Origin of the sequence: Pseudomonas sp. 21 (genome assembly GCF_000955805.1) — a bacterium.
Lineage (GTDB): Bacteria > Pseudomonadota > Gammaproteobacteria > Pseudomonadales > Pseudomonadaceae > Pseudomonas.
In genome coordinates, this window is the sequence record NZ_JYOA01000013.1 from 111758 (window position 1) to 152739 (window position 40982).

The 40982-nt window shown below is 65.1% G+C and carries 44 protein-coding genes; 28 read left to right on the forward strand and 16 right to left on the reverse strand.

Annotated elements, in window-relative coordinates; genetic code table 11:
- Window positions 1–59: 59 nt before the first annotated feature.
- A complete protein-coding gene (locus UB43_RS26880) occupies window positions 60–791 on the reverse strand; it encodes an IclR family transcriptional regulator (RefSeq protein WP_045217634.1) in 732 nt (243 codons plus the stop codon).
- Between the two features lie 99 nt (window positions 792–890).
- Between UB43_RS26880 and hmgA the strand changes: the two genes are divergently transcribed.
- Both hmgA and fahA read left to right on the forward strand, forming a co-directional pair.
- Window positions 891–2183 carry a homogentisate 1,2-dioxygenase gene (hmgA, locus tag UB43_RS26885; protein WP_045217544.1) on the forward strand — a complete coding sequence of 431 codons (1293 nt, stop codon included), beginning with the start codon at window positions 891–893 and terminating at the stop codon, window positions 2181–2183.
- A 1-nt stretch (window position 2184) separates the two neighbouring features.
- On the forward strand, window positions 2185–3489 hold the full coding sequence (fahA, locus tag UB43_RS26890; protein ID WP_045217546.1) for a fumarylacetoacetase: 1305 nt from the start codon (window positions 2185–2187) through the stop codon (window positions 3487–3489).
- A gap of 259 nt (window positions 3490–3748) precedes the next feature.
- Here the strand turns inward: fahA and UB43_RS26895 are convergent, their stop codons facing one another.
- The 5 genes from UB43_RS26895 to paaY form a co-directional block, all read right to left on the reverse strand.
- Window positions 3749–5239 carry an aldehyde dehydrogenase family protein gene (locus tag UB43_RS26895; protein WP_045217548.1) on the reverse strand — a complete coding sequence of 497 codons (1491 nt, stop codon included), beginning with the start codon at window positions 5237–5239 and terminating at the stop codon, window positions 3749–3751.
- 16 nt (window positions 5240–5255) lie between these two features.
- Complete coding sequence (locus UB43_RS26900; protein WP_045217636.1) at window positions 5256–5660, reverse strand: cytochrome c family protein; 405 nt, start codon at window positions 5658–5660, stop codon at window positions 5256–5258.
- Between the two features lie 652 nt (window positions 5661–6312).
- A complete protein-coding gene (feaR, locus tag UB43_RS26905) occupies window positions 6313–7230 on the reverse strand; it encodes a transcriptional regulator FeaR (protein WP_045217550.1) in 918 nt (305 codons plus the stop codon).
- Between the two features lie 166 nt (window positions 7231–7396).
- Window positions 7397–8320 (reverse strand): phenylacetic acid degradation operon negative regulatory protein PaaX, encoded by a 924-nt coding sequence (paaX, locus tag UB43_RS26910; protein WP_045217552.1) that lies wholly within the window; start codon window positions 8318–8320, stop codon window positions 7397–7399.
- 77 nt (window positions 8321–8397) lie between these two features.
- Window positions 8398–9009 (reverse strand): phenylacetic acid degradation protein PaaY, encoded by a 612-nt coding sequence (gene paaY, locus UB43_RS26915; protein WP_045217554.1) that lies wholly within the window; start codon window positions 9007–9009, stop codon window positions 8398–8400.
- Window positions 9010–9387: 378 nt separating this feature from the next.
- Between paaY and paaF the strand changes: the two genes are divergently transcribed.
- From paaF to paaZ, 13 genes are all read left to right on the forward strand, one after another.
- Window positions 9388–10161, forward strand: a complete 774-nt coding sequence (paaF, locus tag UB43_RS26920) for a 2,3-dehydroadipyl-CoA hydratase PaaF (protein ID WP_045217556.1) — start codon at window positions 9388–9390, stop codon at window positions 10159–10161.
- A 71-nt stretch (window positions 10162–10232) separates the two neighbouring features.
- Window positions 10233–11024, forward strand: a complete 792-nt coding sequence (paaG, locus tag UB43_RS26925; protein WP_045217558.1) for a 2-(1,2-epoxy-1,2-dihydrophenyl)acetyl-CoA isomerase PaaG — start codon at window positions 10233–10235, stop codon at window positions 11022–11024.
- 3 nt (window positions 11025–11027) lie between these two features.
- Window positions 11028–12545: a 3-hydroxyacyl-CoA dehydrogenase PaaH gene (gene paaH / locus UB43_RS26930; protein WP_045217561.1), complete on the forward strand. Its 1518-nt coding sequence runs from the start codon at window positions 11028–11030 to the stop codon at window positions 12543–12545.
- Window positions 12538–12978: a hydroxyphenylacetyl-CoA thioesterase PaaI gene (gene paaI, locus UB43_RS26935; RefSeq protein WP_045217562.1), complete on the forward strand. Its 441-nt coding sequence runs from the start codon at window positions 12538–12540 to the stop codon at window positions 12976–12978. Before paaH ends, paaI begins: the two co-directional genes overlap by 8 nt.
- Complete coding sequence (gene pcaF, locus UB43_RS26940) at window positions 12975–14189, forward strand: 3-oxoadipyl-CoA thiolase (RefSeq protein WP_045217563.1); 1215 nt, start codon at window positions 12975–12977, stop codon at window positions 14187–14189. Before paaI ends, pcaF begins: the two co-directional genes overlap by 4 nt.
- Before the next feature lie 173 nt (window positions 14190–14362).
- Window positions 14363–15682, forward strand: a complete 1320-nt coding sequence (gene paaK, locus UB43_RS26945) for a phenylacetate--CoA ligase PaaK (RefSeq protein WP_045217565.1) — start codon at window positions 14363–14365, stop codon at window positions 15680–15682.
- Between the two features lie 258 nt (window positions 15683–15940).
- Complete coding sequence (locus UB43_RS26950) at window positions 15941–16294, forward strand: DUF1428 domain-containing protein (protein ID WP_045217567.1); 354 nt, start codon at window positions 15941–15943, stop codon at window positions 16292–16294.
- A 423-nt stretch (window positions 16295–16717) separates the two neighbouring features.
- Complete coding sequence (gene paaA, locus UB43_RS26955) at window positions 16718–17710, forward strand: 1,2-phenylacetyl-CoA epoxidase subunit PaaA (RefSeq protein WP_045217569.1); 993 nt, start codon at window positions 16718–16720, stop codon at window positions 17708–17710.
- A gap of 20 nt (window positions 17711–17730) precedes the next feature.
- Window positions 17731–18012: a 1,2-phenylacetyl-CoA epoxidase subunit PaaB gene (paaB, locus tag UB43_RS26960; RefSeq protein WP_017520939.1), complete on the forward strand. Its 282-nt coding sequence runs from the start codon at window positions 17731–17733 to the stop codon at window positions 18010–18012.
- A gap of 11 nt (window positions 18013–18023) precedes the next feature.
- Complete coding sequence (paaC, locus tag UB43_RS26965; RefSeq protein WP_045217572.1) at window positions 18024–18785, forward strand: 1,2-phenylacetyl-CoA epoxidase subunit PaaC; 762 nt, start codon at window positions 18024–18026, stop codon at window positions 18783–18785.
- Window positions 18772–19305: a 1,2-phenylacetyl-CoA epoxidase subunit PaaD gene (gene paaD, locus UB43_RS26970; protein WP_045217574.1), complete on the forward strand. Its 534-nt coding sequence runs from the start codon at window positions 18772–18774 to the stop codon at window positions 19303–19305. Before paaC ends, paaD begins: the two co-directional genes overlap by 14 nt.
- Window positions 19306–19330: 25 nt before the next feature.
- Window positions 19331–20407 carry a 1,2-phenylacetyl-CoA epoxidase subunit PaaE gene (gene paaE, locus UB43_RS26975; RefSeq protein ID WP_045217576.1) on the forward strand — a complete coding sequence of 359 codons (1077 nt, stop codon included), beginning with the start codon at window positions 19331–19333 and terminating at the stop codon, window positions 20405–20407.
- Window positions 20408–20714: 307 nt separating this feature from the next.
- Window positions 20715–22766: a phenylacetic acid degradation bifunctional protein PaaZ gene (gene paaZ / locus UB43_RS26980; protein ID WP_045217579.1), complete on the forward strand. Its 2052-nt coding sequence runs from the start codon at window positions 20715–20717 to the stop codon at window positions 22764–22766.
- A 72-nt stretch (window positions 22767–22838) separates the two neighbouring features.
- Here paaZ and UB43_RS26985 read toward each other — a convergent pair whose 3' ends face one another.
- Both UB43_RS26985 and UB43_RS26990 read right to left on the reverse strand, forming a co-directional pair.
- Window positions 22839–23279: a hypothetical protein gene (locus tag UB43_RS26985; RefSeq protein WP_045217581.1), complete on the reverse strand. Its 441-nt coding sequence runs from the start codon at window positions 23277–23279 to the stop codon at window positions 22839–22841.
- A 95-nt stretch (window positions 23280–23374) separates the two neighbouring features.
- Window positions 23375–24271 carry a LysR family transcriptional regulator gene (locus UB43_RS26990; protein WP_045217583.1) on the reverse strand — a complete coding sequence of 299 codons (897 nt, stop codon included), beginning with the start codon at window positions 24269–24271 and terminating at the stop codon, window positions 23375–23377.
- Window positions 24272–24402: 131 nt separating this feature from the next.
- Between UB43_RS26990 and UB43_RS26995 the strand changes: the two genes are divergently transcribed.
- The 4 genes from UB43_RS26995 to UB43_RS27010 all read left to right on the forward strand — a co-directional run bounded on the left by UB43_RS26995 (window position 24403) and on the right by UB43_RS27010 (window position 28597).
- Window positions 24403–25911: a CoA-acylating methylmalonate-semialdehyde dehydrogenase gene (locus tag UB43_RS26995; RefSeq protein WP_045217585.1), complete on the forward strand. Its 1509-nt coding sequence runs from the start codon at window positions 24403–24405 to the stop codon at window positions 25909–25911.
- 148 nt (window positions 25912–26059) lie between these two features.
- Window positions 26060–26935 (forward strand): 3-hydroxyisobutyrate dehydrogenase, encoded by an 876-nt coding sequence (mmsB, locus tag UB43_RS27000; protein ID WP_045217587.1) that lies wholly within the window; start codon window positions 26060–26062, stop codon window positions 26933–26935.
- Between the two features lie 156 nt (window positions 26936–27091).
- Entirely contained in the window at window positions 27092–28009 is a 918-nt protein-coding gene (locus UB43_RS27005; protein WP_045217589.1) for a bestrophin family protein, read from the forward strand.
- 21 nt (window positions 28010–28030) lie between these two features.
- Window positions 28031–28597 carry a flavin reductase family protein gene (locus UB43_RS27010; protein WP_045217591.1) on the forward strand — a complete coding sequence of 189 codons (567 nt, stop codon included), beginning with the start codon at window positions 28031–28033 and terminating at the stop codon, window positions 28595–28597.
- Here UB43_RS27010 and UB43_RS27015 read toward each other — a convergent pair.
- Entirely contained in the window at window positions 28584–29969 is a 1386-nt protein-coding gene (locus UB43_RS27015; protein ID WP_045217593.1) for a CoA transferase, read from the reverse strand. The genes UB43_RS27010 and UB43_RS27015 overlap by 14 nt on opposite strands.
- A gap of 226 nt (window positions 29970–30195) precedes the next feature.
- Window positions 30196–30576 (reverse strand): hypothetical protein, encoded by a 381-nt coding sequence (locus UB43_RS27020; protein ID WP_045217595.1) that lies wholly within the window; start codon window positions 30574–30576, stop codon window positions 30196–30198.
- A 223-nt stretch (window positions 30577–30799) separates the two neighbouring features.
- Between UB43_RS27020 and UB43_RS27025 the strand changes: the two genes are divergently transcribed.
- Together UB43_RS27025 and UB43_RS27030 are read left to right on the forward strand one after the other, a co-directional pair.
- Window positions 30800–31114 carry a hypothetical protein gene (locus UB43_RS27025; RefSeq protein ID WP_045217597.1) on the forward strand — a complete coding sequence of 105 codons (315 nt, stop codon included), beginning with the start codon at window positions 30800–30802 and terminating at the stop codon, window positions 31112–31114.
- Between the two features lie 112 nt (window positions 31115–31226).
- A complete protein-coding gene (locus tag UB43_RS27030) occupies window positions 31227–31412 on the forward strand; it encodes a hypothetical protein (protein WP_045217600.1) in 186 nt (61 codons plus the stop codon).
- A gap of 6 nt (window positions 31413–31418) precedes the next feature.
- Here the strand turns inward: UB43_RS27030 and UB43_RS27035 are convergent, their stop codons facing one another.
- Both UB43_RS27035 and UB43_RS29680 read right to left on the reverse strand, forming a co-directional pair.
- Window positions 31419–31784: a hypothetical protein gene (locus tag UB43_RS27035; RefSeq protein WP_052969617.1), complete on the reverse strand. Its 366-nt coding sequence runs from the start codon at window positions 31782–31784 to the stop codon at window positions 31419–31421.
- A gap of 212 nt (window positions 31785–31996) precedes the next feature.
- A complete protein-coding gene (locus UB43_RS29680; protein WP_156160507.1) occupies window positions 31997–32173 on the reverse strand; it encodes a hypothetical protein in 177 nt (58 codons plus the stop codon).
- A 47-nt stretch (window positions 32174–32220) separates the two neighbouring features.
- On the opposite strand from UB43_RS29680, the gene UB43_RS27040 reads away from it, so the two are divergent.
- Window positions 32221–32934: an endonuclease gene (locus tag UB43_RS27040; protein ID WP_045217602.1), complete on the forward strand. Its 714-nt coding sequence runs from the start codon at window positions 32221–32223 to the stop codon at window positions 32932–32934.
- Window positions 32935–33023: 89 nt separating this feature from the next.
- Window positions 33024–33530: a DUF1993 family protein gene (locus UB43_RS27045; protein ID WP_045217604.1), complete on the forward strand. Its 507-nt coding sequence runs from the start codon at window positions 33024–33026 to the stop codon at window positions 33528–33530.
- 31 nt (window positions 33531–33561) lie between these two features.
- Here UB43_RS27045 and UB43_RS27050 read toward each other — a convergent pair whose 3' ends face one another.
- Window positions 33562–34035 (reverse strand): Lrp/AsnC family transcriptional regulator, encoded by a 474-nt coding sequence (locus UB43_RS27050; protein WP_045217606.1) that lies wholly within the window; start codon window positions 34033–34035, stop codon window positions 33562–33564.
- 132 nt (window positions 34036–34167) lie between these two features.
- On the opposite strand from UB43_RS27050, the gene UB43_RS27055 reads away from it, so the two are divergent.
- Window positions 34168–34503, forward strand: a complete 336-nt coding sequence (locus UB43_RS27055) for a hypothetical protein (protein WP_052969618.1) — start codon at window positions 34168–34170, stop codon at window positions 34501–34503.
- Between the two features lie 98 nt (window positions 34504–34601).
- Window positions 34602–35600 carry a bile acid:sodium symporter family protein gene (locus UB43_RS27060; protein ID WP_045217608.1) on the forward strand — a complete coding sequence of 333 codons (999 nt, stop codon included), beginning with the start codon at window positions 34602–34604 and terminating at the stop codon, window positions 35598–35600.
- Between the two features lie 62 nt (window positions 35601–35662).
- Here the strand turns inward: UB43_RS27060 and gorA are convergent, their stop codons facing one another.
- Window positions 35663–37021, reverse strand: a complete 1359-nt coding sequence (gene gorA, locus UB43_RS27065; protein ID WP_045217610.1) for a glutathione-disulfide reductase — start codon at window positions 37019–37021, stop codon at window positions 35663–35665.
- Window positions 37022–37109: 88 nt separating this feature from the next.
- Here gorA and UB43_RS27070 point away from each other — a divergent pair, with 88 nt between their 5' ends.
- The gene (locus UB43_RS27070) at window positions 37110–37547 is read left to right on the forward strand and encodes a VOC family protein (RefSeq protein WP_045217611.1); all 438 of its coding nucleotides are present in this window, start codon (window positions 37110–37112) and stop codon (window positions 37545–37547) included.
- A 53-nt stretch (window positions 37548–37600) separates the two neighbouring features.
- Here UB43_RS27070 and galU read toward each other — a convergent pair whose 3' ends face one another.
- Window positions 37601–38440 carry a UTP--glucose-1-phosphate uridylyltransferase GalU gene (gene galU / locus UB43_RS27075; RefSeq protein WP_024767166.1) on the reverse strand — a complete coding sequence of 280 codons (840 nt, stop codon included), beginning with the start codon at window positions 38438–38440 and terminating at the stop codon, window positions 37601–37603.
- 195 nt (window positions 38441–38635) lie between these two features.
- Complete coding sequence (locus UB43_RS27080) at window positions 38636–39001, reverse strand: LexA family transcriptional regulator (protein ID WP_052969619.1); 366 nt, start codon at window positions 38999–39001, stop codon at window positions 38636–38638.
- 499 nt (window positions 39002–39500) lie between these two features.
- Here UB43_RS27080 and UB43_RS27085 point away from each other — a divergent pair, with 499 nt between their 5' ends.
- Window positions 39501–39866, forward strand: coding sequence for a DUF3509 domain-containing protein (locus tag UB43_RS27085; RefSeq protein WP_045217613.1), 366 nt, complete (start codon window positions 39501–39503; stop codon window positions 39864–39866).
- A gap of 904 nt (window positions 39867–40770) precedes the next feature.
- Window positions 40771–40965: a hypothetical protein gene (locus tag UB43_RS27090; RefSeq protein ID WP_045217646.1), complete on the forward strand. Its 195-nt coding sequence runs from the start codon at window positions 40771–40773 to the stop codon at window positions 40963–40965.
- Window positions 40966–40982 lie beyond the last annotated feature (17 nt).

Sequence of the window (40982 nt, forward strand, 5' to 3'; positions counted from 1 at the left end):
CATGCCCGCGATCGCGCGCAAGGCGCGCTCCTACACTTCGACTCCCGGGTTGAACGATTTCAAACCTCTCCCCCCATTCGCAAACTGATCTCCCGAGCTACCACCCGCAAGGTCCGCGCCGCCTCGCCGTGAACTTCGGCGGCAAAGCTCGCCTGCGAGCCGACCACGGTAATCACCCCAGCCAGTTCGCGGCCCGTCTTGAACAGCGGCACCGACAGCGCATTCACCCCCGGCATCAGCAGGCCGTGGACGGCATGCAGGCCTTCGCTGCGAATGCTCGCCAGCACCGTCAGGTCCGCGCCCTCCTCCAGCCCATCCTTGCAGGCGGCGAACACCAGCCCGGTGGATGAGCCATGCAACGGCAGCACCGAGCCCACTTGCGTGACCAGCGTGACCATCCCCTGCGCCGGTTCCACCTGCACCACGGTCGGCCCGTGGCTGCCCCAGATGGCGAGGAAGCAGGTCTGCCCCAGTTGGTCGCGCAACTCGGCCAGCGCCGGGCTGGCGACCTTCACCACGTCCAGCCGCCGTATCGCCGCCAGGCCGACATACAGCGCCTCGCGTCCCAGGCCGTAATGGTTGGTCAGCGGGTCCTGCTCGGCAAAACCGCTGGCGATCAGCGCCTGCAGGTAGCGGTGGACCTTGGCCGCCGGCATGTCCAGGTACTCGCCCAAGGCCTTGAGCGAGGTGCTCGGCGCGAGGTCCGCGAGGGCCTTGAGGATCTGCGTGCCGACTTCGGCGGACTGCACCTTTGCGCCCTTCGTCGGGACGGAGTCTTCTGCGTCGTTCATGGTCTTCAACTTAAAGGAACTCCCAGACGGACTTGACGGCCCGTCGACACGAAATTACGTTAATCGTAATTCAATTACGATAACAAGAGTAAAACCGCCATGACCGCCTCTCCTGCCTACCAATCCGGGTTCGGCAACGAATTCGCCAGCGAGGCCCTGCCGGGTGCCCTGCCCGTGGGCATGAACTCGCCGCAGCAGGTGCCGCTGGGCCTCTACGCCGAGCAGTTCTCCGGCACCGCCTTCACCGTCCCGCGCAGCGAGGCCCGGCGCACCTGGCTGTACCGCATCCGGCCGTCCGCCGCGCACCCGCGCTTCGAGCGCCTGGAGCGGCAGATCACCGGCACCACCCTCGGCCCCGTCACGCCCAATCGCCTGCGCTGGAACAGCTTCGAGATCCCGCAGGAGCCTACCGACTTCGTCGACGGCCTGCTATGCATGGCCGCCAACGCGGTGGCTGAGGCCTGCAGCGGCGTAAGCCTGTACGCCTACCGCGCCAACACTTCCATGAGCCGGGTGTTCTTCAATGCCGACGGCGAGCTGCTGATCGTGCCCCAGGCCGGCCGCCTGCGCCTGGTCACCGAGCTCGGCGTGCTGGAACTGGACAGCCTGGAGATCGCCGTGATCCCGCGCGGCATGCGCTTGCGCGTCGAGCTGCTGGACGCCGAGGCCGCCGGCTATGTGGCGGAAAACCACGGCGCCGCCCTGCGCCTGCCCGACCTCGGCCCCATCGGCAGCAACGGCCTGGCCAATGCGCGCGACTTCCTCGCCCCGGTGGCGCACTACGAGGACGTCGAAGGCCCGGTGCAGCTGGTGCAGAAGTTCCTCGGCGAGCTCTGGGCCACCCAGCTCGATCACTCGCCGCTGGACGTGGTCGCCTGGCACGGCAACAACGTCCCCTACAAGTACGACCTGCGCCGCTTCAACACCCTCGGGTCGATCAGCTACGACCATCCGGACCCGTCCATCTTCACCGTGCTGACCTCGCCCAGCGACACCCACGGCATGGCCAACATGGACTTCGTGATCTTCCCGCCGCGCTGGATGGTGGCCGAAAGCACCTTCCGCCCGCCGTGGTTCCACCGCAACCTGATGAACGAATTCATGGGCCTGATCCAGGGCGTGTACGACGCCAAGGCCGACGGTTTCGTCCCCGGCGGCGCCTCGCTGCACAACTGCATGAGCGCCCACGGCCCGGACAACGCCACCACACGGCAGGCGATTGCCGCCGACCTCAAACCCCACAAGATCGACCAGACCATGGCCTTCATGTTCGAGACCGGCCGCGTGCTGCGCCCCAGCCGCTTCGCCCTCGACTGCCCGCAACTGCAGCCTGACTACGACAGCTGCTGGAGCGGCATGCAGAAGACCTTCGCCCCTTCTTCGGAGCACTGAAATGAGTGTCACCCCTAACGCACAAAGCTGGATCGAATCGGCCAACGGCCACCCGGACTTCCCCCTGCAGAACCTGCCGCTGGGCGTGTTCAGCCCGCCGGGTGACTCGCCCCGTGGCGGCGTGGCCATCGGCGACTACATCTTCGACCTGAAGACCGCCTGCGAGACCGGCCTCTTCCATGGTGCCGCGCACCAGGCCGCGCTGGTGGCCAGCGGCGACAGCCTGAATGCCTTCTTTGCCCTCGGCGGCACCGCGCGTCGCACCCTGCGCGACGCGCTGATCCACCTGCTCAGCGAAGGCAGCGGCGAACAGAAGCGCATGGAGCACCTCGGCGCCGCGCTGCTCAAGCCCCAGGCCGCGTGCCGCATGCACCTGCCGGCAAAAGTTGGCGACTACACCGACTTCTATGTCGGCATCCACCACGCGAAGAACGTCGGCAAGCTGTTCCGCCCGGACAACCCGCTGCTGCCCAACTACAAGTACGTGCCCATCGGCTACCACGGCCGCGCCTCCACCGTCGTACCCTCCGGCACCGAAGTGCGCCGCCCCAACGGCCAGACCCTGCCCGCCGGCCTCGACGTGCCGGTGTTCGGCCCCTGCGCGCGGATGGACCTGGAGCTGGAGCTGGGCATCTGGATCGGCCAGGGCAACGACCAGGGCAAGGCCATTCCGATCAACGCGGCCTCCGGCCACATCGCCGGTTTCTGCCTGCTCAACGACTGGTCCGCACGTGACGTTCAGGCCTGGGAATACCAGCCGCTCGGCCCCTTCCTGTCGAAGAGCTTTGCCACCACGGTATCGCCCTGGGTGGTCACCGCGGAGGCGCTGGAACCCTTCCGCGTCGCCCAGCCGGCCCGTCCGGAAGGCGACCCGCAGCCGCTGCCGTACCTGTACGACGAAGGCGACCAGCAGCGCGGCGCGCTGGACATCGAACTGGAAGTCCTGCTGCACACCGCACGCATGCGTCGCGAGCACCAGGCGCCCGAGCGCATTGCCCTGAGCAACACGCTGAACATGTACTGGACCGTCGCACAGATGGTCGCGCACCACAGCGTCAACGGCTGCCGCCTGCAACCGGGCGACCTGTTCGGCTCCGGCACCCTGTCCGGCGAAACGCCGGACAGCTTCGGCAGCCTGCTGGAGCTGACCGGCGGCGGCAAGCAGCCGCTGGTGCTGGGCAACGGCGAGGAGCGGCGCTTCCTCGAAGACGGCGACGAGATCATCCTGCGCGCTCGCTGCCGCCGCGAGGGGCATGCGTCCATCGGCTTCGGCGAGTGCCGCGGACGGATTCTGCCGGCGCATTGACCGCCGCGCCCAGCGCTCCAGGTAGGACCGTAGGGCGCATAACGCGCCAGCGTTATCCGCCGAGTAGCCGGCGGATAACCTGTTCCAGGTTATTCGCCCTACGCCTCTGCTCTTCGTAGGAGCGAGCTTGCTCGCGAACAGCCGGCAGCACTGTGGCAGGGCAGTTCGCGAGCAAGCTCGCTCCTACAGGCTTGATCCAGGCGCAAAAAAACGGGCCCGAAGGCCCGCTGCTAAACGAGGGTGTTGCTCTCACTATCAATCAGTGCGCGATGCACACCGACTTGATCTCGGTATAGGCCTCGACCACGGCGCGGCCGAACTCGCGGCCCATGCCCGACTGCTTGACGCCGCCGAAGGGCATGCTCGGGTCGAGCAGCACGTGGGCGTTGACCCACACGGTACCGGACTCGATGCGCGGGACCAGGTTCATCGCCTTGGACAGGTCGTTGGTCCACAGGCTTGCGCCCAGACCATATTCGCTGTCATTGGCCATCTCGATGGCCTGGTCTTCGTCGTCGAACGGCAGGACCGCCAACACCGGACCAAACACTTCGTCACGGGCCACGGCCATCTGCATGGTCACATCCGCCAGCACGGTGGGCTGCACGTAGAAGCCACTGCCACCAACCTGCTCGCCACCGCAAACGATGCGCGCGCCCTGCTCGCCGGCGCGGGCGATATGGTCCAGCACGCTGCGCTGCTGCTTGGCGGACACCAGCGGGTTGATCTGCGCGGTCGGGTCCATGCCCTCGCCCAGGCTCATGCCGGCAACGGCAGCAGCCAGTTTCTCGACGAATTCGTCGTAGCGCGAACGATGCACGTAGAAGCGCGACGCCGCGGCGCAGACCTGGCCGTTGTTCAGCAGGCCGCCCAGCAGCGCGCCCTGCACGGCGTTGTCGATGTTGGCGTCGGCGAGGACGATCATCGGGTTCTTGCCGCCCAGTTCCAGGGCGAAACGGGTCATGTTCTGCACGGCGGCCAGGCCGACGCTGCGACCCACTGCGGTGGAGCCGGTGAAGGAGACCTTGTTGATCAGCTTGTGGCTGGCCAGGCCGCCACCAATGCGCGGGCCATCGCCGGTCACCAGGTTGAACACGCCTGCCGGCACGCCGGCTTCGAAGGCCAGCTCGGCCAGGCGCAGGGCGGTCAGCGGGGTTTCCGAGGCGGGCTTGATCACCACGCTGTTACCGGTGGCCAGGGCCGGGATCAGCTTCCATACCGCGATCATCAGCGGGAAGTTCCACGGCACGATGCCGGCGACCACACCCACCGGCTCGCGGCGGGTGTAGGCGGTGAACTTGGCGCCCGGTGGCAGCGGGATGGAGACGTTCAGCGACTGGCCTTCGATCTTGGTCGCCCAGCCGGCCATGTAGCGCATGAACTCGACGGTGGCGCCCACGTCCAGCATGCGCGCGATGTTGATCGACTTGCCCTGGCTGAGGGTTTCCAGCTGGGCCAGTTCTTCGCCGTTGGCTTCCACCAGGTCGGCGAAGCGCAGCAGGATGCGCTCGCGGTCGGCCGGGCGCAGGTCAGCCCAGACACGGGACTTGAACGAAGCCTGGGCGGATTTCACCGCGCGGTCGAGCAGGTCGGTATCGATGTCGGCGACGCTGGAGATGGCTTTACCGGTGGCCGGGTTGAGCACGTCGGTGCGGGCGCCCTCGGGCACCACCCAGGCGCCGTCGATGAAGCAGCCGTGCTTGCGCTGCAGGAAGTCAGCGACCTTGGGCAGGATTTCAGTGACGTTCATGGTCTCTCCTGGAATATCAGTGCTGCTGGCTCAGCCAGCAGGTGAGCGCCCGCCGCTCGGCCGCGTCGGCCAGGCCTGCGAAGGGCATGTAGGTTCCCGGCACGGCGGCCTGGGGCTGGCTGACGAAGGCGTCGAGGTTGTCACGCGACCAGGCCGCGCCCTTGCCTTTCATTGCCTGGGAGTAGCTGAAGCCGGCGAGCGAGCCAGCCATGCGGCCGACCACACCATGCAGGTTCGGGCCCATCATGCCGGGGCCGTCGGCCTTGGCGGTGTGGCAGATCGAGCAGTCGCGGGCGAAGACGGTTTCGCCCTGCTGGGCATCGCTGGCCGGGCAGTCCCCGGCGAACGCCAGGACCGGTTGCAGCAGCGCGCCGGCCAGCAGCAGGCCGAGGGCGCCGAATCGGAGCTTGTTGCGGGACATCGGGAAATCACCTTCGAGTACAGCTTGCGGCCGGATGGCGCGCGTCATCGAAGGTGATTGTTGCCAGCGGCGCTCGGGAGGGTCTTTTCCTCTGTGCCAGACGTGTTGGCGGGAGTGCCAAGGTAGCGGGAAAAGTACGCGCGCTTTTCGTCGGAACGTAACTTATCCGCGATCCGCGCCGACAGGCCGGCAATACGGCGATTGCACCGCTGATGCGGTGAACATGGAGAGGCTCCCCTTCATGGAAAACCCAGCGCGATTTCCAACCCTCTCCCCCGCCCTCTCCCTGAAGGGAGAGGGGGCCGTCCGTGCCGGCTGACGCATCGGTTTCAGCCTGCGCCGATCCAGTCTCCTCTCCCTTCAGGGAGAAGGTTAGGGAGAGGGAGCCGTCCGTGCCGGCTGACGCATCGGTTTCAGCCTGCGCCGATCCAGTCACCTCTCCCTTCACGGAGAGGGTTAGGAGAGGGAGCCGTCCGTGCCGGCTGACACATCGGTTTCGGCCTGCGCCGATCCAGTATCCTCTCCCTTCACGCAGAGGGTTAGGGAGAGGGAGCCGTCCGTGCCGGCTGACGCATCGGTTTCAGCCTGCGCCGAAGAGGGTTAGGGAGAGGGAGGCCGGTACATATGATCGAAACGTTACTCGCGTTCCAGCTCAGTTCGCGTAACGCTTGCGGTATTCGCCCGGCGATACGCCAAAGCGTCCCTTGAACGCCGTGGAAAAATAGCTCGAATCGGAGAAGCCCCAGGCATAGCCCAGCGCCGACAGCTTCTGCTCGAACTGGGCGTTGCGCAGGGTTTCGGCGCAGAAGTCCAGGCGGCGGTTCTTGATGTACTGCGCCACCACCAGGCCCTTCTTGGCGAACATGCGGTACAGGCCGCGCACCGAGATGCCCACTTCACGGGCGATCAGCTCGGGGCAGAGCTCTTCGGCGCCGATGTGCTGGTCGATGAAGACCGTGGCCTTGCGGAACATGCGTTCGTGGTTGTCCTGCTCGACGTCGTGGCTGGCCAGCGCCGGGCGCAGCAGCGTCACCAGGGCGTCCAGGGTCGCTTCGCTTTCCAGCATGCCGAGGCTTTCCTGCTGGCTGGTCTCGACGATCAGGCGGTTGGCGAGCACGGCAATCGGCGAGCTGGCGGGGATCTTCGACGCGCAGGTCACTTCCGACATGCGCAGGCCGCGCTCGATCACCTGGCGCGGCAGGATCAGCGAGAGCTGCCGGGACTCCTCCAGGTAGGTCATGTCGCTGGGCCGGCTGGCGTCGATCAGGCTGATGTCGCCACGCGACAGCTCAACGCGGTTGTCGCCCTGCTCCAGGCGCGAGCGCCCTTCGAGCTGGAACACCGCGTAGTAGTGGCCGCCGGCGCTGGTGCCGACTTCCTTGCTGGTCCGGTACAGGTGCACCTGGGCCATGTCGACCACGGAAAGCTTGATCGCACCGCCCTGGTATTCGCGCAACCGTCCATGGAACTGGGGGCCGAGGGTGCGCGCATCGAAACGACCGCACGCCCGGTTGACCTGTCCCAGCCACGCCTCGAAAGCGTCATCCCTCAATGTCGATGAAGAATTCATGACCTGCAAAGCCTCACACGCATTGTTTGTTGTTATTCAGCGACGGCCTCATGGGCCTGTCGTCATCGTTCGCGGCGCCGTTCCATTGGAAAGGATCGCACCACGCTGTCCCCGCCCTGCAACCGCAGCGTTGCAAAACGAGAGGCATTTTTCACGCCAACTCCTGTCAGTTCAATCCGCCGAAACGCTTATAGAAGCTTTCCCCGACGTCCGGCAGCGGGCCGTCGGCGGTCTCCAGGTTGCGGTTCAGCCAGTCCTCGGCCTTGGCGTGGATCAGTCGGTAGATGTTGCGGCACAACTGCCGCGCCGCCCGCCCTTCCCAATCGCCCGGCAGCAGTTCGTCGGGCAATTGTGGGTCACGCAGGAGCAGCCGGCGGTACTCGTGGATCAACAGGGTGCGCGCCAGGAAGCAGTCTTCCGGGCGCAGCTGGTCCTGCTCGCGCAGCGCTTGCCAGAGCGGGCGGAACAGCTGGATGAATTCGCTGTAGTGCTGGCCGAGCTCGTCGATCTTCCAGCTCTCGCGCACCTGCATGCGCATGGCGCGGGAAGCCAGCACGTCCTGGGCGCGGGTTTCGAAGACGATGCAGTCGTCGGCCACGTCCAGGTCCTGCAGGGTCGCCATGACATCGCTGCGGTCGGCACGCGGGCAGGCCATGACGGTCGGCGAAATGGCGCCGAAGCCTTGCCATTCCAGCTCCTCACGGACCTGCTTGCGCTTGTCGGCGGCGATCTGCGAGAGCATGACCAGGGTCCAGGAGCCGTCCCAGGCCGGCAGGCTGGAGCTGTAGACGCGCTTGAAGGCCTTCTCGAATCGCCGCCGGCCAGTGCCGGTCAGGCTGTAGTAGCTGCGCCGGCCGACTTTCTCGGCGGTCAGCCAGTCTTCCTTGGTCAGGCGGAAGATCGAGGTACGGATCAGCCGCTCGTTGATGCCGAACGGCTCCAGCAGATTGATCAGGCTGCCCAGCCAGACGGTGCCGCCGTGGGGTTCGATGGCATCGCCATACAGGGTGATGATCAGCGAACTGGCGCGGATCGGCGTCTGTTCCTGGAAGCGATTGATCAGCTGATTCAGCGGTGCTAGAGCGGTCATGGCACGGTGCGCAGGCGAAGGAGCGGCGACTATACCTGCCCGCCGCACTGCCTGGCCATTGGAGCGAACCCCAGTACTCATGCGCCCTTCCCTACCCCTGCCGCTGCCTTGGGCCGGAAACCGGAATCGCCCAGGCGCGGGCGCTCTTCTTCCATTTCCGCCAGCGGCTGGCATTCCACCAGGCTTTCGATGCAGCGCCTGGCCAGGGCTTGGTACTCCTCGGTGCCACGGCGCTTCCAGGCGACCTCTTCGTCGCTGAGGCTGCGCTTGACGCTGGCCGGCGCCCCCATCACCAGGCTTTGCGGCGGGCAGTCGAACTTGGCCTTGACGAAGGCGGCAGCTGAAATGATGGAGCGCGCGCCGATCTGCGCGTAGTCCATCACCACGGCATTCATCCCCACCAGGGCGTCCTCGCCGATACGGCAGCCGTGCAGGACCGCGCCATGGCCGATGTGGCCGTTGCGCTCGACGACGGTGTCGCTGTCCGGGAAGCCGTGCATGACGCAGGTATCCTGGAGGTTCGCGCCTTCTTCGAGGACGATCCGCCCGAAGTCGCCGCGCAGCGCCGCCAGCGGGCCGACATAGCAGCCAGGACCGACGATGACGTCGCCGATCAGCACGGCAGTGGGGTGGACATAGGCAGTCGGGTGAACGACCGGGCGCACGCCTTCGAGGCTGTAGCAGGGCATCAGTTTCTCCTGCGGCACCGCCGGCACTCCGACGTCACCGCACAAAGCGATTTGTTCTTTTTCAAATCTTGTATCACATCAAAGCTGAAGCCTCCAATCGAAATCTGACGTATCACTTTCGGCAGACGCCGATGGGATGGAAAAATGGCTTATAAAACCAGTAAATACGCAGCATGAGCGCAGTTCCTGACCGCTGACTCGCACTCACCCCATGGCACCCGCAGAAATATTTTAGACACACGATTCAACTTTCGTAGTTGTTTTTTCGTATCGCTTTAGGCCTATACTGCGAGAAGGCCGGAGACGGGCAACGCCTGCCTCCCATAATTCCAATACCAGCCGGCCATGAAGCCGTGCGTGCAGCCTGAGGACGATGTCATGCCTCGCACCCTTGCCGTTCAGATGCCTGAAGCAGGCGTCCGCCTGATCACCCTGCAGCGCCCCGAGGCGCTGAACGCCCTGAACACCGAACTGCTCGGCGAGCTGGCCGCCGAGCTCGACGCCGCCGAGCAGGACAGCGAGACCCGCGTCGTGGTGCTCACCGGCAGCCGCAAGGCCTTTGCTGCCGGCGCCGACATCAAGGAGATGGCCGAGCGCGACCTGGTCGGCATCCTCAACGACCCCCGCGTCGGCTACTGGCAGTGCATTGCCGCCTTCTCCAAGCCGCTGATCGCTGCCGTCAACGGCTTCGCCCTGGGCGGCGGCTGCGAGCTGGCCATGCACGCCGACATCCTGATCGCCGGGGAAGACGCCCGCTTCGGCCAGCCGGAAATCAACCTCGGCATCATGCCCGGCGCCGGCGGCACCCAGCGCCTGCTGCGCGCCGTGGGCAAGCCGCTGGCCATGCAGATGGTGCTCACCGGTGAAGCCATCGACGCCCGCCACGCCCAGCGCGCCGGCCTGGTCAGCGAAGTCACCCAGCCCGAATTCACCGTCGAACGTGCCCTGCAGATCGCCAAGCTCATCGCTGCCAAGGCGCCGCTGGCCGTGCGCCTGGCCAAGGAAGCGCTGCTCAAGGCGCAGGACACCGATCTTGCGACCGGCCTGCGCTTCGAGCGCCACGCCTTCACCCTGCTGGCCGGCACCGCCGACCGCGACGAAGGCATCCGTGCCTTCCAGGAAAAGCGCCAGCCAGCCTTCCTTGGCCAATAGAGCCAGGGCCGCTGAGCGAATCCCCCCTTTTGTCTGGCAGAAGCCTGCCTATTGATGGAGCGAGCCCGCCCATGAACTTCGAGCACATCCTGTTTTCCATCGAGGACGGCGTCGCCCTCCTCAGCCTGAACCGCCCGGAGCAGCTGAACAGCTTCAACGCCGCCATGCACGGCGAAGTGCGCGAGGCGCTCAAGCAGGTCCGACAGAACCCGGAAGCCCGCGTCCTGCTGCTGACCGGCGAAGGCCGCGGCTTCTGCGCCGGCCAGGACCTGTCCGACCGCAATGTCGCACCCGGCGCGGAGGCGCCTGACCTGGGCCAATCCATCGAGCAGTTCTACAACCCGCTGATCCGCACCCTGCGCGACCTGCCGCTGCCGGTGATCTGCGCGGTGAACGGCGTCGCCGCCGGCGCTGGCGCGAACATCCCGCTGGCCTGCGACCTGGTGCTGGCGGCGCGTTCGGCCAGCTTTATCCAGGCCTTCTGCAAGATCGGCCTGATCCCCGATTCCGGTGGCACCTGGACCCTGCCGCGCCTGGTCGGCATGGCCCGCGCCAAGGCGCTCGCGCTGCTGGGCAATCGCCTGAGCGCCGAGCAGGCCGAGCAATGGGGCCTGATCTACCAGGTGGTGGATGACGCCAACCTGCGCGAGGAAGCCCTCAAGCTCGCTCGTCATCTGGCCACCCAGCCGACCTACGGCCTGGCGCTGATCAAGCGCAGCCTCAACGCCAGCCTGAACAACAGTTTCGACGAGCAGCTGGAGCTGGAGCGCGACCTGCAGCGCCTGGCCGGCCGCAGCGAGGACTACCGCGAGGGTGTGTCCGCCTTCATGGAAAAACGCACCCCCAGCTTCAAGGGCCGCTGATCGATGAGCGCACTTCAGCAAGACGCAAAAGTCGCAGTCATCGGCGCGGGCGCCATGGGCGCGGGTATCGCCCAGGTCGCCGCCCAGGCCGGCCATCCGGTGAAGCTTTATGACAACCGCCCCGGCGCCGCCGCCCAGGCCATCGACGGCATCGACCGCCAGCTCGGCCGCCTGGTGGAAAAAGGCAAGCTGGCCGCCGAAGCTCGCAGCGCCATCGTCGCCCGCCTGCAACCGGTGGAAGCCATCGAGGCGCTGGCCGATTCGAAGCTGGTGATCGAGGCGATCGTCGAGAACCTGGAGGTCAAGCGCGGCCTGTTCCAGCAACTGGAAGCGCTGTGCGCAGAAGACTGCATCCTCGCCAGCAACACCTCCTCGCTGTCCATCACCAGCCTCGCCGCCGGCCTCAAACGCCCGCAGCAGGTGGTTGGCATGCACTTCTTCAACCCGGCGCCGCTGATGGCGCTGGTGGAAATCGTCTCCGGCCTCGCCACCGATCCGGCGCTGGCCGACAGCCTGTATGCCACGTCGCTGGCCTGGGGCAAGAAGCCGGTGCACACCAGATCGACCCCCGGCTTCATCGTCAACCGCGTGGCGCGCCCCTTCTATGCCGAAAGCCTGCGCCTGCTGCAGGAAGGCGCCGCCGACTGCGCGACGCTGGATGCGCTGATGCGCGATGCCGGCGGCTTCCGCATGGGCGCCTTCGAGCTGACCGACCTGATCGGCCACGACGTCAACTACGCCGTGACCTGCTCGGTGTTCGCCGCCTACTACGGCGACTTCCGCTTCCAGCCCTCGCTGATCCAGAAGGAACTGGTGGACGCCGGCCGCCTTGGCCGCAAGAGCGGTCGCGGCTTCTATGACTACGCCGAAGGCGCCGAGCGCCCGCAGCCGGCCAGCCTGAGCAGCGCCTCGCCTGTCAGCGCCTGCGTGCTGGAGGGCGACCTGGGCGTCGCCCAACCACTGGCGCTTCGCCTGAAAGACGCCGGCATCGAGATCGTCCAGCGCGCCGGCAATGGCCTGCTGCGTGTCGGTGATGCGGTAATCGCACTGTCCGATGGCCGTCTCGCCAGCCAGCGCGCCAAGGAAGACGGCCTGCGCAATCTGGTGCTGATCGACCTCGCGCTGGATTACCCCAAGGCCTCGCGCCTGGGCATTGCCTGCTCGGCGGACACCACGCCCGAAGCGCTGGACCAGGCCGTCGCCCTGCTGGCGAAGGCCGGCATCGCCGCCAGCCGCCTGAGTGACACGCCCGGCCTCGCCGTGCTGCGCACCGTCGCCATGCTCGCCAACGAAGGCGCCGACGCCGTGCTGCAAGGCGTCGGCAGCGCCGCTGACATCGACCTCGCCATGCGCGCCGGGGTGAACTACCCGCAGGGCCCGCTGGCCTGGGCCGGGCAGATCGGCATCGGCAACGTGCTGCGCGTACTCGACAACCTGCAAACCGCCTACGGCGAGGACCGCTATCGCCCGTCCCTGCTGCTGCGCCGCCTGCATGCCGAGGGGAGAACCTTTCATGACTGACGCCACCCGTCTGGCCCGCGACTGCGCCGAGGCCATGTACGAGCGCGACCAGGCCACCCGCCGCATGGGCATCCAGCTGCTGGATGCCGGCCCGGGCAGCGCCAAGCTGTCGATGCGTGTGCGCGAAGACATGATCCAGGGCCACGGCACCTGCCACGGCGGCTACCTGTTCACCCTGGCCGACTCGGCCTTCGCCTTCGCCTGCAACAGCTACAACGACGCCACTGTCGCCATCGGCTGCAGCATCGATTACGTGGCGCCGGCCCGTGAAGGCGACGAACTGATCGCCAGCGCCTTCGAGCAGAGCCGCAGCGGCCGCACCGGCAACTACGACGTGCGCATCGAGAATTCCCAGGGCCAGCTGATCGCCCTGTTCCACGGCAAATCCTACAAAGTGCGCGGCACCGTGCTGGCGCAGGAGACCTCCGAATGACAGACCTCACTGACGCCCTGATCATCGACGCTGTGCGCACGCCGATTGGCCGCTACGCCGGCGCCCTGTCCGGCGTGCGCGCCGACGACCTGGCGGCGATCCCGATGAAGGCCCTGATGCAGCGCCACCCGGAGCTGGACTGGAGCGCTATCGACGACGTGATCTTCGGCTGCGCCAACCAGGCCGGCGAGGACAACCGCAACGTCGCGCATATGGCCTCGCTGCTGGCCGGCCTGCCGGTCACCGTACCCGGCACCACGCTCAACCGCCTGTGCGGCTCCGGCCTTGACGCCGTGGGCAGTGCCGCACGCGCCCTGCGCTGCGGCGAGGCCGGGCTGATGCTGGCCGGCGGCGTGGAATCCATGTCCCGCGCGCCCTTCGTGATGGGCAAGTCCGAGCAGGCCTTTGGCCGCAGTGCGGAAATCTTCGACACCACCATCGGCTGGCGCTTCGTCAACAAACTGATGAAAAAGCAGTTCGGCATCGACTCCATGCCGGAAACCGCCGAGAACGTCGCCGAGCAGTTCAACATCAGCCGCGAAGACCAGGATGCCTTCGCCCTGCGCAGCCAGCACAAGGCCGCCGCCGCCCAGGCCAACGGCCGCCTGGCGAAGGAAATCGTCCCGGTGGAGATTCCCCAGCGCAAAGGCCCGGCCAAGGTGGTCGAGCAGGACGAACACCCGCGCGGCGACACCACCCTGGAGCAACTGGCCAAGCTCGGCACGCCGTTCCGCGAAGACGGCAGCGTCACCGCCGGCAACGCCTCGGGCGTCAACGACGGCGCCTGTGCGCTGCTGATGGCCTCCCCGGCCGCCGCCGCGCGCCACGGTCTGAAGGCCCGCGCCCGCGTGGTCGCCATGGCCACCGCTGGCGTCGAGCCGCGGATCATGGGCATCGGCCCGGTGCCGGCGACCCGCAAGGTGCTGGAGCTGGCCGGCCTGTCGCTGAACGACATGGACGTGATCGAACTCAACGAAGCCTTCGCCGCCCAGGGACTTGCCGTGCTGCGCGAGCTGGGCCTGAAGGATGACGACGCACGGGTGAACCCCAACGGCGGCGCCATCGCCCTCGGCCATCCGCTGGGCATGAGCGGTGCACGCCTGGTCACCACCGCCCTGCATGAGCTGGAGGAACGCGGTGGCCGCTACGCCCTGTGCACCATGTGCATCGGCGTCGGCCAGGGCATCGCCCTGATCATCGAGCGAATCTGATCCAAAGGGAGCTTCGGACCCCGCACCGCCAGTCGCCAAGTGCACCGGCTGGCAGACAGAGCAAAGTCTCTGGCAGGGGTTCGAATCCTTCCGCGAACGGGGGCGTTATGCTGCTCCCATGACACTCGCAGCCCCCTTACGGGCTGGCGTACAAGAACAAATCGAGTGAACCCATGAACATGTACCATGATGCCGAACGTGCCCTGCTTGACCCGATGGAGACCGCCAGTGTCGACGAGCTGCGCCAGCACCAGCTGGAGCGCCTGCGCTGGAGCCTCAAGCACGCCCACGACAACGTCCCGCTGTACCAGAAGCGCTTCGCCGAGGCTGGCGTACACCCGGACGACCTGACCTCCCTGGACGATCTCGCCAGGTTCCCCTTCACCGGCAAGAACGACCTGCGCGACAACTACCCCTACGGCATGTTCGCCGTGCCGCAGAACGAGATCGTGCGCCTGCACGCCTCCAGCGGCACCACCGGCAAACCCACGGTGGTCGGCTACACGCAGAACGACATCGACACCTGGGCCAACGTGGTCGCGCGCTCCATCCGCGCCGCCGGCGGCCGCAAGGGCGACAAGGTGCACGTGTCCTACGGCTACGGCCTGTTCACCGGCGGCCTGGGCGCGCACTACGGCGCCGAGCGCCTGGGCTGCACCGTGATCCCGATGTCCGGCGGCCAGACCGAGAAGCAGGTCCAGCTGATCCGCGACTTCCAGCCGGACATCATCATGGTCACCCCGTCCTACATGCTCAACATCGCCGACGAGATCGAGCGCCAGGGCGTCGACCCGCACAGCCTCAAGCTGCGCCTGGGCATCTTCGGCGCCGAGCCGTGGACCGCCGAACTGCGCCGCGCCGTGGAAGAGCGCATGGGCATCACCGCCCTGGACATCTACGGCCTCTCCGAAATCATGGGCCCGGGCGTGGCCATGGAATGCGCCGAGACCAAGGACGGCCCGACCGTCTGGGAAGACCATTTCTACCCCGAGATCATCGACCCGGTGACCGGCGCGGTATTGCCGGACGGCCAGTACGGCGAGCTGGTGTTCACCTCGCTGTCCAAGGAAGCGCTGCCGATGATCCGCTACCGCACCCGCGACCTGACCCGCCTGCTGCCGGGCACCGCGCGGCCGATGCGGCGCATCGACAAGATCACCGGCCGCAGCGACGACATGCTGATCATCCGCGGCGTCAACGTCTTCCCGACCCAGGTCGAGGAACAGGTGCTGAAGATCAAGCAGCTCGCCGAGTGCTACGAGATCCACCTGCACCGCAACGGCAACCTCGACTGCATCGACGTGCACGTCGAGCTGCGCCACGACCAGCAGAACCTGTCGGCGGACGAGCAGAAGGCCATCGGCAGCGAGCTGGGCAAGCAGATCAAGACCCACATCGGCGTCAGCGCCCGCGTGCTGGTGCAGCCATCCCATAGCCTCAAGCGCTCGGAAGGCAAGGCCTGCCACGTGTATGACAATCGGCCCAAGGGCTGATTGGCCTGTGTGACTGAAAGCCCCGCCTCGGCGGGGCTTTCTGCTTTCTGCAGGAGCGAGGAGGACGCCCAGTTCTTGCTCGCGAACGCGCCCAACTTCGTCGCCACGTATTGCACCCCTCCCCAGCTCCGGAGTAGCCCACCATTCCTACCACCCGTCGCCCCGCCCTCCCTGCCTGTCGATCCTTCACCCTGCCCTTCGACTATTCCTCAAAGGCAGGCGGCATCCGGCCGTCCGCCCACCCGCAGGAGATGAACGATGAACTATGTCGATGGCTTCCTCGTACCGGTACCCACCGCGCGCCGCGAGCGCTACATCGAGGTGGCGCAAAAGGCGGCGGCGATGTTCAGGGAATATGGCGCGCTGGGCGTCGTCGAGTGCTGGGGCAACGACGTGCCCGAGGGCAAGGTGACCTCCTTCCCCATGGCGGTGAAGCTCAAGGAAGACGAAACCGTGGTGTTCTCCTGGATCACCTGGCTCAGCAAGGAGGCGCGTGACGCGGGCATGAAGAAGTTCATGGAGGACCCACGGATGAAGACCGAGTTCAGCGACATGCCCTTCGACGGGCAGCGCATGATCTTTGGCGGCTTCCAGGTGATCGTCCAGGCCTGATCCCCGTGGCTTTACTGTAGGAGCGAGCTTGCTCGCGAACCCGCCCAGCGTCGGAGCCGCCGGGAAAGCGTTCGCGAGCAAGCTCGCTCCTACAGCCCCTTCGAACCACCACATATGATTCATTCTTAAAAATTAATTTGCGTATCACTTTGTCATCTTTCCGGCGAATGGCAGGCGCCATTCACGCCCAGACAAATACGCCGCAGAATTTCGACAAATCCCTGCACAATACTCACTTTTTACCGACTTTTTCGGTGAAACGTGCTCCTTTGCGCGCCCGCCTTCCCCCAAAATCCCGCCAAAGCGATACACAATCCATTTACGACACATCATTTAGTGTTAGACATTCATTTCTGTATCATTTAAAAATACAGCCATGGCCAAGGCCGTCCCACGAACAAGACAAAAGGCTGGAGACACAGCATGTACGCACAACTGGTTGAGACCGGCGTGAAGCGCATCAAGGCGCTGGACGAGATGTCGCCGGAAGAACGCGCCTTCCAGGAAAAGATCGATGCCGAGATCAAGATCGAGGCGAAGAACTGGATGCCCGATGCCTACCGCCAGACGCTGATCCGGCAGATTTCCCAGCACGCCCACTCCGAGATCGTCGGCATGCTGCCCGAGGGCAACTGGGTGACCCGTGCGCCGACCCTGAAGCGCAAGCTGCAGCTGATGGCGAAGATCCAGGACGAAGCCGGCCACGGCCTCTACCTGTACAGCGCCATGGAGACCCTGGGCGCCGACCGTGACGCCGAGATCGCCAAGCTGCACAGCGGCAAGGCCAAGTACTCGAGCATCTTTAACTACCCGACGCTGAACTGGGCCGACATGGGCGCGGTGGGCTGGCTGGTGGATGGCGCGGCGATCGTCAACCAGGTGGTGCTGCAGCGCACCTCCTACGGTCCCTATTCCCGCGCGATGATCCGCATCTGCAAGGAAGAAAGCTTCCACCAGCGCCAGGGCTACGAAATCCTCCTGACCATGATGCGCCACGGCAATCAGGCGCAGAAGGACATGGTCCAGGACGCCATCAACCGCCTCTGGTGGCCGGCGCTGATGATGTTCGGCCCGAGCGACGCCGACTCCCCCAACAGCGCCCAGTCCATGGCCTGGAAGATCAAGCGGCAGAGCAACGACGAACTGCGCCAGCGCTTCGTCGACCAGACCGTACCGCAGCTGGAACTGCTCGGCTGCACCGCCCCGGACCCGCACCTGAAGTGGAACGAGGAACGCGGCCACTACGACTTCGGCGACATCCAGTGGGAAGAGTTCTACGAAGTGCTCAAGGGCAACGGCCCGTGCAATACCGAGCGCGTCGCCACCCGCCGCAAAGCCATCGAAGACGGCGCCTGGGTCCGCGAAGCCGCGGTCGCCTACGCCCGCAAACAACAACAGAAGAAAGACGCCGCCTGAGTCGCGAGGAGAGAGAAGCCATGTCCGAGTGGACCCTTTTTGAAGTGTTCGTCCGTAGCAAACACGGCCTGAACCACAAGCATGTCGGCAGCGTCCATGCCGCCGACGCCGCCATGGCCATCGAGAACGCCCGCGAGCTGTACACCCGCCGCAACGAAGGCGTGAGCCTGTGGGTCGTGCCCTCCGCGCTGATCACCGCCTCCTCCCCCGACGAGAAGGACCCGCTGTTCGATCCGTCGCAGGACAAGGTCTACCGCCACGCCAGCTTCTACGAGCTGCCGCCCGAAGTCGGCCACATGTGAGATCGCGTGCGATGAACCCGAATTCTGACAAGATCGAATACCTGCTGCGCCTCGCCGACAGCGCCCTGATCCAGGGCCAGCGCCTGTGCGAATGGTGCGGACACGCCCCGGCCCTGGAAGAAGAGCTGGCGCTGATGAACGTCGGCCTCGACCTGGTAGGCCAGGCGCGCAACTGGTACGAGTACGCCGTGGAACTGCTGGACGACGGCCGCGACGCCGACGCCCTCGCCTTCCGCCGCGACGAACGCGCCTTCCGCAACCTCCTGCTGGTCGAGCAGCCCAACGGCGACTTCGCCGTGACCATCGCCAAGCAGTTCCTCTATGACGCCTGGCACTTCCACGTGCTGCACGCCCTGAGCAGCTCCAGCGACGAGCGCATCGCCGCCATCGCCGCCAAGGGCCTGAAGGAAGTCACCTACCACCTGCGTCGCTCCTCCGAATGGGTGCAGCGCCTGGGTGACGGCACCGAAGAGAGCCATGCGCGCATGCTCGCGGCGATCCCGCAGGTGTGGCGCTTTACCGTCGAGCTGTGCAACGCGGATGAAGTGGAACAGCGCCTGTTCGCCGAAGGCATCGCGCCGAACCCGGAAGAACTCGCCGCCGCATGGAAAGCCAAGGTCGCCGACATCTTCGCCGCCGCGACCCTGCCGCTGCCCGAGCCTGCGGTGAACTTCTACCTCAGTGGCCGCCGCGGCCTGCACACCGAGCATCTGGGCATTCTCCTGGCCGAGATGCAGTTCCTCCAGCGGGCCTACCCCGATGCGACCTGGTGAGCTGATTACCAGCGACCGCGGCGCGCGCGCCGGCACGGCTGATGACCTCAGCCGCGCCTGGAACGTGCTCGGCGCGGTGATGGACCCGGAAGTGCCGGTGGTCAGCGTGGTCGAGCTGGGCATCGTGCGCGGGCTCGACTGGCAGGACGGGCACCTGCACGTGGTGGTCACCCCCACCTACTCCGGCTGCCCGGCCACCGAGGTCATCGAGCAGGACATCCAGCACGCCCTGGAGCACGCCGGCTTCGCCGCGCCGCAACTGGAGCGCCGCCTGAGCCCGGCCTGGACCACCGACTGGATCAGCGACAGCGGCCGCCAGGCGCTGCGCGACTATGGCATCGCCCCGCCGGCCGGCAGCACCAGCAAGCGCAGCCTGCTTGGCGAGACCCCGGAAGTGCGCTGCCCGCAGTGCGGCAGCCTGCACACCGAGCAGCTCAGCCAGTTCGGCTCCACTGCCTGCAAGGCGCTGTACCGCTGCATCGACTGCCGCGAGCCATTCGACTACTTCAAGTGCATCTGAGCGGCGCCGCCGCCGGAGAAGAACAATGAGCAAGTTCCATAGCCTGAAAATCAAGGAAGTGCGCGCCGAAACCCGCGACGCCGTGTCCATCGCCTTCGACGTCCCGGCAGACCTGGCCGACAGCTTCCGCTTTCAGCACGGCCAGCACCTGGTCATGCGCACCCAGCTCGACGGCGAGGAAGTGCGCCGCTCCTACTCCATCTGCAGCGGCGTCAACGACGGTGAGCTGCGCGTGGCGATCAAGCGCGTGCCGGGCGGGCGTTTCTCCGCCTACGCCAACGAGACGCTGAAGGTCGGCGCCAGCCTGGAAGTCATGCCGCCGGCCGGCCACTTCAATGTCGAACTGGACCCGGCGCGCCACGGCAACTACCTGGCGGTCGCCGCCGGCAGCGGCATCACGCCGATCCTGTCGATCGTCAAGACCACCCTGGAAACCGAGCCGCACAGCCGCGTCACCCTGCTCTACGGCAACCGCTCCAGCAACGCCGCGATGTTCCGCGAGCAGCTCGAAGACCTGAAGAACCGCTACCTGCAGCGCCTGAACCTGATCTTCGTGTTCAGCCGCGAGCAGCAGGATGTCGACCTCTACAACGGCCGCATCGACGCCGACAAGTGCGGCCAGCTGTTCAGCCGCTGGCTCGACGTGAAGAGCCTGGACGCCGCCTTCATCTGCGGCCCGCAGGCGATGACCGAGACCGTGCGCGACCAGCTCAAGGGCAACGGCATGCCAGCCGAACGCATCCACTTCGAACTGTTCGCCGCCGCCGGCAGCGAGAGCAAGCGCGAAGCACGCCAGGCTGCCGCCGCCATCGACAGCGCGAAGAGCCAGATCACCGTGATCAGCGATGGCCGCGAGCTGTCCTTCGAGCTGGCCCGCAACAGCGTCAGCGTGCTCGACGCCGGCAACGAGCACGGCGCCGAACTGCCCTACTCCTGCAAGGCCGGCGTGTGCTCGACCTGCAAGTGCAAGGTGGTATCCGGCGAGGTGGAGATGGACAGCAACTTCGCCCTGGAAGACTACGAAGTGGCAGCGGGCTACGTGCTGAGCTGCCAGGCGTATCCGATCAGCGACAAGGTGGTCCTCGATTTCGACCAGCTCTGATCCAGATCTTTGTAGGAGCGAGCTTGCTCGCGAACCGATCGACGCCAGCGTGGCGGCGACATCGATCGCGGACGGAGTCCGCTCCTACGCGGGGATCGGCCTTGGGTAGGAGCGGACTCCGTCCGCGATCGGCCACGCCCCACGAAGAGTCGTTCACGTTCCACCGCCAGCGGCCCACAAGGCCCCTGGCGGACCTAATCCGGCGGCCTCGTACCGCCAATGAAGAATGCGCCGCCGACGCCCATCCGGCGCGGCGGTCACCGGCAGCAGCCGGTCCCCTTGCGTAGCGATCCGGAGGACAACAACCATGGCCCAAGAGCCTATCCTGCAAAGTTTCATCGGCGGCCGCTGGGTCGGCCAGCACGGCGCCCAGGCGCTGCGTAGCGCGCTCAATGGCCAGGCCGTGGCGCGCACTCACGAGGAGGCGCTGGACTTCGCCGAAGCCGTCGCCCATGCCCGCGAGCAGGGCCTCAAGGAACTGATGTCCATGGACTTCCAGCAGCGCGCCCAGCGCCTGAAAGCCCTGGCGCTGTACCTGACCGAGCGCAAGGAACAGCTCTACGAGATTTCCCGCCACAGCGGCGCCACCCGCGCCGACAGCTGGATCGACATCGAAGGCGGCGCCGGCACCCTGTTCGCCTACGCCGGCGTCGGCGGTCGCGAGCTGCCCTCGGGCAACGTCGTCCACGAAGGCCCGGCCATGCCGCTGGGCAAGACCGGCAAGTTCGCCGGCAGCCACATCCTGGTGCCGCGCGGCGGCATCGCCGTGCACATCAACGCCTTCAACTTCCCCATCTGGGGGATGCTGGAGAAGTTCGCGCCGAGTTTCCTCGCCGGCATGCCGTGCATCGTCAAACCGGCCACCGCCACCAGCTACATCGCCGAAGCCGCCGTGCGCGTGATGCATGAGTCCGGACTGCTCCCGGCCGGCAGCCTGCAGCTGATCATCGGCGGCACCGGCGACCTGCTGGACCGCCTGCAGGGCCAGGACGTGGTGACCTTCACCGGCTCCGCCGACACCGCCGCCAAGCTGCGCGTAAACCCCAACCTGATCCGCAACTCGGTGCCGTTCAACGCCGAGGCCGACTCGCTGAACTGCGCCATCCTCGCCCCGGATGTCACCCCGGACGATGAAGAGTTCGACCTCTTCGTCAAGGAAGTGGCCCGCGAGATGACCGTCAAGGCCGGGCAGAAATGCACCGCCATCCGTCGCGCCATCGTCCCGGCCAAGCACATCGACGCTGTGGCCGAACGCCTGCGTGACCGCCTGGCCAAGGTGGTGGTCGGTGACCCGTCGGTGGAAGGCGTGAAGATGGGCGCCCTGGCCTCCCATGCCCAGCAGTCCGACGTCGCCGAGCGCGTGGAAGCCCTGCTGAAAACCAGCGAACTGGTCTTCGGCGCGAAGGACGGCTTCGCCCCGCGCGGCGACGGCGTGACCGAAGGCGCGTTCTTCGCCCCGACCCTGCTGCGCAGCCGTGATCCGCACGCCGAAGGCGGCGCCCACGACATCGAGGCGTTCGGTCCGGTGACCACCCTGATGGCCTACGACGACATCGACGAAGCCGTCGCCCTCGCCGCCCGCGGCAAGGGCAGCCTGGTGGCGAGCCTGATCACCCGTGATCCGCAGGTCGCCGCGAAAGTCGTCCCGGTGATGGGCGCGCTGCACGGCCGCCTGCACATCCTCGACCGCGAGTCCGCCGCCGAATCCACCGGCCACGGTTCTCCGCTGCCGGTGCTCAAGCATGGCGGCCCGGGTCGCGCCGGCGGTGGTGAAGAACTGGGCGGCCTGCGCGCGGTGAAGCACTACCTGCAGCGCACTGCGGTACAGGGCTCGCCGACCATGCTGATGGCCGTCACCGGCGAATACGTGCGCGGCGCCCAGGTCTACGAGACCGAGGTGCACCCGTTCCGCCGCCACTTCGACGACCTGAAGATCGGCGAATCGCTGCTGACCCACCGCCGTACCGTCACCGAGGCGGACCTGGTCAACTTCGGCTGCCTGTCGGGCGACCACTTCTACATGCACTTCGACGAGCTGGCGGCCAAGGATTCGCAGTTCGGCAAGCGCATCGCCCACGGCTACTTCGTGCTCTCCGCGGCGGCCGGCCTGTTCGTCTCGCCCGGCGTCGGCCCGGTGCTGGCCAACTACGGCCTGGACACCCTGCGCTTCATCAACCCGGTGGGCATCGGCGACACCATCCAGGCGCGCCTGACCTGCAAGCGCAAGATCGACCAGGGCAAGAAGAGCCCCAAGGGCGAGCCGCAGGGCGTGGTGGCCTGGGACGTGGAAGTGACCAACCAGCTCGGCGAACTGGTGGCCAGCTACGACATCCTCACCCTGGTACTCAAGCGAGCGTGATGCGGGAACCGTTGCACCAGCCCGGCGCAACGGCAGATCGCCAGGGGATGGGCCACGCCCATCCCCTGCTGCTCAATACAGTCCGGTGGCGCTCCCCGGCTCGAAGACCGGAGTCTCATTGGCCTGGATCATGTTGTAGCTCAGCATGAACGTCACGCCGCCCTCGCTGCCCAGCGCCTGGCTGACCCAGCCGATCGGGTTGTTGAACAGCGAATCATCCGGGTTGAGCACGCCGATGGCCGCCGTTTCGGGGTCCTCGTCCCAGGTGACGTCGCCCCAGTGCCAGCCCAGCCCCCGCACGAACTGCCGCCCCAGCAGCGCGCCGAGGGCGAACACCGCGTCATCGTCCACCTCGCGCTGTTGCGCCTTTGCATCTCGCACATACTGGGTAATCGCCGCGACCACCTCATGGGGAGGCAACTCGGGCGCCAGCTGAAGCAGCACCCTTCCTTGCTGTTGCAGGTCTTCCAGTTGCTGTTCCAGCTCCACCGACAGCGGAATGATTTCAGCCATGCTTCCTTCTCCTCAAACGGTTCCCGCGCGTTCCTGGCGGGCCCCTTGCTGTTGAAACTGTCACTCTGCCGCACGGGCCGACCGGCCGGCGCCGCTTACTTTGTGCGGCCCATCAGGACGTCCTGACTGCCTTCGGCCTTTTCCCGCAGGAAATCCCAGGTGGTGCGCATCCGCGCGATGTCCTTCAGCTCGGTCGGCATCAGCATCCAGAAGGTCCGTACGAACTCGATTTCCCCCGCCAGCACCGGCTGCAGCGACGGGTCCTCGGCTGCGGCGAACGCCGGCAGGATCGCCAGCCCGGCGCCCTCCGCCACCGCGCGCTGCTGGGCGAGGATGCTGGTGCAGCGCAGCGCCATGTGCAGCGGCCGGCCGATCTCGTCGAGGTACTGCAGCTCCTTGCTGTAGAGCAGGTCGTCGACGTAGCCGACCAGAGCGTGCTCGCGCAGGTCGTCCCGATTGCGGATCGGCCCACGCTCGGCGAGGTAGCCCTTCGAGGCGTAGAGGCGCAGCACGTAGTCGGTCAGCCGGGTAATGATGTAAGGCCCGCGGCCGGGGCGCTCCAGGGTGATGACGATGTCCGCCTCGTGGCGCGACAGCTGCAGCGCGCGCGGCACTGCCAGCAGGTCCACGCCCAGGTGCGGGTGACGCTGGTTCAGCTCCACCAATTGCGAGGTGAGCAGCGTCGAGCCGTAACCCTCGGTGGCGCCGATGCGCACCTTGCCGGAGAGATTGTCCTCGGCGCCGGCCAGGCGTTTCTCGATCACCTTGCACGCGCTTTCCATGGCCTCGGCCTGGGGCAACAGCCCGTGGCCGGCCTCGGTCAGCCGATAGCCGGCAGGCTCGCGCACCAGCAGCTGGGCGCCGATGCTCTTCTCCAGAGCCTGCAGACGACGGGCGACCGTGGTGTGGTCCACGCCCAGGCGCCGGGCGGCGACGGTCAGCTTGCCGGCACGGGATAGCTCGAGGAAAAACCGCAGGTTGTCCCAGTCCATATCAGCCTCAGCGCGGGTGGTGTGTGCAAAAACGCAGAGCATACTTGCACATCACCTCATTGAGCACATCAAAAATGCACTGCTAGGATCGTTCCAGACAACAAGAAAGCCTTCAGGCTGGGAGAACCCCGATGACTGCAACTGCCGTCCCGACCGTCAAACTCTTCCTCGACGGCAAGCCCGTCGAGTCCGCCACCACCCAATGGCGCGACGTGATCAACCCCGCCACCCAGGAAGTCCTTGCCCGCGTGCCCTTCGCCACGGCCGAGGAAGTCGAGCGCGCCGTAGCCAGCGCCAAGGCGGCGTTCAAGACCTGGAAGAAGACGCCCATCGGCGCCCGCGCGCGCATCTTCCTCAAGTACCAGCAACTGATCCGCGAGAACATGAAGGAGCTGGCGGCGATCCTCACCGCCGAACAGGGCAAGACCCTGCCCGACGCCGAAGGCGACGTGTTCCGTGGCCTGGAAGTGGTCGAGCACGCCTCCGCCATCGGCAACCTGCAGCTGGGCGAGCTGGCCAACAACGTGGCCGGCGGCGTGGATACCTTCACCATCCTGCAGCCCATCGGCGTGTGCGCCGGCATCACCCCCTTCAACTTCCCGGCGATGATCCCGCTGTGGATGTTCCCGATGGCCATCGCCACCGGCAATACCTTCGTCCTCAAGCCCTCCGAGCAGGACCCGATGGTGACCATGCGCCTGGTCGAACTGGCCCATGAAGCCGGCGTGCCGCCGGGCGTCCTCAACGTCATCCATGGCGGCCCGGATGTGGTGAACGCTATCTGCGACCACCCGGACATCAAGGCGGTCTCCTTCGTCGGCTCGACCCGTGTCGGCACCCACGTCTACAACCGCGCATCCCTGGCCGGCAAGCGCGTGCAGTGCATGATGGGCGCGAAGAACCACGCCATCGTGCTACCCGACGCCAACAAGGAGCAGACCCTCAACGCCATTGCCGGTGCGGCCTTCGGCGCCGCCGGGCAACGCTGCATGGCGCTGTCAGTGGCAATCCTGGTAGGCGAAGCCCACGAGTGGATTCCCGACCTGGTGGCCAAGGCCAGGACCCTGAAAGTGAGTGGCGGCACCGAGGCCAACACCGACGTCGGCCCGCTGGTTTCCTGCGCGGCGCTGGACCGCGTCAGCGGCCTGATCGAACGCGGCACCCAGGAAGGCGCCAAGCTGGAACTGGACGGCCGCAACCCGCAGGTAGCCGGCTACGCCAAGGGCAATTTCGTCGGCCCGACAGTGTTCTCCGGCGTCACCCCGCAGATGACCATCTACCGCGAGGAAATCTTCGGCCCGGTGCTCTGCGTGGTGTCGGTGAAGACCTTCGACGAGGCCATCGAGCTGATCAACGCCAACCCCAACGGCAACGGCACCGCGCTGTTCACCCGCTCCGGCGCCGCCGCACGGCACTTCAAGGAAGAGATCGATGTCGGCCAGGTCGGCATCAACGTACCGATCCCGGTGCCAGTGCCGCTGTTCTCCTTCACCGGCTCGCGCGGTTCCAAGCTGGGCGACCTGGGCCCGTACGGCAAGCAGGTGGTGCAGTTCTACACCCAGACCAAGACCGTCACCGAACGCTGGTTCGACGAGAACGAGGTCGGCGGCGCGGTGAACACCACCATCAACCTCAAGTGATCACTTAAAAAAGCCTGCCCGCCCGCTCGCCCCGAGCCGACCCGGACTTCAGCAAGGATGCTGGTCCGGACCCGGCACCACGCGGGCGGGCACCTCCATTCGCGCCTGATCGACCGGGCGCCCCGAACAAGAAGAAGAGGATCACCCCATGCGCATCGGCTTCATCGGACTCGGCAACATGGGCGGCCCCATGGCCGCCAACCTGCTCAAGGCCGGCTTCGACCTGAGCGTCTTCGATCTCTCCGCTGCGGCCGTGGAAGCGGCCGTCGCCCTTGGCGCCCGCGCCCTGGCATCCCCCGCCGAAGTGGCGCGCGACGATGTCGAGGCGATCATCACCATGCTGCCCGCCGCCGCCCACGTGAAGCAGGTCTTCCTCGGTGACGACGGCCTGCTGGCCAACGTGCAACCCGGCGTGCTGCTGATCGACTCGTCCACCATCGACCCGCTGAATGCCCGTGAGGTCAGCGCGGCTGCCCTGGCGCACGGCAACCCGATGCTCGATGCGCCGGTTTCCGGCGGCACCGCTGGCGCCGCGGCCGGTACTCTGACCTTCATGGTCGGCGGCGAGCAGGCCGACTTCGACCGGGCCCGCCCGGTACTGGCCGCCATGGGCAAGAACATCGTGCACTGCGGCGGCGCCGGCAACGGCCAGGTGGCCAAGGTGGCGAACAACCTGCTGCTGGGCATCTCCATGATCGGCGTGGCGGAAGCCATGTCCCTGGGCGTGAAGCTGGGCATGGATGCGGAAGTGCTGGCCGGCATCATCAACACCTCCAGCGGCCGCTGCTGGAGCTCGGAAGTGAACAACCCGCTCACCGGCGCACCGGCGGCGCGCGGCTACACTGGCGGCTTCGGCACCGACCTGATGCTCAAGGACCTGGGCCTGGCCAGCGAAGCCGCGCGGCAGATTCGCCAGCCGGTGCTGCTTGGCGCATTGGCCCAGCAGTTGTTCCAGACCTTCAGCAACCAGGGCAACGGCCAACTGGACTTCTCGGCGATCGTGAAGCTGTACCAGCAAGGCTAGGCCCTGCTTCTGTAGGAGCGAGCCTGCTCGCGAACCGCTTCGCGACGGGGCCGGTTCGCGAGCAAGCCCGCTCCTGCAAAGGTCCCCCTCCGCGACACATCGCCCAAGCCTTCATCTCGGCTATCATGCGCGCTCCGCCCCACCGGATGCCGCCGCATGATCCTCCGCCCGCAAACCCCGACACTCTGGGTCCTGCTGTTCTCCCTCAAGGGATCGATCATCCCGGCCATCTGGCGCAAGGTGCTCTACACGGTGCTGCTCAGCTCGCTGGTGGTGGCCACCCACGGCACGCTCTACCACTACAAGGTGATCATCACCTCCACGCCGTTCACCCTCTGGGGCCTGACGCTGGCGATCTTCCTCGGCTTCCGCAACAACGTCGCCTACCAGCGTTTCTGGGAAGCACGCACGCTCTGGGGCGAACTGCTGATCGTGACCCGCAACCTGGCGCGGCAGACCCGCTCGCTACTGCCGGAACTGGACAGCGATGGCCGTCGCCAGTTGGGCAACCAGCTGATCGCCTTCACCTATGCCCTGCGCGACCAGCTGCGCGGCACCCCGCAAAGCGAAGACGTGCGCCGGCTGCTCGGTGAAGAGGCCGCCCTCCTGGCCGCCAGCCGCAGCCCGACAAACGTCCTGCTCGCCAGCCTCGGCCAGCGCTTTGCCGACCGCGGGCGCACCAGCGGCGCCGGCGATATCACCCTGGCCGCCATCGACCAGCAGATGACCCGCCTGTCGTACGTGCTGGGCGGCTGCGAGCGCATCCGCAACACACCGATTCCCTACCCCTACATCCTGATGCTGCATCGCATCGTGCACGTCTACTGCTTCCTGCTGCCCTTCTGCCTGGTCGACAGCATCGGCTGGTTCACCCCGCTGGCGGTATGCGTGCTGGCCTACACCTTCTTCGGCCTGGACGCCCTGGGCGACCAGATTGCCGACCCGTTCGACACCCAACCCAACGACCTGCCGCTGGACGCCATGAGCCGCAACATTGAAATCGCCGTACTGGAAATACTCGGCGAGACCGACCTGCCCGAACCGCTGAGGCCGGTGGACGGCCTGCTGCTCTGATCCGCCCCTGAGGACCCCTGAATGAACCACCTGAAAGACGTGCCGCTGAACAAGGCCTACCTGCTGCTCAACCACGGTCCCAGCACCTTGGTCACCAGCGAGCATGAAGGCGTCGCCAACGTCATGGCCGCCGCCTGGGTCATGCCACTGGACTTCGATCCGCCCAAGCTGATGCTGGTGTTGGACCGCAACACCTGGTCGCGCCACCTGGTGGAAGGCTCGGGCGCCTTCGTCATCCAGCTGCCGACGCGCCAGCAGGCTGAGCTGACCCTGGCGGTGGGCTCGAGCAACGGCGGTGAGGGCAACAAGTTCGAGCAGCTGGACATCCGCACTTCCCGTGCGAAGCAGGTCGAGGCGCCGATCGTCGATGGCTGCGTGGCCTACCTGGAATGCAAGGTGATCAGCGAGCCGCACAACCAGGAGAAGTACGACCTGTTCATCGCAGAAGTGGTCGCCGCCTACGCCGATGAGCGCGCCTTCTCCAATGGCCGCTGGCACTTCCCCAGCGACGAGCTGCGCACGATTCATTACCAGGCCGGCGGCGCCTTCTTCGCCACCGGCGAGGCGTTCCAGGTCAGTCGAGGCTGACCGGCTGCCAGGCTGCCGGTGACGAGCCCAGCTCGGAAGCCGGCATTTCCCAGTAGAGCGGCGAACCCGCGACCTGCAGTGGCGGACGCAAGCGCCGCGCGTGCCCCCAGGGTGTCGTCTCGATTCCCGGCGCCAGATCGGCGGTTGTCTCCGCCGCCAGCTCCAGCGACCCCACCGACGAAACTCCCGCCTCCAGCAGGCATTGCGCCGTACGCGCCAGTGACAGGCGCCAACGGCTCCCACGGCCGCTACGCCGACGTTCGGCCAACCCGCGCAAGGCAGCTGCGGCGATCAGATAGCCGGTGGCGTGATCGAGCGCCTGCACCGGCAACGGTACAGGCTTGTCTTCACCCCGCCAGGCGCGCCCTGCCTCGGCGATGCCACTGCTCATCTGCACCAGACTGTCGAACCCGCGCCTTTCGCTCCAGGGGCCGGACCAGCCATAGGCATTCAGGCTCACATCCACCAGCCCCGGCGCAATCGTCCGCCGTACATCGGCACCGAACCCCAGGCGATCCAGGGCATCGGCCCGATAGCCGTGCACCAGCACGTCAGCGCTGGCGAGCAGCGCCTGGAAGCGTTCGCGGCCCGCAGGCTGGCGCAGGTCCAGGCGCGCACAGTGCTTGCCCAGGGTGACTTCCGGCACCACGCCGGGCTCATCCCAGTCCGGCGGATCGATCCGCAGGACCTCGGCGCCAAATCCGGCGAGGAATCGGGTGGCGATCGGCCCGGCCAGCACACGGGTCAGGTCCAGTACGCGCACGCCGGCCAGCGGGCGCTCGCGGTCGATCTCGATATCCAGGGAAGGCGCCGACGTCAGCTGGAGATCGCGCAATACCAGGGGTTCGCGGCCAACGGCGATGCCTTGCGGATGCTGTTTCCAGGCCTCCCAGGAGCGCATCTCGGCCGCACAGCCGCCTTCTTTCACGATCGCGAGTTCCAACTCGCCCGCGTCCCAGTTCGCCACGGCACCTGCAACCCGATCACGATCATTGTCGGTCCCGAGTACCCGAAGGGCGGCGGCGCGGTGGTGCGGGGCGTTGGTGTGCAGGCGAATCCAGCCGTCGCGGGTGCGGTAGTTGCCGGCAATGGCGTCCCACAGGTCGGGGGGTGTCCAGCCCTGAGCACGCAAGGAGGTGGAGAACCAGAAGGAAGCCAGCCGGCGGTCCAGGACCAGCGACGCGGCGGCGCCGGAATCCGGCTCCAGCCATTCGCCCAGCGCCAGCCCCGCACTGGCGATACTGGCGGCGGCCAGTTCGGTGACGAAGAAAGCCGAAGGCAGGGAGCCTTCGCTGCGAAAGGCCAGGTGACTCAGGCGTTCGGCCTGGCCGCCCAGGGCAATCCAAAGTCGCTCTGCAAGAACGCGCTGCATCTCTATCTCCGCCTTTTCCTTGGAGTTTCACCTTAGCCGCGCAGCGTCAGGCGGGCGAGCCGACCTTGGTCGACAGGCAATAAAAAGCCCGCAATCAAGCGGGCTTTTCGATGGGGAGCTAATCCTTTAGCTGGTTTTCATCCTCTGCCCCGCGGTGTGAAAAAAACGTGAAGCGAGGGTCGGCCGAAACATTTTTTTGGAGAGCGCATTCTCTGGAGACTGGAGCTCAGCTCGAATAGTCCAGCGCGGTCCAGACGCGGCTGAGCCCATCGCTGATCTGGCAGCTCGACAGGTCGTCCGCTTCGCCCCGCGAAGACAGGCGCACGGTGGAGTCGCCCTCGCCTTCGGTCAGCCACTGCAGACGGCCACAGTTGGGCGTGTCGATCACGTAGCTGGCGGCGATGGACGAGCGCTCCTTCGGCAGGCGGATGGCATCGCGCACCGTGCCGCGCTCCTCGATGCGCTTGCCGTCGGCCACCAGCACGGCCCAGGCCTCCTTGCCCTCGATGATGAGGTAGGCGCCATTGGCGCGCGGGACGTCCGCCTGGGGCTGGGCACAGCCCGCCAGCATCGCCACACCTGCGCAAAGCATCAGTTTCTGCAGCATCGCCATCGCTCCTGTTCTTCGAAGAGTGCCCGCCAGGCCAGTGGCGACGGGCACTTCAGGGTTTCTGTCAGACCGCGAGAGAGATACTAGGAGAAAATACTGTTCATGCATACAGTATTTTGCGAAAATTTTTTAAACCTCGACGAAAGGCCACAGTCCATTGGCTTACGTCGATCACCTCGGATCACAGAGCATGGGCCAGACCCCCATTGAGGAGCACACGATGGTGAGCATCCATCAGCTGAAATACACCGTGAACCACATGGCCATCGAGGAAGTCAGCGAGGCCGTGTCGGAACTGCTGCTGGAGGGGTTGGTCACAGAGGGCAAGACGCCCTTCAGCCGCACCCACTTCAACGTGTGTTTCGCGGAAATCGAGGCCCTGATGCAGCGCGCCGGCTATCACCGGCCGCTGGATGTGGTGGGCTACCAGGGCCAGGCCTACGCCATGTTCGATCCCAGCCGCTGGGACGCTGTGGAAGTCCTGCGCTGGCTGAAGGAGTACGTCGAGGAATCGAAGGCGGTCAGCACCGCCTGAACGCGCGGGCTTTTTCGCAGGTCGCGGTTGCGGGAGCAGCGACTTGCGAAGGCCCACCCGGCGCACTAATGTCCCTTGCACTTTTCCCGCTTGCCGAATCAAGGACGATTCCATGAGCGACTCCTCCTCCGACGACAGCTGGCTCTGGGCCTACCGCAAACTCCGTAGCTGGGATGTGGGCCGGGTGAGCTCCGCGTTTCTCGCGACACTCTTCCACTGGCGTGGCGATACCGGGCTGTTCTACAGCCACGGCGGCCTGCGCAAATCCCGCCTGACCCGTGACGACCTGATCGACTGATCCGGCCTACTGCTGCTGGTAATAGCCATTGCCGCGCGGATAGACCGCGCCGTTGGGGTATTCGATGCTCTGCCGGATGCCACCGCTGCCCTGGTCGATGATCACCGTGCCCGAGCGCGTCTCGCCGTAGCCGCGCGGCACCTGCACACCGCCATAACCGTCATTGCGCTGCCAGCTGGAGGAGCTCTCCACGCTGCCGCTCGCACCCGGACTGATGTATATGCGCTGGATCACCGGCGGCGATTGCTGCCATTGGGGCTGACCCTGGTAGTTCTGCTGGGACTGCCTTGGCTGCGTGGAAAACTGCTGCGCGTAGACGGGTAACGCCAGGGCACAACAGGCGATGGCCCCGACGACTCTGAGACCGAGCATGGCGATCTCCCGAATAGTGGAAAGGCTCCAGCTTACCAAGCCTCGCCGCTCAGTGCAGGACGCTGCGATAAATCGTTATAAATCATAACGATAATGACGCTTTATAATGTTGAATATGCGAATCAAGCACTCTTACGTGCCGCGTTGCGGTCCTTCCTCAAACGATTGCCTCATCCTTTGCTGAAACAACCTGATAGCGTTGACTCTTAAAGTCATTTATAGATTATTTTATCCTTTAAAAACAAAAAGATAGGTAACTCTTCTAAAGCATCAGGAGAGGTAGAGCAGGCCTGTTGCGAAGCGTTCCCGGCAGGCGCAAGGCACAGCGGCCCAACTATCGCCTCCATCCGGGCAATCGCCCCTTGCCATTCCATTGCCACGATTGGCATTTCTTTCTCAATCAGTAAGATGCAGCGACTTTCGTAAGGAACGCCTCATGTTCGGACGCTGCCTGACCCTGCTGCTGATCCTCGCCATTCCCACCGTCGCCTCCGCCGCCGCCCCGCGCACCTTCGAGGAAGCCAAGAAAGTCGGGCGCAAGCTGTATGCCCGCCAATCGGTGGAGTTCTACTGCGGCTGCCGCTACAACGGCACCAAGGTCGACCTGAAGAGCTGCGGCTACACCCCGCGCAAGAATGCCAACCGGGCCTCGCGCATCGAGTGGGAACACATCGTCCCCGCCTGGGTGATCGGCCATCAGCGCCAGTGCTGGCAGAGCGGCGGGCGCAAGAACTGCTCGCGCAATGACCGGGTGTACCAGAAGGCCGAGGCCGACCTGCACAACCTGGTGCCGAGCATCGGTGAAGTGAACGGTGATCGGAACAACTTCAGCTTCGGCTGGCTGCAACAGAAGCCCTCGCAGTACGGCGCCTGCCCGATGGTCGTGGACTTCAAGGCACGCAAGGCCATGCCGCGCCCGCAGATTCGCGGCATGATCGCCCGCACCTACTTCTACATGAGCGACCGCTACGGCCTGAGGCTGTCCAACCAGGACCGCCAGCTGTTCACCGCCTGGAGCAAGCAGTACCCGGTGGAAGTCTGGGAACGCCAGCGCAACCAGATGGTTGGTTGCGTCATGGGCTGGGGCAACCCCTACGTCGGCCCGATCGAAACCGACCGCTGCCCGGCGCCGAAAGTGGCCAGGCGCTGAAGCCTGGCGACAGAGGCAAGCGCCAGCAGTAGACTCCGACAGCCGTCCCGCTGTGACGAGCCTACCTTTATCTGTCTGGAGTACGCAGCATGTCCCTCTCGATCTACCAGGCTTCCGTTCCGGTCTTCATCCGCATGCTCGGCAACCTCTCGGTGATCCTCACCAAGGCTGCCGCCCACGCCGAAGCCAAGTCCATCGATCCTTCCGTCCTGATCAACGCCCGCCTCGCCCCGGACATGTTCGCCCTGGCGCGCCAGGTGCAGATTGCCTCGGACTCCGCCAAGGGTGCCGGCGCGCGCCTGGCCGGCGTGGAAGTGCCGAGCTACGCCGATGACGAAACGACCTTCGACGAGCTGCAGGCACGCATCGCCAAGACCGTCGAGTTCCTCAAGACCCTCAAGCCCGAGCAGTTTGAAGGCGCCGAAGACCGCACCATCGAACTGAAGCTGCGCACCCGCGAAGTCAGCTTCAAGGGCTCGGATTTCCTGCTCGGCTTCGTCAATCCGAACTTCTATTTCCACATCACCACCGCCTACGACATCCTCCGCCACAACGGCGTGGAAGTCGGCAAGATGGACTACCTGGGCGGCGTCTGATCGCCCCGGGCGCCGGCCTCCCCGGCGCCCTTCAGCCGCGCGGCAGCGGCAGCGTGGTGGTGGACTTGATCTCCGAGAGTGCCACGATGGAGTTGATCTCCTGGACCCCCGGCACCTGGGACAGCCGCTCGAAGAAGAAGCGCTCATACGCCTCCACATCCTCCGTGACGATGCGCAACATGAAGTCCACGGCCCCCATCAGCACATGGCACTCCAGCACCTCGGGAAACGCCTCCATGGCCTGCGCGAAATCCGTCAGATGATTGCGCCCGTGGGCGTTGAGCTTCACCTGGGCAAATATCTGGGTGTTCAGGCCGATCTTCTTGCGATCCAGCAAGGTCACCTGCTTGCGGATCACCCCTTCTTCCTTCAACCGCTGAATCCGCCGCCAGCACGGCGACTGGGACAGGCCGATGCGCTCGGCGATCTCCGCCGTGGAAAGAGTGGCCTCCTCCTGCAGCAGGGCGAGGATCTTGCGGTCATGGGCATCCAGTGAAACGGGCATAAATGATTCGCCTTGGACAAATTCGGAGAATCATTAATGCATACATTCCCGTCTCATGGCCAAAAACAGGCAAATAAATCCCCTGCACGGGCCGCAGAATATCCGTCACCTCTCCTGCACCGGCCAGCCGTCATGACGCTCCCTGCTCTCCATCTCGTCGAATTCCCCCTGGATCAACGGGACCGCCCGGTTCCCACCGAAACGGCCGCCGACGTGCGCTACCTGATCCGCGCCGAAATCGATGCCGACATCCTCTGCCGCCTGCTGAACCAGTTCGCACTCCAGGGCCACGTCCCGGCCGAGGTCGAGTCCTCGCGCCGGGAGGACTGGATGGACATCGCCCTGCGAGTGAACACCCTGCCGCGCTACCGTGCCGAGGTAATAGCGCAGCGTATGCGCGGCATGGTCAGCGTGTGCTCCGTCGATCTACACGTACAGGGTGCCGAAACTGTCCTTTCAGCGACATAAGCTGGCTTTCTGGCGTTAGCCGGCACACCCCCCGGGGCTTAGAGTGCGAGCCTGACCCTAGCGGTCTTTCACACACAACAACGATGAGAGATGTGCCCATGGCTCGCCCACGCCTGCTCCCCGACAACTTCACCCTGGCATTGATCGCCACCGTGACCGTTGCCAGCCTGCTGCCCTGCGAAGGCACCGCTGCCGTCGTCTTCGGCTGGATCACCAACCTGGGCATCGCGCTGCTGTTCTTCCTCCACGGTGCGAAGCTGTCGCGCCAGGCGATCATCGCCGGCGCCACCCACTGGCGCCTGCACCTGCTGATCTTCTCCTGCACCTTCATCCTCTTTCCCCTGCTCGGCCTGGCGCTCAAGCCGGTGCTGTCGCCCCTGGTAACCCCGGACCTGTACCTGGGCATGCTCTACCTCTGCGCCCTGCCCGCCACCGTGCAATCCGCGATTGCCTTCACTTCGCTGGCAAGAGGCAACATCCCGGCGGCCATTTGCAGCGCATCGGCCTCCAGCCTGCTGGGCGTGTTCGTCACCCCGCTGCTGGTGCAACTGCTGATCGGCGCCCATGGCGATACCGGGATGTCGACGCTGGATGCCATCGGCAAGATCACCCTGCAACTGCTGGTGCCCTTCGTGGCCGGCCAACTGCTGCGCCCGTGGATCGGCGCCTGGGTTGAACGCCACAAGCCGGTGCTGCGCTATGTGGACCAGGGCTCGATCCTGCTGGTGGTCTACACCGCCTTCAGTGCTGCGGTCATCCAGGGCCTGTGGCACCAGGTTCCGCTGCCGGCATTGGCCGGCCTGGTCGTCGCCTGCTGCGTGCTGCTGGCACTGGCGCTGGTCGCTACCAACCTGCTGGGACGCTGGCTGGGCTTCCCCCTGGAGGACCGGATCACCATCATCTTCTGCGGCTCGAAGAAAAGCCTGGCCACCGGCGTACCGATGGCCTCGGTGCTGTTCGCCAGCAGCACCGTGGGCGTGATCCTGCTGCCGCTGATGCTGTTCCACCAGATCCAGCTGATGGTCTGTGCCGTGCTTGCCCAGCGCTATTCGCAACGCCAGGAAGACGGCCACGCCTCGCTGGAGCGCAGTAACTGACGGTCTGATGCCCACAAAAAAGCCGGTGCATCTGCACCGGCTTTTTGTTGCCACCTTCGTCGTCAGGCGCCGACCGGCGTGCGCATGGTGACGAATTCCTCGGCGGCCGTCGGGTGGATGCCGATGGTGTCATCGAACACGCGCTTGGTCGCCCCGGCCTTCAGCGCAATAGCGATGCCCTGGAGCATCTCCCCAGCATCCGGGCCCACCATATGGCAGCCCAGCACCTTGTCGCTGTCGGCATCGACAATCAGCTTCATCAGGGTTCTTTCCTGGCTTTCGGTGAGCGTCAGCTTCATCGGCCGGAAGCGGCTCTCGAAGACTTTCACCTTGTGCCCGGCGCTACGCGCTTCGTCTTCGGTGAGGCCAACGGTACCAATGTTCGGCAGGCTGAATACCGCCGTGGGAATCAGCTTGTAGTCCACCGGGCGATACTCCGCCGGGCGGAACAGCTTGCGCGCCAGCGCCATGCCTTCCGCCAGCGCCACGGGGGTCAGCTGGACACGACCGATCACATCGCCGATGGCGTGGATCGACGGCTCGCTCGTGCCGTAAGCCTCATCCACTTTTACGTAGCCACGGTCATCCAGCTCCACGGAGACGCTCTCCAGGCCCAGGTTGTCCAACTGCGGACGGCGGCCAGTGGCGTAGAACACGCAGTCCGCCTCAAGAACGCGACCATCCTTGAGGGTGGCCGCCAGGGTGCCGTCGGCCTGCTTGTCGATGCGAGCGATGTCGCTGTTGAATTGCAGGTCCAGACCCTTTCTGCTCAGCTCATCGCGCAGGTGCTCGCGCACGCTGCGGTCAAAGCCGCGCAGGAACAGCTCCTTGCGGTACAGCAGAGAGGTTTGTGCGCCCAGGCCATGGAAGATGCCGGCAAACTCGACGGCAATGTAACCACCGCCGACCACCAGCACCCGGCGCGGCAGCGACTCGAGGAAAAAGGCTTCGTTGGAGGTGATCGCGTGTTCCTTGCCGGGAATATCCGGCACCTGCGGCCAGCCGCCGGTAGCGATGAGGATGTGCTTGGCGCTGAAGCGCTGCCCGTCGACCTCCACGGTATGCGCATCCTGCAGCTTGGCATGGCCTTCCAGCAGGGAGACGCCGCTGTTCACCAGCAGGTTGCGGTAGATGCCATTGAGCCGGTGGATTTCGCGGTTCTTGTTGGCAATCAGTGTCTTCCAGTCGAAGCTCGCTTCGCCTAGGGTCCAGCCGAATCCGGCGGCCTGCTCGAAGTCTTCATGGAAGTGCGCCCCGTACACCAGCAGCTTCTTCGGCACGCAACCGACATTGACGCAGGTTCCGCCCAGGTAGCGGCTTTCCGCCACGGCCACCTTGGCGCCAAAGCCGGCAGCGAAGCGCGCGGCGCGCACACCGCCGGAACCCGCACCGATGACGAACAGGTCAAAATCGAAAGACATCATGGTTCTCCGCTTGGATATGTCGGGCAGCATACCTCATGGCGCCTGACCTATCCTGCCATCAGCCGCTGCCGAAGGAGGATTCGCCATGCGCCCATCCCTGACCCACCTGGCCCTGCACGTACCTGACCTTGAAGCCTGTATTGCCTTTTACGAGCGCTTCTGCGGCATGCGCATCATTCACCAGCGCGAAGGCAAGGGCTCGCGCATCGTCTGGATGGCAGAGCCCGGCAAGGAACACAGCTTCATTTTCGTCATCATGCCCGGCGGCCAGGAACGCCACCTGGCAAGCGATGACTACAGCCACTTCGGCTTCGCCGTGGACACTCACGACGAGGTCGACCGCATCGCCAAGGATGCCGAGACTGCGGGTTGCCTGATCTGGGCGCCACGAGAAGAACCTTACCCCGTGGGTTACTACTGCGGCCTGCGTGACCCGGCCGGAAATTACGTCGAGTTCAGCTACGGCCAGCCGCTCGGTCCAGGCTCGGAAGCGATGCCGATCCCACGCTCGATGCAGGCCTGAAAACAAGAAAGCCACCCGAAGGTGGCTTTCTCAAAGAACGGAAAGGTCCCGGATTACCAGGCCTTGCCAGTCTTGTAGAGGTGCTCGTAGCAGAAGTTGGTCGCCTCGATGTAGCCCTCGGCGCTACCACAGTCGAAACGCTTGCCCTTGAATTTGTACGCCAGAACGCAGCCGTCCTGAGCCTGCTTCATCAGCGCGTCGGTGATCTGGATTTCACCACCCTTGCCCGGCTCGGTCTGCTCGATCAGGTCGAAGATATCCGGAGTCAGGATGTAGCGACCGATGATCGCCAGGTTCGAGGGCGCGTCTTCGGGCTTCGGCTTCTCAACCATGGTGTTCACGCGGTAGATGTCGTCGCGGATCATCTCGCCGGCGATCACACCGTACTTGTTGGTCTCTTCCGGCGGCACTTCCTGGATCGCCACGATGGAGCAGCGGAACTGGTTGTACAGCTTGACCATCTGCTTGAGGACGCTGTCGCCCTCGAGGTTCAGGCACAGGTCGTCCGCCAGCACAACGGCGAAGGGCTCGTCACCGATCAGCGGGCGGCCGGTCAGGATGGCATGACCCAGGCCTTTCATCTCGACCTGACGGGTGTAGGAGAAGGTGCATTCGTCGATCAGGCGACGAATACCGACCAGGTACTTTTCCTTGTCGGTGTTGCGAATCTGGTGCTCCAGCTCGTAGCTGATGTCGAAGTGGTCTTCGAGGGAGCGCTTGCCGCGGCCAGTGACGATACCGATTTCACCGAGACCGGCTTCCAGCGCCTCTTCAACGGCGTACTGGATCAGCGGCTTGTTCACCACCGGCAGCATTTCCTTGGGCATGGCCTTGGTGGCCGGGAGGAAGCGGGTACCGTAGCCGGCGGCCGGGAACAGACATTTCTTGATCATGGGAGTCCTTCGAGAGGGACAGGGGTGCGAGTTGCGCGCAGTCTAATCAGGCTGCGCCCGCCTTACAATGCCCCGGATTGCAAGCTGCACGACACTTGTCAGGACTTGCGAAACCCGTGGCACGCGCATCTGACCATCAAGGCCCCGATTTAGTTCTCGAAGTTACTGGCAAATGGTCAGCATCCTGCACCAGCTCTACTCCCTGGCGCCCTGCGAAACGTCGCTTCCTGAAAGCCGCTGACGCACCACTCCCCAGATTGAGAGCTCATCGCCCTCCTCGACTTTCAGCGTCGGATATCCATCGCTCGCCGCCTGCAGCGCGAATGAACCGTCGATAATGGCCAGGCGACGGATCAGCGCCTCACCGTTGAGCGCAGCCACCACAATCTCACCGGGAGCGGCCAGCTCCGAGCGATCGACCAGCAGCAGGTCGCAGTCGTGAATACCCGCCTGCGTCATACCTTCGCCACATGCACGGACTATGTAGGTATGAAGCGCCGCGGCGCCGGTCATTCCGCCAGGCTGTACGACATCTCGGACTTCAAGAATGGCTTGCTGCATGTCCTTTCTCCGAATACTGTATATACATACAGATACCAGATACCCGTCGGCACGACAAGCCATTGAATGGAACCTACGGGAAGCAATGCCGCTCAACCGAAAGGACAGCGCACCGATGACGGTGGACTACCCTTAGGGAGGGGTGAGGATATCGATATGAATCCAGGCACGTTCGTCACGCTCATGATTTTCGGCTGGGTCCTGCTGGCAGTGGTTACGCTGTGGGCCATCCTTCGAGTACCGATGCGCCGGGCCCGCCTGCAGAAGCCCAAGCACAAGGCGAAAGCCGACTCCTCCCGACACCAGCCTATTCCGCACTGAAATCATCAGTCGTGCAAAATGCCATGGCATTTGCGCCTTGCCATGCAAGCTGCATGGCAAGCGAAACGGTCAACATTTACAAATATCTGATTTTAAAAGACTTTTTATTTCCACCAGATTGGTATGCACCCTGCAATGAAAGGGAAGGAACCGCCCATTCACTGCCGAGGACGACACCATGCCAATCGACCGTCTACCTGCCGCCCAATACCTTTGCCAGGTCTTCTCCGATTTCGACGTGAGCTTCACCGCTCGACCGGACGGCAATCTGATCATGACGCTGAGCAAGGATGCGGGCGAACATATCGCCTGTCGCGTGGTGCGTCTGGAAGAGCAGCGCAACGAAGAGTTGCTGACCAGCCTGGTAGGCCGCATTCGTCGTGATCTTGCTACCGAGTACGGCCCGCTGCAGGAGCACGATGCCGACCACTTCAAGGCAGAGGTTCCCTTGCAGAACTTCTACGAAACCGCCGAGCCGCTGCGCCAGCGCCGTATCGTCAAGGCAGGCGCGAAGCTGCGCTCAATTGCCAATATCGGAGCCTGAATGAGCGAGCAATAAAAAACCCGGCCTTGGCCGGGTTTCTTTTTTGGAGCGCTCACCTCGATTCGGCCATGCGATCTGCGACGAATCAGGAAAGACGAAGATGGTGCCCGGAGCCGGACTCGAAAATACAGCTGAAAGCCTTTAGCTACCGAGTTCTGCTAAAGAGCACCCAACAACCTACTCACATTCCTACTCACTTTTTTGAAAGTGACCCCATGCATGGGGTGCAAGGACGCGCTTCCTTATATAAGGAAGCGATAAAAAGGCCCATACGAGAAGCCCCGCACCTGGAGAGTAGCGGGGCTTCAAGACGGCGACTCAGGGGATAACAGATGAGCCGTTCCTTCGGCCACAGTCTCAAGATTGCCGAGACCAAGTGCCGCTCCAGCAGCATGCCCCCTGATAGGCATCAATTGCCCACCACTTCAGATGGACGGCCTCAGTTGAGGCTTCGCGTTCGTTGATCTTGCCTATGCACGGCTACGACCTGCCTGGCGTATTCCATCGGATCGACGCCAGTCCGATGCGCAGAATGGCAGAGCTCCGCCCATCCCTTTTGCTGCCGGTGTAAGTCCCGCTCAGCTCTTGTCGAACCTGCGGGAACGCCCTGTTCAATTTGCTCTGCCAATGCAGGCACAAGACACAGAAAGGCGGTGACTGCCGCCTCCATAAGCTCCAGATCGCGATCTTCCACGATTAGGCCCTTCCTCAGCTGATTGTTCACCTCACAGTTGTGCCCTGGGCAAAAAGGTCAGTTGGCCCTCCCTCGAATGGGCCTAGAAAATTTAGCTCAGTATTCTTGCTGGTAGCGAGAGCGCGACTTCAGGTAGGTACCGGCCGCTAGCCTATAGCGGCAAAGCAATCTGCGATGGCAGAATGCCCCTACTGAGGACAAGGAGGTCTCATGAAGAAAATTATCGGCCTTGTCGCCGCGGCTATCATTGCGATTGCCATCTACACCCAGATCACGATCTTCGTGGTTCCGCCAATCGGCGCGGTGCCCGAGGGGCGCACAGTGATCATGCTTCGTTTGAATAAGACGAATTTCATCGATAGCGCCGACGCAATGTGTGAGCGCATCCAAGGTGGCGTCAGCTGAATCGCCCCTAGTTTCGT

What these genes read in the sequence shown, in the direction of transcription:
- UB43_RS26880 (WP_045217634.1), bottom strand. Translation starts at nt 791, where the DNA reads ATGAACGACGCAGAAGACTCCGTCCCGACGAAGGGCGCAAAGGTGCAG.
- hmgA (WP_045217544.1), top strand. Translation starts at nt 891, where the DNA reads ATGACCGCCTCTCCTGCCTACCAATCCGGGTTCGGCAACGAATTCGCC.
- fahA (WP_045217546.1), top strand. Translation starts at nt 2,185, where the DNA reads ATGAGTGTCACCCCTAACGCACAAAGCTGGATCGAATCGGCCAACGGC.
- UB43_RS26895 (WP_045217548.1), bottom strand. Translation starts at nt 5,239, where the DNA reads ATGAACGTCACTGAAATCCTGCCCAAGGTCGCTGACTTCCTGCAGCGC.
- UB43_RS26900 (WP_045217636.1), bottom strand. Translation starts at nt 5,660, where the DNA reads ATGTCCCGCAACAAGCTCCGATTCGGCGCCCTCGGCCTGCTGCTGGCC.
- feaR (WP_045217550.1), bottom strand. Translation starts at nt 7,230, where the DNA reads ATGAATTCTTCATCGACATTGAGGGATGACGCTTTCGAGGCGTGGCTG.
- paaX (WP_045217552.1), bottom strand. Translation starts at nt 8,320, where the DNA reads ATGACCGCTCTAGCACCGCTGAATCAGCTGATCAATCGCTTCCAGGAA.
- paaY (WP_045217554.1), bottom strand. Translation starts at nt 9,009, where the DNA reads ATGCCCTGCTACAGCCTCGAAGGCGTGCGCCCGGTCGTTCACCCGACT.
- paaF (WP_045217556.1), top strand. Translation starts at nt 9,388, where the DNA reads ATGCCTCGCACCCTTGCCGTTCAGATGCCTGAAGCAGGCGTCCGCCTG.
- paaG (WP_045217558.1), top strand. Translation starts at nt 10,233, where the DNA reads ATGAACTTCGAGCACATCCTGTTTTCCATCGAGGACGGCGTCGCCCTC.
- paaH (WP_045217561.1), top strand. Translation starts at nt 11,028, where the DNA reads ATGAGCGCACTTCAGCAAGACGCAAAAGTCGCAGTCATCGGCGCGGGC.
- paaI (WP_045217562.1), top strand. Translation starts at nt 12,538, where the DNA reads ATGACTGACGCCACCCGTCTGGCCCGCGACTGCGCCGAGGCCATGTAC.
- pcaF (WP_045217563.1), top strand. Translation starts at nt 12,975, where the DNA reads ATGACAGACCTCACTGACGCCCTGATCATCGACGCTGTGCGCACGCCG.
- paaK (WP_045217565.1), top strand. Translation starts at nt 14,363, where the DNA reads ATGAACATGTACCATGATGCCGAACGTGCCCTGCTTGACCCGATGGAG.
- UB43_RS26950 (WP_045217567.1), top strand. Translation starts at nt 15,941, where the DNA reads ATGAACTATGTCGATGGCTTCCTCGTACCGGTACCCACCGCGCGCCGC.
- paaA (WP_045217569.1), top strand. Translation starts at nt 16,718, where the DNA reads ATGTACGCACAACTGGTTGAGACCGGCGTGAAGCGCATCAAGGCGCTG.
- paaB (WP_017520939.1), top strand. Translation starts at nt 17,731, where the DNA reads ATGTCCGAGTGGACCCTTTTTGAAGTGTTCGTCCGTAGCAAACACGGC.
- paaC (WP_045217572.1), top strand. Translation starts at nt 18,024, where the DNA reads ATGAACCCGAATTCTGACAAGATCGAATACCTGCTGCGCCTCGCCGAC.
- paaD (WP_045217574.1), top strand. Translation starts at nt 18,772, where the DNA reads ATGCGACCTGGTGAGCTGATTACCAGCGACCGCGGCGCGCGCGCCGGC.
- paaE (WP_045217576.1), top strand. Translation starts at nt 19,331, where the DNA reads ATGAGCAAGTTCCATAGCCTGAAAATCAAGGAAGTGCGCGCCGAAACC.
- paaZ (WP_045217579.1), top strand. Translation starts at nt 20,715, where the DNA reads ATGGCCCAAGAGCCTATCCTGCAAAGTTTCATCGGCGGCCGCTGGGTC.
- UB43_RS26985 (WP_045217581.1), bottom strand. Translation starts at nt 23,279, where the DNA reads ATGGCTGAAATCATTCCGCTGTCGGTGGAGCTGGAACAGCAACTGGAA.
- UB43_RS26990 (WP_045217583.1), bottom strand. Translation starts at nt 24,271, where the DNA reads ATGGACTGGGACAACCTGCGGTTTTTCCTCGAGCTATCCCGTGCCGGC.
- UB43_RS26995 (WP_045217585.1), top strand. Translation starts at nt 24,403, where the DNA reads ATGACTGCAACTGCCGTCCCGACCGTCAAACTCTTCCTCGACGGCAAG.
- mmsB (WP_045217587.1), top strand. Translation starts at nt 26,060, where the DNA reads ATGCGCATCGGCTTCATCGGACTCGGCAACATGGGCGGCCCCATGGCC.
- UB43_RS27005 (WP_045217589.1), top strand. Translation starts at nt 27,092, where the DNA reads ATGATCCTCCGCCCGCAAACCCCGACACTCTGGGTCCTGCTGTTCTCC.
- UB43_RS27010 (WP_045217591.1), top strand. Translation starts at nt 28,031, where the DNA reads ATGAACCACCTGAAAGACGTGCCGCTGAACAAGGCCTACCTGCTGCTC.
- UB43_RS27015 (WP_045217593.1), bottom strand. Translation starts at nt 29,969, where the DNA reads ATGCAGCGCGTTCTTGCAGAGCGACTTTGGATTGCCCTGGGCGGCCAG.
- UB43_RS27020 (WP_045217595.1), bottom strand. Translation starts at nt 30,576, where the DNA reads ATGCTGCAGAAACTGATGCTTTGCGCAGGTGTGGCGATGCTGGCGGGC.
- UB43_RS27025 (WP_045217597.1), top strand. Translation starts at nt 30,800, where the DNA reads ATGGTGAGCATCCATCAGCTGAAATACACCGTGAACCACATGGCCATC.
- UB43_RS27030 (WP_045217600.1), top strand. Translation starts at nt 31,227, where the DNA reads ATGAGCGACTCCTCCTCCGACGACAGCTGGCTCTGGGCCTACCGCAAA.
- UB43_RS27035 (WP_052969617.1), bottom strand. Translation starts at nt 31,784, where the DNA reads ATGCTCGGTCTCAGAGTCGTCGGGGCCATCGCCTGTTGTGCCCTGGCG.
- UB43_RS29680 (WP_156160507.1), bottom strand. Translation starts at nt 32,173, where the DNA reads ATGCCAATCGTGGCAATGGAATGGCAAGGGGCGATTGCCCGGATGGAG.
- UB43_RS27040 (WP_045217602.1), top strand. Translation starts at nt 32,221, where the DNA reads ATGTTCGGACGCTGCCTGACCCTGCTGCTGATCCTCGCCATTCCCACC.
- UB43_RS27045 (WP_045217604.1), top strand. Translation starts at nt 33,024, where the DNA reads ATGTCCCTCTCGATCTACCAGGCTTCCGTTCCGGTCTTCATCCGCATG.
- UB43_RS27050 (WP_045217606.1), bottom strand. Translation starts at nt 34,035, where the DNA reads ATGCCCGTTTCACTGGATGCCCATGACCGCAAGATCCTCGCCCTGCTG.
- UB43_RS27055 (WP_052969618.1), top strand. Translation starts at nt 34,168, where the DNA reads ATGACGCTCCCTGCTCTCCATCTCGTCGAATTCCCCCTGGATCAACGG.
- UB43_RS27060 (WP_045217608.1), top strand. Translation starts at nt 34,602, where the DNA reads ATGGCTCGCCCACGCCTGCTCCCCGACAACTTCACCCTGGCATTGATC.
- gorA (WP_045217610.1), bottom strand. Translation starts at nt 37,021, where the DNA reads ATGTCTTTCGATTTTGACCTGTTCGTCATCGGTGCGGGTTCCGGCGGT.
- UB43_RS27070 (WP_045217611.1), top strand. Translation starts at nt 37,110, where the DNA reads ATGCGCCCATCCCTGACCCACCTGGCCCTGCACGTACCTGACCTTGAA.
- galU (WP_024767166.1), bottom strand. Translation starts at nt 38,440, where the DNA reads ATGATCAAGAAATGTCTGTTCCCGGCCGCCGGCTACGGTACCCGCTTC.
- UB43_RS27080 (WP_052969619.1), bottom strand. Translation starts at nt 39,001, where the DNA reads ATGCAGCAAGCCATTCTTGAAGTCCGAGATGTCGTACAGCCTGGCGGA.
- UB43_RS27085 (WP_045217613.1), top strand. Translation starts at nt 39,501, where the DNA reads ATGCCAATCGACCGTCTACCTGCCGCCCAATACCTTTGCCAGGTCTTC.
- UB43_RS27090 (WP_045217646.1), top strand. Translation starts at nt 40,771, where the DNA reads ATGAAGAAAATTATCGGCCTTGTCGCCGCGGCTATCATTGCGATTGCC.